Genomic DNA, 57671 nt, shown 5'->3' with positions numbered 1-57671 from the left:
TCAGCGGGGAGGAAGGTGTTGTGGTTAATAACCGCAGCAATTGACGTTACCCGCAGAAGAAGCACCGGCTAACTCCGTGCCAGCAGCCGCGGTAATACGGAGGGTGCAAGCGTTAATCGGAATTACTGGGCGTAAAGCGCACGCAGGCGGTCTGTCAAGTCGGATGTGAAATCCCCGGGCTCAACCTGGGAACTGCATTCGAAACTGGCAGGCTAGAGTCTTGTAGAGGGGGGTAGAATTCCAGGTGTAGCGGTGAAATGCGTAGAGATCTGGAGGAATACCGGTGGCGAAGGCGGCCCCCTGGACAAAGACTGACGCTCAGGTGCGAAAGCGTGGGGAGCAAACAGGATTAGATACCCTGGTAGTCCACGCCGTAAACGATGTCGACTTGGAGGTTGTGCCCTTGAGGCGTGGCTTCCGGAGCTAACGCGTTAAGTCGACCGCCTGGGGAGTACGGCCGCAAGGTTAAAACTCAAATGAATTGACGGGGGCCCGCACAAGCGGTGGAGCATGTGGTTTAATTCGATGCAACGCGAAGAACCTTACCTACTCTTGACATCCAGAGAACTTAGCAGAGATGCTTTGGTGCCTTCGGGAACTCTGAGACAGGTGCTGCATGGCTGTCGTCAGCTCGTGTTGTGAAATGTTGGGTTAAGTCCCGCAACGAGCGCAACCCTTATCCTTTGTTGCCAGCGGTCCGGCCGGGAACTCAAAGGAGACTGCCAGTGATAAACTGGAGGAAGGTGGGGATGACGTCAAGTCATCATGGCCCTTACGAGTAGGGCTACACACGTGCTACAATGGCGCATACAAAGAGAAGCGAACTCGCGAGAGCAAGCGGACCTCATAAAGTGCGTCGTAGTCCGGATTGGAGTCTGCAACTCGACTCCATGAAGTCGGAATCGCTAGTAATCGTAGATCAGAATGCTACGGTGAATACGTTCCCGGGCCTTGTACACACCGCCCGTCACACCATGGGAGTGGGTTGCAAAAGAAGTAGGTAGCTTAACCTTCGGGAGGGCGCTTACCACTTTGTGATTCATGACTGGGGTGAAGTCGTAACAAGGTAACCGTAGGGGAACCTGCGGTTGGATCACCTCCTTACCTTAAAGAACCTGCCTTTGTAGTGCTCACACAGATTGTCTGATGAAAAACAGCAGTAAAAAACCTCTACAGGCTTGTAGCTCAGGTGGTTAGAGCGCACCCCTGATAAGGGTGAGGTCGGTGGTTCAAGTCCACTCAGGCCTACCAAATCTGTCATGCAGATTTGAAGAGGTTGGTCATACGATGGGGCTATAGCTCAGCTGGGAGAGCGCCTGCTTTGCACGCAGGAGGTCTGCGGTTCGATCCCGCATAGCTCCACCATCTTTTACTGCGAAAACAAGAAAACTTCAGAGTGAACCTGAAAAGGTGCACTGCGAAGTTTTGCTCTTTAAAAATCTGGATCAAGCTGAAAATTGAAACGACACACATGTTATGTGTGTTCGAGTCTCTCAAATTTTCGCAAACCGGTGATGAATCGAAAGAAACATCTTCGGGTTGTGAGGTTAAGCGACTAAGCGTACACGGTGGATGCCCTGGCAGTCAGAGGCGATGAAGGACGTGCTAATCTGCGAAAAGCGCCGGCGAGGTGATATGAACCTTTGACCCGGCGATGTCCGAATGGGGAAACCCAGTGTGTTCCGACACACTATCGTTAACTGAATACATAGGTTAACGAGGCGAACCGGGGGAACTGAAACATCTAAGTACCCCGAGGAAAAGAAATCAACCGAGATTCCCCCAGTAGCGGCGAGCGAACGGGGAGCAGCCCAGAGTCTGAATCAGCTTGTGTGTTAGTGGAAGCGTCTGGAAAGTCGCACGGTACAGGGTGACAGTCCCGTACACGAAAGCACACAGGCTGTGAACTCGAAGAGTAGGGCGGGACACGTGGTATCCTGTCTGAATATGGGGGGACCATCCTCCAAGGCTAAATACTCCTGACTGACCGATAGTGAACCAGTACCGTGAGGGAAAGGCGAAAAGAACCCCGGCGAGGGGAGTGAAAAAGAACCTGAAACCGTGTACGTACAAGCAGTGGGAGCCTCTTTTATGGGGTGACTGCGTACCTTTTGTATAATGGGTCAGCGACTTATATTCTGTAGCAAGGTTAACCGTATAGGGGAGCCGAAGGGAAACCGAGTCTTAACTGGGCGTTAAGTTGCAGGGTATAGACCCGAAACCCGGTGATCTAGCCATGGGCAGGTTGAAGGTTGGGTAACACTAACTGGAGGACCGAACCGACTAATGTTGAAAAATTAGCGGATGACTTGTGGCTGGGGGTGAAAGGCCAATCAAACCGGGAGATAGCTGGTTCTCCCCGAAAGCTATTTAGGTAGCGCCTCGTGAACTCATCTTCGGGGGTAGAGCACTGTTTCGGCTAGGGGGCCATCCCGGCTTACCAACCCGATGCAAACTACGAATACCGAAGAATGTTATCACGGGAGACACACGGCGGGTGCTAACGTCCGTCGTGAAGAGGGAAACAACCCAGACCGCCAGCTAAGGTCCCAAAGTCATGGTTAAGTGGGAAACGATGTGGGAAGGCACAGACAGCCAGGATGTTGGCTTAGAAGCAGCCATCATTTAAAGAAAGCGTAATAGCTCACTGGTCGAGTCGGCCTGCGCGGAAGATGTAACGGGGCTAAACCATGCACCGAAGCTGCGGCAGCGACGCTTATGCGTTGTTGGGTAGGGGAGCGTTCTGTAAGCCGTTGAAGGTGTCCTGTGAGGGGTGCTGGAGGTATCAGAAGTGCGAATGCTGACATAAGTAACGATAAAGCGGGTGAAAAGCCCGCTCGCCGGAAGACCAAGGGTTCCTGTCCAACGTTAATCGGGGCAGGGTGAGTCGACCCCTAAGGCGAGGCCGAAAGGCGTAGTCGATGGGAAACAGGTTAATATTCCTGTACTTGGTGTTACTGCGAAGGGGGGACGGAGAAGGCTATGTTAGCCGGGCGACGGTTGTCCCGGTTTAAGCATGTAGGCGGAGGTTCCAGGTAAATCCGGTTCCTTGTTAACGCTGAGGTGTGATGACGAGGCACTACGGTGCTGAAGTAACAAATGCCCTGCTTCCAGGAAAAGCCTCTAAGCATCAGGTAACACGAAATCGTACCCCAAACCGACACAGGTGGTCAGGTAGAGAATACCAAGGCGCTTGAGAGAACTCGGGTGAAGGAACTAGGCAAAATGGTGCCGTAACTTCGGGAGAAGGCACGCTGATATGTAGGTGAAGCCCCTGCGGGTGGAGCTGAAATCAGTCGAAGATACCAGCTGGCTGCAACTGTTTATTAAAAACACAGCACTGTGCAAACACGAAAGTGGACGTATACGGTGTGACGCCTGCCCGGTGCCGGAAGGTTAATTGATGGGGTTAGCGGTAACGCGAAGCTCTTGATCGAAGCCCCGGTAAACGGCGGCCGTAACTATAACGGTCCTAAGGTAGCGAAATTCCTTGTCGGGTAAGTTCCGACCTGCACGAATGGCGTAATGATGGCCAGGCTGTCTCCACCCGAGACTCAGTGAAATTGAACTCGCTGTGAAGATGCAGTGTACCCGCGGCAAGACGGAAAGACCCCGTGAACCTTTACTATAGCTTGACACTGAACACTGGTCCTTGATGTGTAGGATAGGTGGGAGGCTTTGAAGCGTGGACGCCAGTCTGCGTGGAGCCAACCTTGAAATACCACCCTTTAATGGCTGGTGTTCTAACGTAGACCCGTGATCCGGGTTGCGGACAGTGTCTGGTGGGTAGTTTGACTGGGGCGGTCTCCTCCCAAAGAGTAACGGAGGAGCACGAAGGTTAGCTAATCCTGGTCGGACATCAGGAGGTTAGTGCAATGGCATAAGCTAGCTTGACTGCGAGAGTGACGGCTCGAGCAGGTGCGAAAGCAGGTCATAGTGATCCGGTGGTTCTGAATGGAAGGGCCATCGCTCAACGGATAAAAGGTACTCCGGGGATAACAGGCTGATACCGCCCAAGAGTTCATATCGACGGCGGTGTTTGGCACCTCGATGTCGGCTCATCACATCCTGGGGCTGAAGTAGGTCCCAAGGGTATGGCTGTTCGCCATTTAAAGTGGTACGCGAGCTGGGTTTAGAACGTCGTGAGACAGTTCGGTCCCTATCTGCCGTGGGCGCTGGAGAATTGAGGGGGGCTGCTCCTAGTACGAGAGGACCGGAGTGGACGCATCACTGGTGTTCGGGTTGTCATGCCAATGGCACTGCCCGGTAGCTAAATGCGGAAGAGATAAGTGCTGAAAGCATCTAAGCACGAAACTTGCCCCGAGATGAGTTCTCCCTGAGACTTTAAGTCTCCTGAAGGAACGTTGAAGACTACGACGTTGATAGGTCGGGTGTGTAAGCGCAGCGATGCGTTGAGCTAACCGATACTAATGAACCGTGAGGCTTAACCTTACAACGCCGAAGATGTTTTGGCGTGAGAGAGACGATTTTCAGCTGATACAGATTACAGAATTTGCCTGGCGGCTTTAGCGCGGTGGTCCCACCTGACCCCATGCCGAACTCAGAAGTGAAACGCCGTAGCGCCGATGGTAGTGTGGGGTCTCCCCATGTGAGAGTAGGGAACTGCCAGGCATCAAATTACGTAGTAAGCCGGTGCATAAATCCGGTGGTTACAGCAGTCTTCGGTGGAGCGGTAGTTCAGTCGGTTAGAATACCTGCCTGTCACGCAGGGGGTCGCGGGTTCGAGTCCCGTCCGTTCCGCCACTTATTAAAAGCCCTGAGTTAACGCTCAGGGCTTTTTTCATATCTGTCGTATCATTATTGCCAAATCAGCAAATATCCTCTGCGTTAAACGCTCTTTTTCTGCATAACGGCAGCAGCGATAATCCTCCTCAGTTAACAATCATTATGAATAACGAGGATTACATGACTATCCCTGCACTGGGTCTGGGCACTTTCCGCCTGAAAGACGACGTTGTTATCGCATCCGTTAAAACTGCACTTGAACTCGGCTATCGCGCAATTGATACGGCGCAGATTTATGATAACGAAGCTGCCGTTGGTCAGGCTATCGAAGAGAGCGGCGTAGCGCGCAGCGAGCTTTTCATCACCACCAAAATCTGGATTGAAAACCTCAGCAAAGACAAATTGATCCCCAGCCTGAAAGAGAGCCTGGAAAAACTGCGTACCGACTATGTGGATCTGACGTTGATCCACTGGCCATCACCGAACGATGCCGTGTCAGTCGAGGTGTTCATGCAGGCATTGCTTGAAGCGAAAGAGCAGGGCTTAACGCGTGAAATAGGTATTTCTAATTTCACCATTCCGCTGATGGAAAAAGCCATAGCCGCCGTGGGGGCAGAAAACATTGCAACCAATCAGATTGAACTCTCTCCCTACCTGCAAAACCGCAAAGTCGTGGACTGGGCAAAACAGCACGGCATCCACATCACCTCATATATGACCCTGGCCTACGGTAAAGCACTGAAAGATGACGTGATTAATCGTATCGCAGAGAAACATAGCGCAACGGCTGCACAGGTGATTCTGGCATGGGCGATGGGTGAAGGTTACGCCGTGATCCCCTCTTCAACCCGACGTGAAAACCTGGCCAGTAACCTGTTAGCGAGGGATCTCCAGCTGGACGCCGAAGACAAAAAAGCGATCGCTGCCCTGGAATGCAACGATCGTCTGGTCAGCCCTGAAGGTCTGGCACCTGACTGGGATTAATATTGACCCTTTCCTCTGTAACCTGAAACCCTCACACAGCTCCCCCGGGAGCTGTTTTTATATGTTCGCTCAGGAAATCGATAAAGGCGCGTATGCGCGTACTTACCGCTCTGTCACTGTAATAAACTGCACTAAAAGGCATCTCCACAGGCAGACGTTTATCTGCCATCAGCTCTACAAGCTCACCGCGTGCAATTTCTTTATCAATCATATAGTCCGACAAACAGGCGATCCCATTCCCTTCGAGGCAAAGCTGCTTCAGCGTTTCTCCACTGTTGGACGATAACCCACTGGTGATTTCATGCAGTTGACCATCATGACAGGCCACAGGCCAGGTGTTCAGCGATACGGGCTCCGTGAAGCCCAGGCACAGGTGCTGCTTCAGTTCTTCAACCGTCTCTGGTTTGCCATGCTCTGCGATGTATTGCGGTGATGCGACTATCTTGCGGTAGCTGGCAAAAAGAGGGCGGGCCCGCAAGCTCGAGTCGGTCAGGGTGCCGGCCCGGATCGCCACATCCACTTTCCGCTCGATGAGATTGATAAACGTCTCTGAGGAAACTAACGAGAGCGTCATCTCCGGATAGCGTTCGCGGAAAGGCTTGATCAGCGGCATCAGAAAATGAAGAACAACCGGTGTTGCCGCATCAATGCGCAGCAATCCGCGCGGCGTACTACGGGTTTCCATAATCTCTGTTTCTGCCGCCGCCATCTCCTGCAGGACAGACTGCACACGGCGGAAATAACGCTCGCCTTCCTCCGTCAGGCTTAGCTGACGCGTCGTTCGGTTGAGAAGACTGACGCCGAGCTTCATCTCCAGTTTTTTCACCGAGCGGCTGATGGCTGAATTAGCCTGCCCCAGCTGCTCGGCCGCACGGCTAAAACTGCCGCTTTCGACGACGGCGACAAAAATTGTCAGCTCTTCCGACGTTGCTTTCATTGTTGCACTACCTGCAAAATTCTATTGATATTTTGACCATTTTTGTTATTTAAGCACTGGCGCATACTGCCTGTCATCTTAATCCTGATGATATGGAGTTATTTATGCCACTGGCGCTACTTGCCCTGACGATCAGTGCCTTTGCAATTGGCACGACCGAATTTGTTATCGTAGGACTGGTGCCTACGATAGCTAACCAGCTTTCAATCTCGCTGCCCTCTGCCGGCCTGTTGGTTTCTATCTATGCGCTCGGGGTTGCCATCGGCGCCCCCGTCCTGACCGCGTTGACGGGACGTTTCCCGCGTAAGCAGCTGTTGGTTGCGCTGATGGTGTTATTCACCGCTGGCAATATTCTGGCCTGGCAGGCGCCGGACTACACCACGCTGGTGATTGCCCGGCTGCTGACCGGTCTCGCTCACGGTGTGTTCTTCTCCATTGGTTCAACTATTGCAACCAGCCTGGTACCAAAAGAGAAAGCAGCATACGCCATCGCGATTATGTTCGGTGGTCTGACTGTAGCTCTTGTCACGGGTGTACCGTTAGGAACGTTTATCGGACAGCACTTTGGCTGGCGCGAAACCTTCCTTGCCGTCTCTTTACTGGGGGTGATTGCCCTGGTTGCCAGCCTGCTGCTGGTACCGTCGACGATTGCAGGACGTGCGAGTGCCAGCCTGAGCGATCAGCTGAAGGTACTCACGCATCCGCGTTTGCTGATCATCTACGCCGTCACAGCGCTCGGCTATGGAGGGGTATTCACGGCTTTCACCTTCCTGGCTCCGATGATGCAGGACCTGGCAGGCTTCTCACCCAGTGCAGTGAGCTGGATTTTGCTGGGGTATGGTATCTCCGTCGCCATCGGTAATATCTGGGGAGGGAAGCTTGCGGACAAACATGGTGCAGTGCCGGCCCTGAAGTTTATCTTCGCAGCACTGGTTGTTCTGCTGATGATTTTCCAGTTCACGGCATCGATGCAATACGCCGCACTGATAACGGTACTGGTGATGGGGATCTTCGCCTTTGGTAACGTGCCAGGCCTGCAGGTTTACGTGGTACAAAAAGCCGAACTTTATACACCCAACGCGGTAGATGTCGCATCGGGCCTGAATATTGCCGCGTTCAATATTGGGATTGCGCTGGGTTCCATCATTGGTGGGCAAACCGTTGAACATTTCGGATTAACCCAAACGCCATGGATTGGTGCGGTGATTGTTCTGGTCGCTTTCCTGCTGATTAGCCTGAGTGGGCGCCTTGATAAACCCGCTCGTGTAGTGCTGGGATAACATCAGTAAGTGCTTGCTTACAAAACTGGAAAGCGGTTTATCTGAAATTGCGTTGAAAGTGTAACCTAAAGTCCCTATAACATTAGAACCAGTCCGTTTTCCGGGCTGGTTCATGTTACAGAGGCCGTTTCCAAAAGTGCGAAAAAATACCTATGCCATGCGTTATGTTGCCGGAATGCCCGCGGAGAGGATCTTGCCTCCGGGGTCGTTTGCGAGCATAAGTCAGGCATTACCTGCCGGGACACCCTTAAGCAGCGATGAAAAAATCCGGGTGTTGGTGTGGAACATCTTTAAACAACAGCGCGCTGAGTGGTTATCGGTACTCAAGAATTTTGGGAAAGACGCCCATCTGGTGCTGTTGCAGGAGGCGCAAACCACCCCCGAGCTGGTAAGGTTTGCTACGACTCACTACCTTGCTGCTGACCAGGTTCCCGCGTTTGTCTTGCCGCAACATCCTTCTGGCGTGATGACCCTCTCTTCGGCTCATCCGGTCTATTGCTGCCCGCTGCGCGAACGCGAGCCGATTCTGCGTCTGGCGAAATCGGCGCTGGTAACGGTCTACCCGCTGCCGGACACGCGCATGCTGATGGTTGTGAATATCCACGCGGTCAACTTCAGCCTGGGCGTGGATGTGTATAGTAAGCAGTTACTTCCGATCGGTGACCAGATCGCCCATCACAGCGGGCCCATCATTATGGCCGGGGATTTTAATGCCTGGAGCCGTCCGCGCATGAATGCGCTGTATCGCTTTGCACGCGAAATGTCGCTGCGTGAAGTTCGTTTTAGCGATGACCAGCGCAAGAAAGCGTTTGGTCGTCCTCTCGATTTTGTCTTCTATCGTGGTCTGAACGTTCACGACGCCTCTGTTCTGGTGACGCGTGCCTCCGATCACAATCCTCTACTCGTTGAATTCAGTCCCGGCAAACCTGATAAATAATGGTATGTCAGGTCTGCCGTGGGGCAGGCCATTCGGGTGCTGCCCTTTATTTTAAACAACAAAAGGACAGTACGATGACAACAACACACTCCCATCATGACAACGTAGAAAAACAGTTTGGCTCCCAGGCAAATGCTTATCTGAGCAGTGCAGTGCACGCGTCTGGCCGTGATCTGGTCCGTCTCGGTGAACGCCTGGCGGCAGTGCCGCACGCGCACGTTCTGGACTTAGGCTGTGGCGCCGGGCATGCCAGCTTCACGGCAGCACAGCAGGTGGCGCAGGTCACGGCCTATGATTTATCCAGTCAGATGCTGGAGGTGGTTGCAGAGGCCGCACAAGACAAAGGGCTGAACAACATCGCAACGCGTCAGGGCTATGCCGAATCCTTACCCTTTGAAGATGCCTCATTTGAAGTTGTTATCAGCCGTTATTCTGCCCATCACTGGCATGATGTCGGCCAGGCTTTACGTGAAGTTAAACGCGTTCTGAAGCCGGGCGGGGTCTTTATCATTATGGATGTGATGTCGCCGGGACATCCGGTGCGTAATATCTGGCTGCAAACGGTTGAAGCGCTGCGCGATACCTCGCATGTGCAAAACTACTCCAGCGGGGAGTGGTTGGCGCTGATTACTGAAGCGGGGCTGATCACACGTGCATTGATAACGGACCGCTTGCCGCTGGAGTTCAGCTCGTGGATTGCCCGTATGCGCACGCCGGAAGCGTTAAGCCAGGCCATTCGGTTGTATCAGGATAGCGCGTCGGCGGAAGTGAAGGCGTACTTTGAATTGCAGGATGATGGATCATTTACCAGCGATACCATCATGGCTGAAGCGCAAAAAGCAGCGTAAAGAAAAAAGGCACCGAGGGGAATCGGTGCCTTTTTATCGTTAGGTCGTGTCATCAGGAGTCTGGCGTGGCGCTGTTTTTCACAAACAACGTTAGCTGGTCGCCTGGTTTCAGATTGTCAGTATCATTGTTCCAGCGCATCACATCCTTGATATTTACGCCGTGTCGTTTTGCGATACTGGACAGTGAATCACCTTTACGCACACGATAGGTAATGCTATCGCTGTTGCTGGCGAGACGCTGTGCACTGTTACCTGCACCCACCGTCAGAGTCTGACCCACTTTCAGGCCTGAGCTGCGCAGATTATTCCACTGCTGCAGATCGTTTGCCGTCACGCCAAGACGTGAGGCAATGCCCGAAAGCGTATCACCTGACCGAACCTTATAGCTGCGGCTGTTCACGGATGATGCATCCGCGATCAGTGTTGACTGAACAGCGGCAATTTCACCCGATGCTAAAGACTCACGTAACTGCTCAGCATGCTTCTGCGGAACCATTACATACTGCGGACCACTGGCCCCCAGCGTTGAGCCTTTAACGCCAGCATTAAAGGTTTTCAGTTTACTTACCGACATACCCGTCATATCAGCAACCTGTTGAATATCAACCGGATTGCTGAGGCGAACACGCGCCAGTGCACGACTTTCGTCTGGTGTTGGCAGTTGTACACCGTAACGCTTGCTGTTCTTGAGAATATCGCTCAATGCCAGCATTTTCGGTACGTAAATCTTCGTTTCCTGTGGCAGTGAGAGCGACCAAAAATCGGTGGATTTACCCCGTGCTTTATTCGCTTTCATTGCCTTCAGTACACGACCTTCGCCACTGTTATACGCTGCGACCGTTAAGAGCCAGTCGCCGTCGAACATCTTATTAAGACGTTCCATCATGTCGAGAGCGGCTGTCGTTGAAGCGACAACATCACGACGCGCATCATAGTTGCGGGTCTGTTTCAAACCATAGTTTCGCCCGGTGCTCGGAATGATCTGCCAAATGCCTGCGGCATTGGCGCCAGACGTCGCGTGTGGGTCAAAAGCGCTCTCCACTATGGGTAGGAGTACCAGCTCCATCGGCATGTTACGTTTCTTAACTTGCCCGGCTATCCAGTACATATACGGCTCTGCCCGTAAAGTTACATCGTGGAGATAGCTCTTATTTCTTAAATACTTTTGCTTCTGTTCGCGAATCCGGTTGTTTTCCGGAATTCCCATCTTTAGCTCGTCGCCAATAGAGGTCCACAAGTCTTCATCCTGTGCGAAAGACGTCCCATCGTCCATCCATCGCGCTGAACTTGTAAACTTCCCTGCTTCCCCTTGACCAGCTGCAGAAAGGCTCTGTGCGTGCTGTTGTACGTTGCTGCCGTTCTGCGACTGGCAACCTACAAGCAGGACAGAGGCGAGTAATATCGCTTTTGCCTTCATGTGTGTGTCAATAGTTGCTTAAAAGACGAGCGATGATAACGGCGAAATTTTGAAAAGGCAACCCGCAATTATCTGAAGTTATCTTTCTTTGACCTTAACCATGCAAATCGTTGTTCTGGTTGTGACAAATTTGTTTCTTTGTTAATTTCATCAATTAAATCAATATCATCTGTTCGTAAAAATAAATTAGTTTTACGCTCATTTTTCAGAATTACGGGGAGTGTTTTTTGGTTTTTTGCACGTAACTCCTTCACTTTGTGATAATAATCTTGAATCGCCCGATCCTCTGGCAAGATGCTCGCCGCAAACTTCATATTTTCTAATGTATACTCATGTGCGCAACAAATAAGGGTATCGTCAGGTAATGCGCTAATCTTCTGTAATGACTGGTACATCTGGGCTGGGGTGCCCTCAAAAAGTCTTCCACAGCCGCCGGAGAACAGCGTGTCGCCGCAAAAAAGATAAGGTTTGCTGTAGAAACAAAGATGTCCCAAAGTGTGACCTGGTGTGGCAAATACAGAAAACTCCCACTCGCGTATGAGGATATTTTCACCTTCTTCGACTACCTGCGTTGTTCCCTTATCTTGTGTCTCTGCCGGTCCGTAAACCACCAGATACGGGAATTGGGCACGAAGGTCAGCAACGCCGCCGGTGTGATCGTTATGATGATGGGTCAGAAGGATGGCCTCTGGTTGCCAGCCGTTCTCTTTTATCGCGTCTGATACAGGAGCCGATTCTCCAGGATCGACAATGACGCACCGACGCTCGTCATCGACTAAAACCCAGATGTAATTGTCCTGAAAGGCGGGAATACTGATAAGATTCATAAATTACCTCTTATAGCGTGGTGGGTGTGTTGATGAAACCGGCAAGGATACCTCAGATTGTCCCGGCACCTGAACGTTGGGCCGAATTGCCCTGGGGTGAATACTATCGCGAGAACCTGGAACAGCAGCTTAAACCCTGGCTCGCGAAAATGTATGGTTTTCACTTGCTTAAGATTGGCAATCTCAGCGCGGAAATCAATACCGAAAGCTGCGCTATCTCACATCAGGTTAATGTCTCTCTTGGCGCATCGCCGGTTCAGGTGAAAGCGGATCCTTTACATCTGCCGTTTGCGGAAAAGTCCGTTGATGCCTGCCTGCTGACACACACGTTGCCCTGGTGCAGCGATCCTCATCGCCTGCTGCGCGAGGCCGACCGCGTCCTGATTGATGATGGCTGGCTGATACTCAGCGGGTTCAATCCGCTGAGTCTGATGGGGCTGCGCAAGCTGGTTCCGGTGCTTCGCCGGACACCGCCGTATAACAGCAGGATGTTCACGATGATGCGCCAGCTTGACTGGCTTTCACTGCTGAATTTTGAGGTGCTCTGCTCGGGCGGTTTTCAGGTACTTCCCTGGGCGCGGCAGGGGGGCGTTGTTCTGAGCACCCATCTGCCGGCATTAGGCTGCATGCAATTTATTGTCGCGCGTAAGCGGACCATCCCCCTTACGCTTAATCCGATGAAGCAGAGTAAATCGAAATCGCCCATTCGCCAGACCGTGGGCGCCACGCGGCAGTACAGAAAACCCTGATCAGGATTCGGGCTGATAGCCTGTGTCTTCATGAGCGGGGTTGGATGCCGCTGCCCGTGCCAGTTCGTCACAACGTTCGTTTTCGGGGTGGCCTGCGTGACCTTTAACCCATTCCCATTTAATCTCGTGCTGGCCCAGCGCAGCATCAAGACGTTTCCAGAGATCGACGTTTTTGACCGGCTTTTTGTCTGCCGTTTTCCAGCCGCGTTTTTTCCAGTTGTGGATCCACTGGGTGATCCCCTGGCGTACGTACTGGCTGTCAGTGCTCAACACCACATCGCAGTGTTCTTTTAGCGCTTCCAGCGCCACAATGGCGGCCATCAACTCCATGCGGTTGTTGGTGGTCAGAAAATAGCCTTCGCTAAAAGTTTTTTCATGCTCGCGATAGCGCATAATCGCGCCATAACCGCCAGGCCCTGGGTTGCCAAGGCAAGATCCATCGGTGAAAATTTCTACCTGTTTACGCATCTCTGGTAGACTTCCTGTATTTGAAACGTTCAGTTAAACGATAAGTCTGACATAAATGACCGCTATGAGCACTGCAATTACTCGCCAGATTGTCCTCGATACCGAAACCACCGGTATGAACCAGATCGGCGCGCACTACGAAGGGCACAAGATCATCGAGATCGGTGCCGTTGAAGTGGTGAACCGTCGTCTTACGGGGAACAACTTCCATGTCTACCTCAAACCCGACCGGCTGGTAGACCCAGAAGCGTTCGGCGTGCACGGTATCGCCGATGAGTTCTTGCTGGATAAACCGACCTTCGCGGAAGTGGCAGACGAATTTCTGGAATATATCAAAGGCGCCGAGCTTATCATTCACAACGCGTCGTTCGATATCGGCTTTATGGACTATGAGTTCAGTAAGCTCCATCGCGATATTCCGAAAACGAACACGTTCTGTAAGGTGACCGATAGCCTGGCGCTGGCAAGGAAAATGTTTCCTGGCAAGCGTAACAGCCTGGATGCGCTCTGTTCTCGCTATGAAATAGATAACACCAAGCGAACGCTGCACGGCGCATTGCTCGATGCCCAGATCCTGGCGGATGTCTACCTGGCGATGACCGGTGGTCAGACGTCCATGAAGTTCAGCATGGAAAATGAATCGCAGCAGACGCAGGGGGAAGCGGGGATTCAACGCGTTGTTCGCCAGGCCAGTCGTTTGCGGGTGGTTTTAGCCAGTGATGAAGAGTTACTTAACCATGAATCCCGTCTTGATTTAGTGCAGAAGAAAGGCGGAAGCTGCATGTGGCGGGCCTGAAAAAGGGCCGGAATGCCTGTAAAATCATCGTTTGGGTGAATTTTGCAGCAAACGATTCAAAACGTGAGAAAAAGCGTTGACGAGTCCGGAGGCAAACCGTAATATGCGCCTCGTTCCCCCAGCGGGAACAGTGGAGCGGTAGTTCAGTCGGTTAGAATACCTGCCTGTCACGCAGGGGGTCGCGGGTTCGAGTCCCGTCCGTTCCGCCACTATTCAGAAGGCCTGAATCAGAAATGATTCAGGCCTTCGTCGTTTCTGCGTCTGCAAATCTTCTTTATCCGCCCCCTGTCTTTATTAACAAAAAGTTAATATCTGTGGTGCAATTAATTAACATTTGATCAATGATAGTGCATAATTTGCACCGTGTTTGTGCATTTTGCCACCGATTGTCATTATGGCAGCGGAGCAGATGTGTAATTTTGTAAAAAATAATTCACAGAAAATCATTCGCTTATCTCCATCCCTTCAGAAAGTTCATGAACCAATGCTTTATTGGTTCGTTTATTGCTTAATCATTAGCACGGTAAGTAGCACGTCATATCAATAACTTATCGTTAATAAAAATAAAGTAATGATGATAGCGAGCGAACCAATATGGAAAAACCGTCACGGTTTCTGGCCAATTCCAGCACCGCGCTTGAGCAGCTGCGCGGACTGATCAACCAGCATGAGTCAACACCAGGCACTCCGCTGCCCACTGAACGTGAGCTGTCGGAGACTCTCGGCGTAGGACGACGTGAAGTACGTCGTGCGCTGGATGTGCTGGAAGAGGAGGGGCGGATCTGGCGTAAACAGGGCAAAGGGACCTTTATAGGCCCGTCAGCACCTGTTGAACCTCTGGCCCTTCAGGGATTGGTTCAGCAAACCAACCTTCTGGAAGTCATGGAAGCTCGTCTTCAGCTCGAACCCGGCTTAGCCCGGCTTGCGGCACTGCGTGCCACCAGGGAAAACCTCGCGCTTATGCAGCGCATGCTGGAACGCATTGATAAGGTCAGCCCGGACGACCGCGATCTCAACGAACTCTGGGATAGCGCATTTCACCGCGCCATTGCCGAGGCTGCCGGTAATCGCCTGATGCTTGGCCTGTTTGATGCCATTGATGCCGTCAGACGTGAACCGGGCTGGCAGCATTTGCGCGAATTAGCCCGTACACCCGAGCGGGTTGATCACTATAACGACCACCATCAAAAAATCATGTCTGCGATTATCCATCGCCAGCCTAATGAAGCAGCGGCCGCCATGCGCGAACACCTGCTTAGCCTGCAGTCAGCCCTGATTCAGGCTATTCACCTTGAGGACGACTTCACGCTATGACGACGATCCCGTTTAAGGACCCCACGCCTGTACTGCGGCTGCAAAATCTTAACGTAACGTTCGCCGGCTCTCCGGTGAGCGTGCTTGATGGTATTTCACTGACGGTCAACGCGGGAGAAACGCTGGCGCTGGTGGGGGAATCCGGTTGCGGGAAAAGTATCACCTCATTAGCGCTGATGGGCTTACTGCCCGCCAGCGCACAGATCGTCAGCGGCGAGATGCAGTTCCGTCGTCACGACTTACGAAAGCTTTCACCGCGGGAATATGCCGATCTTCGCGGCAGCGAACTGGCAATGATTTTCCAGGAGCCAATGACCTCGCTCAACCCTGCCTTCACGCTGGGAGACCAGCTCAGTGAAGCGGTGATGCGCCATCAGAAACTTTCTCGTGCAGAGGCGATGAAGGTTGCGCTGCAGATTCTGGAGAAGGTGCAGATCCCGGCAGCAGAAATGCGCCTGAAAGCGTATCCGCACCAGCTTTCCGGGGGGATGCGTCAGCGCGTGATGATTGCGATGGCGCTGATTAACCATCCACGTTTGCTGATTGCCGACGAGCCGACAACCGCGCTGGATGTGACCATTCAGGCGCAGATCCTCGCGCTGCTTAATACCCTCAAAGAAGAGACCGGTACGGCGGTGTTAATGATCACCCACGATCTGGGGGTGGTGGCGGAAGTCGCGCAGCAGGTGGCGGTAATGTATGCCGGACAGGTGGTAGAGCAGGGGAGCGTGGAGGCCATTTTTGCCGACCCGCAACACCCGTACACCATAGGACTGATGGGCTCGATTCCGTCCCTCGGCGCACGTAAAGGTGCGCTTTCCACTATTCCCGGAGCCGTTCCGCTGCCGGAATCCATGCCCAAAGGGTGCCGGTTCGCTACCCGCTGCCCCTTCGCGCAAGCGCGGTGTCATGACGAAAAGCCGTCGCTGACGGCGATGGAGACCGACCATCAGGTGGCCTGCTTCCGCGTGCCGCTGGAACAACATATTGCGCTGGGAGAAATTGCATGACGACGCCCATTCTTGAAGCCCGGGACCTGAGCAAGCTTTTTCCCGGCCCTAAAAAACTGTTTACCCCAGCACGTTTTGTCACCGCGGTCGATCGGGTTTCTCTCTCCGTCATGCCTGGTGAAACGCTGGCGATTGTGGGCGAGTCCGGATCCGGAAAATCGACGCTGGGCCGTCTTCTTTTGCGGCTGCTGGCGGCCAGCGAAGGACGCGTATTTTATCAGGGTGAAGAGATCACTCACGCCTCGGGAGCGCGTCTGAACCAGCTGCGGCGGGAGCTGCAGATCATCTTTCAGGATCCTTTCGCATCGTTAAACCCGCGCATGACGGTCGAGCAGATCGTCGGTGAGCCGCTGTGGCTACACCAGTCGATGAAGAAAGCCGACAGGCAATATCGGGTGGCGGAGCTGCTTAACACCGTAGGGCTGCCAGCGGCCTGGGCGCAACGTTATCCGCACGAATTTTCCGGAGGGCAGCGTCAGCGAATTGGTATTGCGCGTGCGCTGGCCTCCGGTCCAAAGCTGTTGCTGGGGGACGAGCCGGTCTCCGCGCTGGATGTCTCGGTTCAGGCGCAGGTGGTCAACCTGCTGGAAAGTCTGAAGCACCAGCTGGGTCTGACAATGGTGATTGTCGCCCATGGCCTGGCGGTTATTCGCCATATGAGTGACCGTGTGGCGGTGATGTATCTCGGGCAAATTGTTGAGCTTGCGACAGTCGACGAAATCTTTGATGCCCCGCTACACCCCTATACGCAGGCGTTAATCGCCTCCGCCCCCCAGATGCAGCCAGGCGCGCCGCGCGTGGCACCTCTGCTGCAGGGGGATTTACCGAACCCGGCCAGCCCACCGTCAGGCTGCCGTTTCCATACCCGTTGTCCGTATGCCACGGATGAATGTCGCCAGGTCGAGCCGATCAATCAGGTGCTGGACGGGGGACGCCAGATTGCCTGCCATCGCTGGCAGGAGATTAACCGCGATCGCAGTGTTATCCAGATAGCACCGCCATCCGCAGCCTTTCTGCGCCGCCGCGCGCTGTTTGAACACGCGGCCACTCACTCCTCCCTTCCTTCAAGGAACTCATGATAATGACAATGCGTAATTCTCTTTTGACCGTACTGGGAAGTGTTATGTTGCTTGGCGCGGCGCTGCCCGCCCATTCTGAAAGCGTACTGCGAATTGGTCTGGGTGCGGATCCGGACATGCTCGATCCGCATCTTGCGCGCACCTATTATGGCCGTTTTGTCTTTGCCTCTCTGTGCGACCGGCTGGTGGACGTGGATGAGCATCTGAAAGTGGTTCCCGGCCTGGCGAAATCGTGGGCCTGGAGTGACGACGGCAAAACGCTGACCATGGATCTGCGTGAAGGTGTGACCTTCCATGACGGTGAAAAATTTGACGCCGCCGCGGCAAAATACAACCTCGACCGCGCGCTGACGTTAAAAGGTTCGCTGCGTAAAAGTGAAATCTCGTCCGTTGAGTCCGTTGAGGTGACAGGCCCGATGCAGATTGCCCTGCATCTGAAAACACCTGATGCCGCACTGCTGATGCAGCTTACCGATCGCGCCGGGGCGATGATGGCACCCGACGCCGCGAAAAAGCCTGACTTTGCCGCCCATCCGGTCTGCTCTGGCCCCTATAAGTTCGACAGCCGCGTCTCGCAGGACCGTATCGTTTTGACGCGTTTTGACAACTACTGGAACAAAGGCGCTTACCACTTCGACAAAATTATTTATCTGCCGATCCCGGATGCTTCCGTGCGTCTGGCTAACCTGCGTGCAGGGGATCTTGATCTAACGGAAGGCATTGCCGCAAGCGACGTTAAAACCGTCGAAGCCGACAGCAAACTGGCGCTGGCGAAGGTGACCGGTCTGGGTTATCAGGGCATTACCTTCAATATCAATAACGGCAAGGTCCCGGCGAACGATCCGTTTAAGGATGCCCGCGTGCGTGAGGCATTTTCTCAGGCAATCGATCGCGATGCGTTAAATCAGGTGGTCTTCGAGGGACTGTACACCCCGGCAAACCAGGCGTTTTCTACCGTAAGTCCGTATCACGTTAACCTGCCGGTGCCACCACGCGATGTCGACAAAGCCAAAGCGCTGTTGAAAGCGGCAGGCGTCACTACGCCGCTGAACGTCAATCTGCTGGTGCCCAACAACCCAACTTCACAGCAGGTCGGTCAGGTACTGCAGGCGATGGTCGCAGAGGCTGGCTTTAACCTGAACCTGCAAATGACCGAGTTCGCCACGCTGCTCGACCGCCAGCAAAGCGGTGATTATCAGCTGAGCTTCTCTGGCTGGTCGGGTCGTCCGGATCCGGATGGCAGCATCTACGGCTTCATTAACAGCAAAGGCACCCTTAACGACGGTCGTTACAGTAACGCGCAGGTGGATGAATGGCTGACGCAGGCGCGCCTGAGCAACGACAAAGCCGTCCGTCAGCCGCTGTACGACAAGGTAGTGAAACAGCTGCAGACGGATATGCCCATTGCCTACCTCTATTTTGAACCGCGTATTTTTGGTCTGAACAAGAGCGTGCAGGGCTTTAAACCGTATCCGGACGGCATTGTGCGTCTGGCTGGCCTGATGCTGGCGAAATAACTGGCCTGAGGAGAACCCATGCTGGAACTGATTTGCAAACGTCTGCTGCTGGCCATCCCGACCTTACTGCTGGTGAGCATGATGGTGTTCGGCCTGCAAAAACTGCTGCCCGGCGATCCGCTGATCGCCATGGCCGGGGAGGAGCGCGATCCGGCGGTGATCGCCCAGCTGCGTGCTGAGCTCAATCTCGATGCGCCCATCCCTGTGCAGTACTTCAACTGGCTGACGCGCGCGCTGCAGGGCGATCTTGGTGTCTCCTTACGCACTCACGAGCCGGTCACCCAGCTCATTGCCAGCAAACTGCCGGTGACGCTGGAGCTGTCGCTGCTGGCGATGATCATCGCGCTGGTGTTTGGCATCAGCATGGGGATCCTCGCGGCGGTCAATAAAAACAGCTGGGTCGATCACGGTGCCAACTTTGTGGCGATCTCGGGGATCTCGATACCGCATTTCTGGCTCGGGATCCTGTTGATTCTGGTCTTCTCGGTCAATCTGCAATGGCTGCCAGCGTCGGGATTCGTGCCGTTTAGTGAAGATCCGATCCAGAACCTGCGTACGCTGTTGTTGCCTGCCTCGGTACTGGGAACGGGGCTGGCGGCCACGCTGATGCGCCATACCCGCGCCTCCATGATCGCGGTAATGAAGGCCGATTACATCCGCACCGCACGGGCTAAAGGGCTGTTGCCAAAGGCGGTGATTTTGAAGCATGCGTTTCGCAATGCGCTGGTTCCGGTGATCACCCTGACCACGCTGCTGTTCGGCGAACTGTTGGGGGGCGCGGTACTGACCGAACAGGTCTTCACCATTCCAGGGTTCGGCAAGATGATCGTCGATTCGGTCTTTAACCGTGACTATGCGGTGGTGCAGGGGGTGGTGCTTATCGTGGCGATCGGTTTCCTGCTGCTGAACCTGCTGACCGACGTGCTTTACGTTCTTATCAACCCGAAAATGCGAGGTTAAGCATGGCGGAACTGACAACTCAAACCATTGCCGCGGTTCAGCCCCGTGCGCAGAACCGGGTGCTGAAGAAATTTCTCGCCAATAAAAGCGCGGTGATGGGTGCCGTAGTGGTGGGCTTTTTTGTGCTGGTGGCACTGCTGGCGCCGTGGATCGCGCCTTTTGATCCGGTGAAAGCCAATTTCCTGGCGGTGCGCAAAGCGCCTTCGGCGATGTACTGGTTTGGGACCGATGAACTGGGCCGCGATATTTTGTCCCGCATTATCTGGGGGGCGAGAACGTCGTTGATGGCTGGCTGTATGTCGGTGGTGATCGCCGTGGTCATTGGCGTTCCGCTGGGGCTGGTGGCGGGTTACTTCCAGAAGATGTGGGACGGCGTGATCTCGCGTTTTATTGAAGCGCTGCTGGCCTGTCCGTTCCTAATCATGGCGATCGCGCTCGGGGCGTTTCTGGGCCCAAGCCTGACCAACGCCATGATCGCCATTGGCCTCTCCGCAATGCCGATCTTCGCCCGCCTGACGCGCGGCCAGGTGATCGCCATTCGCAACGAAGAGTATATCGACGGCGCAAGGGCGATTGGCCTGCCGGATCGCTGGATCATCATTAAGTATGTTCTGCCCAATGTGATGTCTCCGATTCTGGTGCAGGCCACGCTGGCCATTGCCTCGGCAATCATTGCTGAAGCCAGCCTCTCATTTCTGGGGTTAGGCCAGCAGCCGCCGAACCCGTCATGGGGCTCAATGCTTAATACCGCGAAAGGTTTCCTTGAGCAGGCTCCATGGATGTCTGTGTTCCCCGGTGTGGCGATTTTTCTTGCCGTGCAGGGCTTTAATTTACTCGGCGACGGGCTGCGCGATGCGCTCGATCCGCGCCATGACTAAGGAGTCATGATGACCAAAGCGCTTGATTTCACTTCCGGTTACGATTCACGACGCCCGCCGATGATGGGCCACAACGCCGTGGCGACATCTCAGCCGCTGGCGGCCCAGGCGGGAATGAAAATGCTGCAGCTCGGCGGGAACGCGGTTGATGCGGCGGTTGCAACCGCCATGGCGTTGACGGTGGTTGAACCCACCGGCAACGGTATTGGCAGCGATGCCTTTGCCATCGTCTGGGATGGTGAAAAACTCCACGGCCTGAACGCCTCAGGCCGCTCGCCTGCCAGCTGGCATGCGGATCTGTTTGCCGGGAAAACCGCGGTGCCGGAAATTGGCTGGGACGCCGTTACCGTGCCGGGTGCGGTTTCGGGCTGGGTGGCGCTGGCAGAACGTTTTGGCACGCTGCCGCTCACTACGCTGGCGCAACCTGCCATCGAGTATGCGCGTAACGGTTTTCCGGTCTCCCCGTTGATTGGCCATCTCTGGCAGCGGGGTTATAACAAGCTCAAAGATCAGCCAGGCTTTAGCGCCTGCTTTGCACCGGAAGGGCGTGCTCCCCGGGTTGGCGAGATCTTCCGTAACCCGGCGCAGGCTCATTCGCTGGAGCTGATTGCCAGAACCAACGGTGAAGCGTTTTACCGCGGCGAGCTGGCGCAGAAAATTGCCGCTTTCGCGAAAGAACATGGCGCGCACCTGACGGCAGAGGATTTGGCCAATCATCGTGTGGACTGGGTAGAACTGCTGTCGCGTGATTTTGCCGGTGGTTCGGTGCAGGAGCTGCCGCCAAACGGGCAGGGCATCGCCACGCTGATTGCGCTCGGTATTCTGGAGCAGTGTGGAATTGAAAAACATCATCCGGATTCCGTGCAGTCGCTTCATCTGTCTATTGAAGCGATGAAACTGGCGCTGGCGGATCTCGATCGCTACGTCGCTGATGAAGAACACATGGAGTTCGCGGCCCAGGCATTGCTGAGCGATCGTTACCTGGCGTCGCGCGCGGCGCTTATCGACCCCGATAACGCCTCCGATTTCGTCTACGGTTCGCCGACGCAGAGCGGCACGGTCTACCTGAGCGCTGCAGATTCCAGCGGTATGATGATCTCCTTTATTCAGTCCAACTATATGGGCTTTGGATCCGGGATTGTGGTGCCGGAGACCGGGATCAGTCTGCAAAACCGCGGTTGTGGCTTTGTGCTGGATCCAAACCATCCGAATGCGCTGGCGGGCAGTAAGCGTCCGTTCCACACCATCATTCCGGGCTTTGCGATGGACGGCAACGGTAAACCGCTGATGTCCTTTGGCGTCATGGGCGGGCCAATGCAGGCGCAGGGGCATATGCAGATGGCGCTGCGCATCATGCTGCACGGGCAAAACCCACAGGCGGCAATTGATGCGCCTCGCTGGCGCGTGGTGCAGGGCAGGGAAGTGATCGTCGAATCGACGTTCGATCGCAATACTATCGCCGCACTGCGTGAGCGCGGGCACCAGATCGTGGTGGAAGATCCGCTCCAGGATTACAACTTCGGCGGCGCGCAGGTGATTTATCGTATGCCGGAAGGGCACTATGTGGCGGCGACAGAGAGCCGCAAAGACGGGCAGGCGCTGGTGAGTTAATGATGTCCCCTCCCTCTTCCTGTGAGAGGGAGGGGAAACCGTTATCCAATGCTAAACGGATCCGCATCCTGCCAGGCCGGAAACTTCTCGCGATATTCCTTCAGGGCCGTCAGTGACAACTCAGCATCAATGCGCGTTGCCTGATGCGGCTCGGCGGTGGCAATAATTTCACCCTGCGGGTTCACCACCCGGCTATCCCCCCGATAATGATGCCCGTTGCCATCGGTCCCCACGCGGTTACAGCCGACCACATACGCCTGGTTTTCAATGGCGCGTGCGACCAGCAGCGACTGCCAGTGCAGGGATCGCGGGGCAGGCCAGTTGGCAACATACAGCGCCAGGTCGTAATCGTTGCGGTTGCGTGACCACACCGGGAAGCGCAGGTCGTAGCAAACCAGCGGCAGAATACGCCAGCCGCGCCATTCGAACACCACGCGCGCATCACCCGCTTCATAGTGATGATGTTCATCTGCCATGCGGAACAGATGGCGTTTATCATAGAAATGCACTTTCCCTTCCGGCTCGACCAGCAGGAAGCGGTTGACCGGCCCGCGTTCGGTTTGCAGCGCAGCGCTGCCGGCAATCAGCGCATTGGTTTGCTGCGCTTTGGCGTGCATCCAGGCGACCACCTCTTGCTGTGGCATTGACTGTTGCGCCGCTTCCATGGCGAAGCCGGTAGTGAACATCTCCGGCAGGACAATCACATCACGCCCGGTAATGCCTTCCAGTTGACGATCAAAGTGGCGCAGGTTGGCAGGGCCGTCCATCCACACTAAAGGTTGCTGCAAAATCGAAATCTTCAGACCAGGCACAATTCAGACTCCTCAAACGACCACTTTTTGACACTGTAGCACGACATAAAGAGAAAATGTGGCAATAAAAAACCCCGCGCGTGGCGGGGTTTGTAGAAGCGAAACGCGTTATGCAGCTTCAGGTTTGCGGACCTTCTCCGGCAGCTTTACCGGCTGTGTCGCCAGCTCATCCGGGTCGAAATCATCCACGTTAATGCTGCGCAGACGGCTCTCTTCGGCTTTCACCAGCAGAGCGGCTTCATCATTGTTGATGATCCCGCCCGTCAGGGCCTGTTTCGCCAGTTCATCCAGGCGGGTGAACGGCAGGTTTTTGCCCAGCTGTTTGCAGATCTTCTGGTGGATGGGATCGGCAGCCATCACGTCCAGCAGCGCTTCTTCCAGCAGACCAACCGGGTTATGCGGCGTGGGAGCCAGATACTGACCGCGGCCGATACGGGAACGGGTTGCGCTCGGTACCTGCAGGATCTTCGCCACTTTGTGATCCAGTTTGTCAGACGGCGCCAGATGATGACGACCGGTCGGGAAGATCACCACGCGAAGGGCACCTGCAACAAAGCGGTTCGGGAAGTTCGCCAGCAGATCGTCAATGGCCTGTTCCGCCTGATACATCGCATCCTGAACACCCCAGTGAACCAGCGGCAGATCGGCTTCCTGACGGCCTTCATCGTCGTAGCGTTTCAGGACCGCAGAGGCGAGGAAGATTTGGCTCAGCACATCACCCAGACGGGCAGAGATACGCTCGCGACGCTTCAGGCTACCGCCCAGCACCGCCATAGAAACATCTGACAGCAGAGCGAGGTTGGCGCTCAGGCGGTTAAGATGCTGGTAATAACGCTTGGTCGCATCACCGGTTGGCGTGGCGCTGGTAAGACCGCGCGTCAGACCCAGCCAGAAGCTGCGTACCTTATTACTGCCCACGTGACCAATATGTTTGAACAGCAGTTTGTCGAAGGCATCCACGTCGTTATTCTGCGCGGCGGCCATCTCTTCCAGCACATAAGGATGGCAACGGATTGCCCCCTGGCCGAAGATCATCATGCTGCGGGTCAGGATGTTTGCCCCTTCAACGGTGATGGCAATCGGTGCGCCCTGGTAGCCGCGCGCCAGGAAGTTGCCCTCGCCGAGCATAATGCCTTTACCGCCCGCGATATCCATTGCATCAATGATTGACTGCTGTGCGCGGTGGGTACAGTGATACTTCACGATAGCTGACAGCACGGCCGGTTTTTCGCCCAGCATAATGCCGTAGGTAATCAGGGAGGCGGCAGCATCCATCACGTAGGCGTTGCCTGCGATACGTGCCAGCGGCTCTTCGATCCCTTCCATCTTGCCGATAGAGATTTTGAACTGACGGCGGATATGGGCGTATGCACCAATCCCCATCGCGACAGATTTCAAACCACCGGTCGAGTTCGACGGCAGGGTAATACCGCGGCCAACCGACAGACATTCCACCAGCATGCGCCAGCCCTGACCGGCCATTTTCGGACCACCGATGATGTAGTCAATCGGTACAAAGATATCCTTGCCGCGGGTTGGGCCGTTCTGGAACGGTACGTTCAGCGGGAAGTGGCGACGACCAATTTCAACGCCTGGGGTGGAGGTTGGGATCAGCGCACAGGTAATGCCCAGATCTTCTTCACCGCCCAGCAGTTTTTCCGGATCGGAGAGCTTAAAGGCCAGGCCCAGCACGGTCGCGATAGGGGCGAGCGTAATATAACGTTTGTTCCAGGTCAGGCGCATACCCAGCACCTGTTGGCCCTGCCATTCACCCATGCAGACGACGCCGGTATCCGGGATCGCACCCGCATCGGAACCCGCTTCCGGGCTGGTCAGCGCGAAGCATGGAATTTCCTGGCCGCGTGCCAGACGCGGCAGGTAGTGATCTTTCTGCTCTTCGGTACCGTAGTGTTGCAGCAGTTCACCCGGGCCTAACGAGTTCGGCACGCCAACGGTGATCGCCAGGATCCCGGAAACGCCTGCCAGTTTTTGCAGGACGCGTGCCTGAGCGTAAGCGGAGAACTCCAGACCGCCGTACTCTTTCTTAATGATCATCGCGAAGAAGCGGTGTTCTTTCAGATACGCCCACAGTTCTGGCGGCAGGTCCGCCATTTCATGGGTAATCGCGAAGTCATTTGCCATGCGGCACGCTTCTTCCACCGGACCATCAATAAAGGCCTGTTCTTCAGCGGTCAGACGCGGTTGCGGATAGTTGTGCAGCTTTTTCCAGTCCGGGTTGCCCTGGAACAGGTCGCCTTCCCACCAGGTGGTACCGGCATCAATCGCTTCTTTCTCCGTACGCGACATGGGCGGCATCACTTTGCGGAAGCCTTTGAACACCGGCGCGGAGATCATCGATTTACGCATCGGCGTAAAGTTAAACGGCAGAAGAATGATGGCCAGCGGGACTAAAAGCCAGATATTCCACAGGCCAGCGACGCCAAGCGCAGCCGTCCAGGCCAGCAGAATCAGACTGCTCAGGAATAAACTCACCCGGTGATAGAACAGCACACCGAGCAGAACAACGGTTGCGAGAATGCTCAAAATCATCATAAAGAAAAGCTCCCTTGCTTGTAGGAGGTCTGACCACTTGTGATGATATGGTTGTAGTTGATGTTATTTCCTTTAGCAATGTGTTTACAAAATAATTACAACCTGGTTCACATTGTTCAGGTTTAAGCCGGCACGAAAACGCAAAACGCCAGACGATTCGCATGGCTTTAGCTTCTCGCTTTTCCCGCTATCCGGTACACTCCACTGTGTTATTTCATCAATACTGAAGGATTATCCTCATGTACCAGGATCTTATTCGTAACGAACTGAACGAAGCGGCGGAAACGCTGGCTAACTTTCTGAAAGATGATGCCAATATTCACGCTATTCAGCGCGCAGCGGTCCTGCTGGCCGACAGTTTCAAGGCCGGCGGTAAAGTGCTCTCCTGTGGTAACGGTGGTTCCCACTGTGATGCGATGCACTTTGCAGAAGAGCTGACCGGGCGTTATCGTGAAAACCGTCCGGGCTACCCGGCGATTGCGATTTCCGATGTGAGCCACATTTCCTGCGTCAGTAACGATTTTGGTTATGACTATATCTTCTCTCGCTACGTCGAAGCCGTGGGCCGTGAAGGTGACGTGCTGCTGGGTATTTCGACGTCCGGAAACTCGGCTAACGTGATCAAAGCGATTGCCGCAGCGCGTGAAAAAGGGATGAAAGTCATCACCCTGACCGGTAAAGATGGCGGTAAGATGGACGGTACGGCGGATATCGAAATCCGTGTTCCACACTTCGGTTATGCTGACCGTATTCAGGAAATTCACATCAAAGTGATCCACATCCTGATCCAGCTGATCGAAAAAGAGATGGTTAAGTAAGACTTCGCTGGGGGCATGATTGCCCCCGCTGTTGTGGAGGTGATGTATGTGCGAATTGCTCGGGATGAGCGCCAATGTGCCAACCGATATCTGCTTTAGCTTCACCGGGCTCGTTCAGCGCGGCGGGGGCACCGGGCCGCATAAAGACGGCTGGGGCATTACCTTCTACGAAGGCAAAGGATGTCGCACATTCAAAGATCCCCAGCCCAGCTTTAATTCCCCGATTGCCAGACTGGTGCAGGACTATCCCATTAAGTCCCGCTCGGTGATTGCCCACATCCGTCAGGCAAACCGCGGGGAAGTGGCGCTGGAAAATACCCACCCGTTCACCCGCGAGCTGTGGGGCCGTCACTGGACCTACGCGCACAATGGCCAGCTCTCCGGCTACAAGTCGCTGGAGACGGGCAATTTCCGTCCGGTCGGTGAGACCGACAGCGAAAAAGCGTTTTGCTGGCTGCTGCACAAGCTGACGCAGCGTTATCCACGCACGCCCGGCAACATGACCGCCGTCTTCAAATACATTGCGTCGCTGGCATCAGAACTGCGTGAGAAGGGCGTGTTCAACATGCTGCTGTCTGACGGGCGTTATGTGATGGCGTTCTGTTCGACCAATCTGTTCTGGATCACGCGCCGCGCGCCGTTTGGCGTCGCCAAGCTGCTCGATCAGGATGTGGAAATTGATTTTCAACGAGAGACCACACCGAATGATGTGGTCACAGTGATCGCGACCCAGCCGCTGACGGGCAACGAAACCTGGCAAAAGATTATGCCAGGCGAGTGGGTCTTATTTTGTCTCGGGGACCGAGTAGTTTGATGCCAGCTGCGGCTGGACGACTTCGTGGCTCAGCGGCTTGCTGACCACATAGCGGCCATCGACAACCGAGACAACCGGCGGCTTGTGCGTCTGCTCAAAGTAGTCGTAACCCGGTTTCAGCTGTTTCCAGAAATCCGCGTAGTAGGAGTACTTGTGACGTGCCATGTTGGCATCGGTCATGCGGAACGGGTAGATGCTGACCTGAACGTTCGGCTGACCAAAGACCAATGCGCCGGTGACAAACTGGAAAATCTCATCAATGCCGGTATCGGTCATCGCATAACAGCCGATAGACACGCATGCACCGTGGATCATCAGGTATTTGCCTTCATAACCGTGGGCACGGTCATAGGCGTTCGGGAAGCCAATGTTAATGGCTTTATAGAAGCGGCTGTCAGGTTTTAGCTGGCTACGCTGAACGTTGTAAAACCCTTCCGGACTTTTGAAATCGCCCTGACGCTGTTTTGGCCCCAGACCACCGGAGTAGTTACAAATCTTGTAACTATCAAGCAGCTGATATGTCTCGCCCATTTTTACAAACAGATCGAGTGTGCGTTCTTCCTTGAAGATTTGAATATAAACCGGTGATCCCATTAACTGCTGTTTATATTCTTTGCTGACCGGCGTGGTTGAGCTATTGCTGCTGAGCAGCCCGGCAAACGATACGCACGGAATCAGGAGCATCGCAATGAACAATGCGATTTTACGCATACTACTAGTTCCTTGATAAAACTAAGACCAAATTGCCAGGACGGCAAAAGAGACCCGAAATCAGATTATTCTGTTAGGTGCGCTCACATTAGCACCGCCATAGATTTTCGCAAGAGCCGGACGGTGAGTTTACAAATTAGTTTTACTTTATAAACCATCAAAATCGCGTTGGCTCCAGGAACTTTGCGTAATACCTCGCACTTTAGCGCCTGCAACCGAGGTTTTGGTGCCCGAAAAACAGCGAAAATGGTACACTTCGCCCCCTCTGGATTGAAGTTCATGGAAGCTTGCTAACCACATGTTTAAAATCAGAAAAGGACTTGATCTGCCGATTGCAGGCGTGCCCGAGCCGCACGTTTCGCCTGGCGCAAGTGTCCGCCATGTCGCCATTTTGGGCGATGACTACCTGGGAATGCGTCCCTCAATGCTGGTGCAGGAAGGCGATCGCGTCATTAAAGGACAGGCGCTCTTCGAGGACAAAAAAAATCCTGGCGTTATGTTTACGGCCCCCGCGAGCGGTACCGTGGTGGCAATCAATCGCGGTGAACGTCGCGTCCTGCAGTCGGTGGTTATCCGTATTGAAGGCGACGAACAACGTGAGTTTTCCCGTTTCGACGCAGCAGACCTCGCCGCCCTGAGCCGGGAAGCCGTTCAGGCACAACTGCTGGCGTCCGGCTTGTGGACGGCGTTTCGCACGCGACCTTTCAGCAAATCGCCTGTTCCGGATACGCTTCCGGCCGCTATTTTCGTCACCGCCATTGATACCAACCCGCTCAGCGCGGACCCGGAGCCCATTATTCTGGCACAGCGTAACGCGTTTGATGCCGGGCTAACCGTGTTAACCCGTCTGACCTCGGGGAAGGTCCACGTCTGTCAGGCGGGCGGCGGCAAACTCGGGGGCCATCCGCAGGGGCAAGTTACGTTTAATACGTTTGCAGGCCCGCACCCGGCGGGGTTAGTTGGAACGCATATCCACTTCCTGGAGCCGGTGAGCCTGACGAAACAGGTCTGGCATCTGAATTATCAGGACGTGATTGCCATTGGTAAGCTCTTTACCACCGGTGAACTGTGCTCTGAACGGGTGATCGCCCTCGGCGGGCCACAGGCAGCAAATCCACGCCTGGTGAAAACGCTGCTGGGTGCGGACATTAATGAACTGCTTGCCGGTGAAACGAAAGAGGGTGAAAACCGCCTGATTTCTGGCTCGGTGCTCAGTGGCCGTCATGCGGCTGGCGCGCAGGCGTATCTTGGGCGCTTCCACCTGCAGGTCAGTGTGGTTCTGGAAGGTCGCGAGAAAGAGCTGTTCGGCTGGGTTCTGCCGGGCGCTGAGAAGTATTCCGTGACCCGCACCACCCTTGGGCACTTCCTGCGTCGCAAACTCTTTAATTTCTCGACCAGCACCCACGGCGGAGAGCGCGCCATGGTTCCGATTGGCAACTACGAGCGCGTTATGCCGCTGGATATTCTGCCAACTCTGCTGCTGCGCGATCTGCTGGCCGGCGACACCGACAGTGCCCAGGCGCTGGGGTGCCTCGAGCTTGACGAAGAAGATCTGGCGCTCTGTACCTATGTCTGTCCGGGAAAATACGAATATGGACCGGTATTGCGCGAGGTGTTAACCCGCATTGAGCAGGAAGGATAACTGATGGGCTTAAAACACCTCTTTGAAAAAATAGAGCCGCACTTTACGCACGGGAAGCTCAGGAAGTACTACCCGCTGTATGAAGCAACGGCGACCATTTTCTACACGCCGGGGCTGGTCACAAAAGGGGCGGCACACGTCCGCGATGCTATCGACCTCAAACGAATGATGATTCTGGTCTGGTTTGCGGTCTTCCCGGCCATGTTCTGGGGTATGTACAACGTTGGCCTGCAGACCATTCCGGCGCTGCATCATTTATATGATGCTCCACAACTGGCTCAGGTTATCCAGTCGGACTGGCACTACCGCCTGGCCCAGACGTTGGGCGTCAGCTTTGCAGCCGATGCCGGCTGGATAAGCATGATGACGCTGGGAGCCGTATTCTTCCTGCCAATCTACATCACGGTGTTTATCGTGGGGGGCTTCTGGGAAGTGCTGTTCGCCATCATTCGCAAACATGAGATCAACGAAGGCTTCTTCGTGACGTCGATTCTGTTTGCTCTGATTGTTCCACCGACGCTGCCGCTCTGGCAGGCGGCACTGGGGATCAGTTTTGGCGTGGTGATTGCCAAGGAGATCTTCGGTGGCACCGGGCGCAACTTCCTCAACCCGGCGCTGGCCGGGCGAGCTTTCCTGTTCTTTGCGTATCCGGCGCAAATCTCGGGCGACCTGGTGTGGACGGCCGCGGATGGGTTCTCGGGTGCGACGCCGCTTTCACAGTGGGCCGCGCACGGGGGCGAAACGCTGGTTAACAACGCCACGGGTCAACCCGTAACCTGGCTGGATGCCTTTATTGGCAACATTCCCGGCTCTGTTGGAGAAGTTTCCACGCTGATGATTTTACTCGGTGGCGCCATTATTCTCTTCGGACGCGTCGCGTCGTGGCGCATTGTCGCAGGGGTAATGATTGGCATGGTGTTAACAGCCACGATGTTTAATTTCATCGGTTCCGCCACCAACCCGATGTTCTCCATGCCCTGGTACTGGCATCTGGTGCTGGGTGGGTTCGCTTTCGGCATGATGTTCATGGCCACCGATCCTGTCTCTGCGTCCTTTACCGACAAAGGTAAATGGAGCTATGGCGTGCTCATTGGTGCGATGTGTGTCCTGATTCGTGTGGTCAACCCGGCTTATCCGGAAGGGATGATGTTGGCCATTCTGTTTGCCAATCTGTTTGCGCCGCTCTTCGACTATCTGGTCGTGCGCGCCAACATTAAGCGGAGGAAAGCGCGTGGCTGAAAGCAAGAATAACGACAGCATTGGCAAAACGCTGCTGGTGGTGCTGGTCCTTTGCCTGGTCTGTTCCATTGTCGTGGCTGGCTCTGCCGTGGGATTAAAACCACGGCAACAGGAGCAGCGCGCGCTGGATAAACAACGCAACATCCTGGCTGTGGCCGGGTTAATGCAGGAAGGGATGAGTACAGACGACGTGGCTGAACTCTTCGCGGAGCGCATTTCGGCGCGTCTGGTGGATTTAAAAACCGGCCAGTTGCTGGATAAAGACCCGACGAAATTTAACCAGGCACTGGCGTTGAAAGACCCTGAGATGAGCCTGACGCTGGAGGCATCGCAAGATCCCGCTGGCATCAAGCGTCGCAGTAACCTCGCCGAAATTTACCTAGTGCGCGATGAGCAGAAGCGGGTGCAGGAGGTCGTGCTGCCGATATACGGCAACGGGCTGTGGTCGATGATGTACGCCTTTGTGGCACTCGATACGGATGGTCGCACGGTGAAAGGGATTACTTATTATGACCAGGGCGAAACGCCGGGGCTCGGCGGTGAGGTTGAAAACCCTAACTGGCGCGCGCAGTTTGTCGGCAAGAAAGTGCTCGACGATAACGGCCTGCCTGCCCTGAAGGTGATGAAAGGGGCTGCGCGTCCGGGTGACGAATATGCCGTAGATGGGCTTTCCGGGGCAACGCTCACGTCAAAAGGGGTGCAGCACAGTTTTGATTTCTGGATGGGCGAGCTGGGCTTTGGTCCTTTCCTGAAAAACGTACGTGAAGGAGCGCTGAACAATGGCTGATACGGGTGAACTGAAAGAAGTCAAAAAGGTGCTCATCGGTCCGCTGCTGGCGAATAACCCTATTACCTTACAGGTGCTGGGAGTCTGTTCGGCGCTGGCGGTCACGACAAAACTGGAAACCGCGCTGGTCATGACCGTCGCGGTCACGCTGGTGACGGCATTTTCCAGCATGTTTATCTCCATGATCCGCCACCACATCCCGAATAGCGTGAGGATCATTGTGCAGATGGCGATCATCGCGTCGCTGGTGATCGTGGTCGATCAGCTATTGCGCGCTTTCGCGTATGAAACGTCAAAACAGCTCTCGGTGTTTGTCGGTCTGATTATCACCAACTGCATCGTGATGGGGCGTGCCGAAGCTTATGCGATGAAAATGCCTCCGCTGGCGAGCTTTATGGACGGGATCGGTAACGGTCTCGGTTACGGCGTTATCCTGCTGACCGTTGGGTTCCTGCGCGAGTTGATTGGCAGCGGTAAGCTGTTTGGCGTCACGGTGCTGGACACGGTACAAAACGGCGGCTGGTATCTGCCAAACGGACTCTTCCTGCTGGCCCCAAGCGCATTTTTCATTATCGGTTTGCTGATCTGGCTGATTCGTACCCTGAAGCCAGAACAGCAGGAAAAGGAGTAACCGACGATGGCTCATTATCTGAGTTTATTTGTGCGCGCGGTGTTTGTTGAAAACATGGCACTCGCGTTTTTCCTGGGCATGTGTACGTTTCTTGCCGTTTCCAAAAAGGTATCGACGGCATTTGGTCTGGGTGTCGCGGTCACGGTGGTGCTCGGCTTATCTGTACCGATTAACAACCTGGTGTACAACTTTGTGCTGCGCGACGGTGCGCTGGTAGACGGTGTCGATCTCAGCTTCCTGAACTTCATCACCTTTATCGGTGTGATTGCGGCGCTGGTGCAAATCCTGGAGATGATCCTCGACAGGTATTTCCCATCGCTATACAACGCGCTGGGGATTTTTCTGCCGTTGATCGCGGTGAACTGCGCCATCTTTGGTGGCGTCTCGTTTATGGTTCAGCGTGATTACAACTTCAGTGAATCCGTTGTGTATGGTTTCGGCTCCGGCATCGGCTGGATGCTGGCTATCGTCACCATGGCGGGGATCCGCGAAAAAATGAAATATGCCAATGTGCCTGCGGGTTTACGTGGCTTAGGGATCACCTTTATCACCACCGGGTTGATGGCGCTGGGCTTTATGTCCTTCTCCGGTGTGCAGCTATAAGGGCTAACAGATGGAAATTATTCTTGGCGTGGTGATGTTCACGCTGATTGTACTGGTGTTGTCAGGGCTGATTCTGGCGGCACGCGCGAAGCTGGTGAATTCCGGCGACGTGGTGATTGATATCAACGGTGAGCCGCAAAACCAGATCCGCACGCCGGCGGGGGATAAACTGCTCAATACGCTCTCCGGCAACGGGATCTTTGTCTCCTCAGCCTGCGGTGGCGGTGGCTCCTGCGGTCAGTGCCGCGTCACGGTGAAAGAGGGCGGCGGGGATATTCTGCCCACTGAGCTGGCGCATATCACGAAGCGTGAGGCAAAAGAGGGCTGCCGTCTGGCCTGCCAGGTCGCGGTGCGCCAGGACATGAAAATTGAGCTGCCGGAAGAGATCTTCGGGGTCAAAAAATGGGAGTGTGAAGTTATCTCTAACGATAACAAAGCGACTTTCATTAAAGAGCTGAAGCTGCGCGTGCCGGAAGGGGAAGATGTTCCGTTCCGGGCCGGGGGATACATCCAGATTGAGTGCCCGGAGCACACCGTGGCGTATGCGGACTTCGACGTTCCGGATGAGTACCGTGCCGACTGGGACAAATTCAATCTTTTCCGTTTTGTGTCTGACGTTAAAGAACCGACGCTTCGCGCCTACTCAATGGCCAACTACCCGGACGAGAAGGGCATCATTATGCTCAACGTGCGTATCGCCACGCCGCCGCCGAATGTGCCTGATGCACCCCCGGGCGTCATGTCGTCGTATATCTGGTCCCTGAAACCGGGAGATAAGGTGACCATCTCCGGTCCGTTTGGCGAGTTCTTTGCTAAAGAGACCGAGGCTGAAATGGTCTTTATCGGTGGTGGAGCGGGCATGGCACCGATGCGTTCGCACATTTTTGACCAGCTCAAGCGCCTCGGAAGCAAGCGCAAAATCAGCTTCTGGTACGGGGCACGCTCGCTGCGAGAGATGTTCTATGATGATGAGTTTGAGCAACTGGCGCGTGAAAACCCAAACTTCACCTTCCATGTGGCCCTCTCCGATCCGCAACCGGAAGATAACTGGACCGGCCACACGGGGTTCATCCACAACGTACTTTATGAAAACTACCTCAAGCAGCATCCTGCGCCAGAGGATTGCGAATTTTACATGTGTGGGCCGCCAGTGATGAACGCTGCAGTCATTAAGATGCTAAAAGATCTGGGTGTGGAAGATGAGAACATCCTGCTGGATGACTTCGGGGGGTGATGATGCTGACGTTTCTGGCAACTTTCGCGGTTTTTTTGCTTGTTGTACTCGGCATGTCTCTGGGCTGGATCATAAAGCGTAAAAGCATTCAGGGCAGCTGTGGTGGTATCTCCGCGATCGGGATGGAAAAAGTGTGCGACTGCCCCGAACCCTGCGATGCCCGTAAAAAACGCATGGCGCGCGAGGCCCGGCGGATCCTGTAGTGAGTCCGGTGTTTTCCCTCTTCCTGGAGGAGAGGGGAAACACACTTCTCAATCCTCATTTCTTTACTGTATACTTATCCAGTGATGAGTGAGGGCTTACTATGCGCAAAATAATCCATGTTGATATGGACTGCTTTTTTGCCGCAGTGGAGATGCGTGACAATCCGGCGCTGCGGGATATACCTATTGCGATTGGCGGTAGCCGTGTCCAGCGCGGTGTGATCAGCACCGCCAACTACCCTGCGCGCAAATTTGGCGTGCGCAGCGCTATGCCAACTGCCATGGCGCTAAAGCTGTGCCCTCATCTCACGCTGTTGCCCGGCCGATTTGACGCCTACAAAGAAGCCTCCCTGCATATCCGCGAGATCTTCTCTCGCTATACCTCGCTGATTGAACCTTTGTCGCTGGACGAAGCCTACCTGGATGTCACTGACAGCCTGCACTGCCACGGCTCCGCAACGTTAATGGCGCAGGAGATCCGCCGGACTATCTTCAACGAGCTCAATCTGACCGCTTCCGCGGGCGTCGCACCGGTGAAATTTCTCGCCAAAATAGCGTCTGATTTGAATAAACCCGATGGTCAGTACGTCATCACTCCGGAAGAGGTTCCGGCGTTTTTAAAAACGCTGCCGCTCGGCAAAATCCCCGGCGTGGGGAAAGTGTCTGCTGCAAAGCTGGAAAGTATGGGATTACGGACCTGTGAAGATGTACAGCGAAGCGATCTGGCCATGCTGCTCAAGCGTTTCGGTAAGTTTGGTCGCGTGCTGTGGGAGCGCAGTCAGGGAATTGATGAGCGCAGCGTGAGCAGTGAGCGGCTGCGTAAATCGGTCGGGGTTGAACGCACGCTGATGGAAGACATCCATGACTGGTCCGAGTGTGAAGTCATTATCACTGACCAACTTTATCCCGAACTGGAGCGGCGGTTAGCGAAAGTAAAACCCGATCTGCTGATTGCCCGTCAGGGCGTTAAGCTGAAGTTTAATGATTTCCAGCAGACGACGCAGGAGCATGTCTGGCCGCGACTGAATAAAGACGATCTTATCGCCACTGCGAGAAAAGCCTGGGAAGAGCGGCGGGCAGGGCGGGGAGTGAGGCTGGTGGGGTTACACGTGACGCTGCTGGACCCGCAACTGGAGCGGCAGCTGGTATTGGGGTTATAGCAGGCGGATTTGTCAGCCCGGCAGGCAACGTGCTACCGGGCATCATACGGCGAATTACTTAGCAGGGATCGCTTTCAGCAGTTCAGTCAGCAGAGTCCAGTAATGACCCACGCTTTCAATATGAACCTGCTCATCTGGCGAGTGCGGACCGGTAATGGTTGGCCCGATAGACACCATGTCCATGTTCGGATACGGTTTCTTGAACAGACCACACTCCAGACCGGCGTGGATCACCTGAATGTTCGGGGTACTGTTGAACAGACGCTGGTAAGTTTCACGCACCAGCGCCATCACCGGCGAACTGGCATCCGGCTGCCAGCCTGGGTAGCTACCTTTTGCGGAGGTGTGCGCACCCGCCAGTTTACCTAGAGACTCCAGCATGCTCACCACATACTCTTTACCGCTGTCGATAAGCGAACGGATCAGGCAGATGATCTCCGCGCTGTCATCGCTCATAGTGACCACGCCCACGTTCAGGGAGGTTTCAACCACGCCTTTCGCGACGTCTGAGTTACGAATCACGCCGTTTGGCGTCGCGTTCAGCAGCTGAACGAAGGCGTCACGAGACGGGGAGGTCAGCGCCGCTTTGTCGGTAGTCACGGACTCCAGCACCACGGTCAGGTTCTTCTCTTTCGCTGACAGTTCGTTTTTCAGGATATCCAGATACACGCTGGAAAGCTTTTTCAGCTCGTCAGCTTTTGCAGCGGGTACTGCCACGGTCGTGAAGGCTTCACGCGGAATGGCATTGCGCAGTGTGCCGCCGTTGAAATCCACCAGACGCAGATCCAGCTCAGCCGCGTGGCCAGCCAGGAAGCGTGCCAGCAGTTTGTTGGCGTTGCCCAGACCCAGGTGAATATCACCACCGGAGTGGCCGCCTTTCAGCCCTTTCAGCGTCAGCTTGAAGGTCTGGAAACCAGCAGGGATCGCTTCGCGGGACAGTGGCAGGGTCGTGATGAAATCAATCCCGCCGGCGCAGCCCATGTAGATCTCACCCTCTTCTTCAGAGTCGGTGTTGATCAGAATGTCCGCCTGCAGCCAGTTCGCCTGCAGACCGAACGCGCCGTCCATGCCTGCTTCTTCCGTCATGGTCAGCAGCACTTCCAGCGGGCCGTGTTCAACGCTGTCGTCCGCCAGGACCGCCAGAGCAGACGCCATGCCAATGCCGTTATCTGCACCAAGGGTCGTGCCGCGCGCTTTCACCCAGTCGCCATCGATGTAAGGCTGGATAGGGTCTTTGGTGAAGTCGTGAACGGTGTCGTTGTTTTTCTGTGGAACCATGTCCAGGTGCGCCTGCAGCACAACCGGTTTACGGTTTTCCATGCCTGCGGTCGCCGGTTTGCGGATCAGAATGTTGCCAACCTGGTCGCGTTCAGCATGCAGACCTTTTTCCTTCGCCCAGCCCATAATATGTTCGGCAAGCTGTTCTTCATGGTAGGAAGGGTGGGGAATGGAACAGATTTTGGCAAAAATATCCCACAGTGGCTGTGGAGATAATTGAGACAGTTCAGACACGATAAGTCTCCTTGTCGATGCCCTGCAAAGCGAGTTGCAGGTCACAGGGTTAGCAGGTTAATAGTTACCACAAGACAGGCTTGCGAGATGCAACTGAGAATACCACTTTCTCCGGTGGCTGGTAGCATAAAGCATGTAAAAACTCAGGCTCCGGGCGCTAAACACTGGTTTTTAGTGCGTCAGATCTCTATAATCTCGCGCAACCTATTTCCCCCTCGAACACTTTTTAAGCCGTATACAAACAGGCTGGGACACTTCACATGAGCGAAAAATACGTCGTCACCTGGGACATGTTGCAGATTCACGCACGCAAACTGGCTGCGCGTCTGATGCCTTCCGAACAGTGGAAAGGCATTATTGCCGTCAGCCGTGGCGGTCTGGTACCGGGGGCGCTGCTGGCACGTGAGCTGGGTATTCGTCATGTCGATACCGTATGCATCTCCAGCTATGACCATGACAACCAGCGTGAGCTGACCGTGCTGAAACGTGCGGAAGGCGACGGTGAAGGCTTCATCGTTATCGACGACCTGGTTGATACCGGCGGTACCGCGGTGGCTATCCGCGAAATGTATCCAAAAGCCCACTTCGTCACCATCTTCGCGAAGCCAGCAGGCCGTCCGCTGGTTGACGATTACGTGATTGATATCCCTCAGGATACCTGGATTGAACAGCCATGGGATATGGGCGTGGTATTCGTACCGCCAATCTCTGGTCGTTAATTCTCTTACGCATTTATTTAACGCCCGGTGATACCGGGCGTTGTTTTTTTTAGTCTGACGCGCGTTACAATGGTCTCTATATGACGTATTCATGGAGGCAACGTAATGACGCAGGCGAATCTCACCGAGACTCTCTTCAAACCCCGTTTCAAACATCCTGAAACGTCGACGCTGGTACGCCGGTTTAATCCGGGAACCATGCCTGCCGTCCAGTCTGCATTAGACGGTAAAAACGTGCCCCACTGGTACCGCATGATTAACCGTCTGATGTGGATCTGGCGCGGTATTGATCCCCGTGAAATCCTTGATGTGCAGGCGCGTATCGTGATGAGCGAAGCTGAGCGCACCGACAGTGAACTCTACGATACGGTCGTGGGTTATCGCGGGGGAAACTGGATCTACGAATGGTCTAAACAGGCGATGCTCTGGCAGCAAAAAGCCAGCCAGGAAGAGGATGCCACGCTCAGCGGCAAACACTGGCTGCATGCGGCCAACCTCTATGCTATTGCCGCATACCCGCATTTGAAAGGTGATGAGCTGGCCGAGCAGGCTCAGGCGCTGGCGAATCGCGCCTACGAAGAGGCCGCTCAACGCTTGCCGGGCCGGATGCGCGAGCTGGAGTTTACCATCCCGGGTGGCGCGCCCGTCACCGGGTTCCTGCATATGCCAGAAGGCGAAGGCCCGTTCCCGACCGTTCTGATGTGCGGCGGGCTGGATTCACTGCAAATCGACTATTACAGCCTGTATGAGCGTTACTTCGCACCAAAAGGGATCGCGATGCTGACGCTGGATATGCCCTCAATTGGCTTTTCATCCAAATGGAAACTGACTCAGGACTCGAGTCTTCTGCACCAGCATGCGCTAAAAGCGCTGGAAAACATTCCATGGGTTGACCACACGCGTGTTGCTGCATTTGGCTTCCGCTTTGGCGCCAACGTCGCCGTGCGTCTGGCTTACCTTGAAGCTTCACGCCTGAAGGCCGTCGCCTGTCTCGGTCCGGTGGTGCACGCTCTGCTCAGCGATCCGACCCGGCAGGGCCGCGTGCCGGAAATGTACCTTGATGTGCTGGCCAGTCGCCTTGGCATGCATGATGCATCAGACGAAGCGCTGCGCGTTGAACTCAATCGTTACTCGCTAAAAACGCAGGGGTTGCTGGGACGGCGTTGCCCTACGCCGATGATGTCAGGGTACTGGAAAAACGATCCCTTCAGTCCCGAAGAGGAGTCACGCTTAATCACTTCGTCATCTGCGGATGGCAAATTGCTTGAGGTACCGTTCAGCCCGGTGTACCAGAATTTTGACAAAGCATTGAGAGAGATCACACGCTGGATCGCGCAGAGATTGTGTTAATAGATTGCTAAATTTTGCTGGTTTGGTAAAACAGTGGCTTCACAAAAGGAGATCGCAATGACGTTACCGAGTGGACACCCGAAAAGTAGACTGATCAAGAAGTTTATGGCTCTCGGCCCGTATATTCGAGAAGAGCAGTGTGAAGAAAATCGCTTTTTTTTCGACTGCCTGGCTGTATGCGTCAACGTGAAGCCTGCACCCGAAAAACGTGAATTCTGGGGCTGGTGGATGGAAATGGAAGCGGAAGAAAAACGTTTTACGTATAGCTACCAGTTCGGCCTGTTTAATAAAGACGGCTACTGGCAAACAGCCCCTATCAAAGACCAGGAAGTGATCGACCGCCTGGAGCATACTTTGAAAGAGTACCTCGAAAAGGCAAGAGCACTGCTGGCCACCCTGGATCTGAAGCTTGAACCCGCGGATAACTTTTCCAGCGAAGCGGTTAAGCTGACGGCGTAATCGCGATATTTCTCTCTTCGCGAGGGATGGGGTGAGGGCAGTAAACCCGACCCCCTCCAGGCAAAAAAAATCCCGGCATCTGCGCCGGGATTTTTTATTTCAACAATATCAGAACTGGTAGGTCATACCCAGAGCAACGATGTCATCACTGCTCACGCCCAGTTTATTGTCGTCATCAATCTGGTTGATTTTATAATCAACAAACGCGGACATATTTTTGTTGAAATAATAGGTCGCGCCCACGTCGATGTATTTCACCAGATCTTCGTCACCCACACCTTCGATATCCTTGCCTTTAGACTGGACATAACCCAGGGACGGACGCAGACCGAAATCGAACTGGTATTGTGCAACAACTTCAAAGTTCTGAGCCTTATTCGCAAAACCACCCGAAATTGGGGTCATATTGCGGGTTTCAGAGTACATCGCTGCCAGATAAATATCGTTAGCGTCATATTTCAGACCGGTTGCCCATGCTTCCGCTTTTTTACCTTCACCGCGCGTCAGCAGGTTTTGTGCGTTAGTACGGTCAGAGTTGGTGTAGGCACCGCTGACGGCGAAGTCGCTGCCACCGAAGTCATAGGTCAGAGAGGTACCGAAACCGTCACCGTTCTGTTTTTTGACGTCGCGGTTTTCGTTTTTGCCCTGATACTGCAGGGTCATATCCAGGCCATCAACCGCACCGAAGAAGTCGGTGTTACGGTAGGTGGCAAGACCGCTCGCACGTTTGGTCATGAAGTTATCAGTCTGGGCTGAAGAGTCACCACCGAACTCAGGGAACATATCGGTCCAGGCTTCAACGTCGTACAGTGCGCCCAGGTTACGACCGTAATCCAGAGAGCCAATGTCTTTCAGTTTCAGACCAGCAAACGCCAGACGCGTTTTCTGTGTAGAGTCGCTTTCTGCTTTGTTACCGGCAAATTCAGCTTCCCAACGGCCATAGCCCGTCAGCTGATCGTTAATCTGTGTTTCGCCTTTAAAACCGAAACGGACGTAAGTCTGGTCACCATCTTTAGTGTCATCATCGCTGATGTAGTGCATTGCTTTAACTTTGCCGTATACGTCCAGTTTATTACCGTTTTTATTATAAACTTCGGCTGCGTGTACAGATGCGGAAGCCACAACGCCCATTACCACTAATGCCAGTGTGCTCTTTTTCATTTTCGATCCTGTCTTATAAACGCGCTAAAAAAATTCGCTGGACGATAAGCTCATGCTTAAGTCCCGTGAAAAAACAGAAAGGGTTTTAACGTTACGCAATGAAACTTTTATGACAAATTAAGAATAATTTTAAAAAACTGTGATTTATTATTTCGGTAATAAAACTGTCAAATTTTGCCGCTACGCTTCCTGATCCCGCGCAACAAAGTGTTTCGCGATGTGCTAAGGCAGTTGGCAACGGGGCTGACACCTGTTAAAACGTTCGTTTGACATCATTTTCCCTTATCGTTGAACGGCAGAGAATCATGAGTGACAGCCAGACGCTGGTGGTAAAACTCGGTACCAGTGTTTTAACAGGCGGATCGCGCCGCCTTAATCGCGCCCACATTGTTGAGCTTGTACGTCAGTGCGCTCAGTTGCATGCCGCAGGGCATCGTATTGTAATTGTGACCTCCGGGGCGATTGCCGCCGGGCGTGAACACCTGGGTTACCCCGAACTCCCCGCGACGATCGCCTCTAAACAGCTGCTGGCCGCCGTGGGACAAAGCCGACTCATTCAACTCTGGGAACAGCTGTTTTCTATCTATGGCATCCACGTCGGGCAGATGCTGCTGACGCGTGCGGATATGGAAGACCGGGAGCGTTTCCTGAACGCGCGCGATACTCTGCGTGCGCTGCTGGATAACAACATCGTTCCCGTCATTAACGAAAACGATGCCGTTGCCACCGCTGAAATCAAAGTGGGTGATAACGATAACCTCTCGGCACTGGCCGCGATTCTGGCAGGCGCTGATAAATTACTGCTCCTGACAGACCAGCAGGGGCTCTTCACCGCCGACCCGCGTTCAAATCCGGATGCTGAACTGATTACCGATGTACACGGTATCGACGATGCGCTACGCGCCATCGCAGGTGACAGCGTTTCAGGCCTCGGGACCGGCGGGATGGGGACCAAGCTGCAGGCTGCCGACGTGGCATGCCGTGCCGGTATCGACACCATCATTGCCGCGGGCAGCCGTCCTGGCGTGATTGGCGACGTGATGGAAGGCATCTCCGTGGGAACCCGCTTCCACGCGCAGGCCTCCCCGCTGGAGAACCGCAAACGCTGGATCTTTGGCGCACCGCCGGCAGGCGAACTCACCGTTGATGAAGGGGCGACCGCCGCAATTCTGGAAAGAGGGAGCTCATTACTTCCTAAAGGAATTAAAAGCGTGACAGGCAACTTCTCACGTGGTGAAGTGATCCGTATCCGTAATCTTGAAGGTCGTGACATCGCCCACGGCGTAAGCCGCTACAACAGCGATGCCCTGCGCCGTATTGCGGGTCACCATTCACAGCAGATAGACGCCATTCTGGGTTATGAATATGGTCCGGTTGCCGTGCATCGTGATGACATGATTATTCGTTAAGGAGCCAGAAAATGCTGGAACAAATGGGCGCAGCCGCGAAGGCCGCCTCTTACAAACTGGCGCTCCTTTCCAGCCGCGAGAAAAACCGCGTGCTGGAAAAAATCGCTGATTATCTGGAATCGCAGTCGCAGGAGATTCTGCTCGCCAACGAGCAGGATCTGATGGAAGCGCGTCGCAATGGCCTGAGCGAAGCAATGCTCGACCGCCTGGCGCTGACCCCGGCACGTCTGAAAGGCATCGCTGACGATGTCCGCCAGGTCTGCAATCTTGCCGATCCGGTTGGTCAGGTCATTGATGGTGGGCTGCTCGACAGCGGGCTGCGCCTTGAGCGTCGTCGCGTGCCGCTGGGCGTGATTGGCGTGATCTATGAAGCGCGTCCCAACGTTACGGTTGATGTTGCTTCCCTGTGCCTGAAGACCGGCAACGCTGCCATTCTGCGTGGCGGGAAAGAGACCTGGCGTACCAACGCCGCGACCGTAAACGTTATCCAGCAGGCGCTGGAGGAGTGCGGCCTGCCGGCAGGTGCCGTACAGGCAATCGAGAGCCCGGACCGTGCGCTGGTGAACGAGATGCTGCGCATGGATAAATACATCGACATGCTGATCCCACGCGGTGGCGCGGGCCTGCACAAGCTGTGCCGTGAGCAGTCGACCATTCCTGTGATCACGGGCGGTATCGGCGTGTGCCATATCGTGGTTGATGACAGTGCCGAGATTGAACCGGCGCTCAAGATTATCGTCAATGCCAAAACCCAGCGTCCAAGCACCTGTAATACGGTTGAAACGCTGCTGGTGCATCAGGGCATCGCCAATACCTTCCTGCCTGCTCTGAGCAAACAGATGGCCGAAAGCGGCGTGACGCTGCACGCGGATGCCAACGCGCTGGCACTGCTGAAAGACGGCCCGGCGACGGTGGTACCGGTCAAAGCGGAACAGTACGACGACGAATTTCTGTCGCTGGATTTGAACGTGAAGGTGGTTGCGAGCCTTGACGATGCCATTGCTCACATCCGTGAACATGGTACCCAGCACTCGGATGCGATTCTGACGCGCACCCTGCGCAATGCCGATCGCTTTGTGAATGAGGTGGACTCCTCCGCCGTATACGTGAATGCCTCAACCCGCTTCACCGACGGTGGCCAGTTCGGCCTGGGCGCAGAAGTTGCTGTCAGCACGCAAAAACTGCATGCAAGAGGCCCGATGGGCCTGGAAGCACTGACCACTTACAAGTGGATCGGCTTCGGTGATGATACGATTCGTGCGTAAATAATCACGGGTGATGCAAAAATAGCCGTTTGATTCAAAAGGGCATTGACGCATCACCCGGTTAGATCTAACCTTTTGCCCCGTGGTTACGCTCGTAACCGGCCTTTCAGGGCCGATATAGCTCAGTTGGTAGAGCAGCGCATTCGTAATGCGAAGGTCGTAGGTTCGACTCCTATTATCGGCACCATCCTAACGTCTCCTCAGGCCGACTAAATTTCACCAAAATCCCTTATATCCTGCGGTCTGAAACCTTTTAGTACCTCCACGTCTACAAAAATCTCCTGAAAATCAATGGTCAGTAGGTGCAAGGGTATTTGTACTTCGGTCTTAAGTAGGTATCTCCAGGTGAAACTTAATGCCACTAAGAGAAGGCTTACAAGTTGTCCGATGGTGATGGTCTGTATTTCTTGATCAAACCTTATGGCGGCACATACTGGCGCTTAAAATATCATGTAGCCGGTATAGAGAAGCTGGGTTAGTCGGCAGAAGGTTTACGGCTGGATAGCCCGCGGTGAAATCGTTATTTCAGGCGATAAAGTGGATGTCGAAGCATCGCAGACTAAACAAAATCCCGCCGGTGCTGGCGAAGACCTGACTGAAATGACGTGGGCGCAGGTCGCCGCATGGGTATGGGAGCATGACGGCGGGAAAGCGCTGCTGGCAGATATGGATGCTGGCCAGCGGATAGAGGCAGCTGCCGCTGAGCTGGGTTTTGATGTTTAGCACGAGCCGGAAGAGCAACAACTGATTCTCTTCCGGCCGGATGAAGAAACCCACAGCTTCTATGGCAAAGATCACATGGCTGGTGGTCTGCGTTTCCTGCGTTCCGAGCTGGCCTATGTGGCCGCAATGCATCCCGACACCCAGGATGACTGGAGCGAAACAGGATTAAAGGCACTCTGTCTGCTGGCAGGTGAAAAACTGTAAACCCCCGGCCAAACCTAGCTCCTCTAACTTGACACTTTTTCGTGAAAAACAGGGAAAAGTGTCAACCCAACCTAACGGATCCTAACGCTCACGCACAACAGCTGCAGCCAACGCGTAAAGGGCTGATGCGAAGCAGGGCAGGTGTCAGCCTGTTATGGTTTGTTATGCCTTACTAGGGGAAAGTGTCAACTGCTACTGCTTCAGAAAGCTTCAGCTGCGGGAACACAGGAGGGGAGGTGTTTAGCACTCCCCCTTTGCAACCATCCTCGAGCCTCTTTCAGATCGCTGTTCTGGTTTGCCCGGAAGCTGGCGTTCAGATTGAGTTGTCAAAATTTTTCACCAACCGGCACCGTCAGTGAGAGTTTTTGGCTGTTAAAGCTTTAATTTACAGTTGATCTAGGGAGTTAAATCGTAGGATTTGCGTTATGTCTAACTTCTACAAGTTAGCTCTCAAGCATAGGGTGGGAAATAACAAAGTTTTTTTTAACCGCAGTTATTGCTTTGATAACATTAAATATTGTATGGCTAATAATAGTAATGTACTAATACTATGATTTTAGGTAGTTTTTAATTTCTTTCTTTTTTGCAGTTTATGTACTATAAAAAGAAAAAAACTATTGGAAACTACAATGCAACGGAAGATAAGAGTTGAGTCAGTTAACCTCAATGCTAAATGCTGGGTTGTGCGCCCGGGGACGCGTTATAAGTTTGCTAAAGAGTTTATTTCAGAAAGTTTTGTTGCAATAGGCCATTTAGATGGATATTTGTTTGGAGAGAAAAGGGAAATTTCATCTGCTCAAGATCTTCAAACAATTGATGAAGTCATTAACTCCCCTAGGTTTACAAGAAATGTAAAGTCGCAAGTGCTTAATTTTATAGATGATATGAACGTTGGAGATGTCATTTTCACAATGACATCCAATCAGATCATTCCTGGTGTTATTAAGTCTGAAGCATATTTTGATCCTACTACTATTAGATTCCAACAAAACACTGACGAAACATTTTCAATTAGAAGAGATGTTGAGTGGGGCTCTATAATAGACAGAAAGGATGTTCCTCTCACAATTTCTAGAAGTTTTCTTGCATACCAGGCCGTATTCTCATTAGGTGATTACTCAACAGAGGTTTTCCACTGGCTTTCTTCATTCTTTATTAATGAAGATGGTTACTATAGTAGTTTGAGGATCGAGCAGAAAGATTCAATCAATCATCATGCTTTAAAAACATTATCCGAAGTAATTGATAGGATTCAAGTAATATCATTATTAGCTGAAAATAGCGAATTGAACGATGATATTTCTCTTGAGTATCTGCAAGAGCAAATGGAAAAGATGTATGAAGAAGGTAAGCTAACTCTTACTGCTCAACAAATGTTGATGTCTCCTGGGGATTTCTGGCTTGGATTAAAGACAAAATCAAAAAGATCTGGTGTAATATTCTTGTTGCTAATGGCAATGATTGTTGGAGAAATAGACAATGTTGCATTCGCAAGTGAAGCTTATAAAGCAGAGGTTCCAGTAGCACAGGCTATAATCGCGAAACATTCAGATGTTATTATGAAAGGGATTAATATTGATAAAATGAAATCCCAGTTAATGCTTGAAACTAAAAAGCAGAACAACAAATTCGTTGAGGCAAATCCCAATGATTATGATGAAGGAGATATTCCTAAGGATATCGATCCTCCTATAGTGAGTAATTAAAATGTTTATGACAATAATAGAGGTTGTTGCATTTATTATATTATCCCTAGGGGCTATTTTCATAATAGGAATATTGTGTTCAAATTCAGTAAATTCAAATTCAGCTAGAAAAATTTCAGCTGATGATTTCAATAAGATAGCTGTGGCGCTTGGTGCTATTGCGACTGTTGCATGGGGTTTGTTCACCTACGGGGCATTAGAACAAAGAGATAAGGCCAAAGCTGAGCTTATTGATTTAAAGAACCGCATAAAAGATACAGAATCAACCTCATTTGAAGTTGAAGCTCCGTTTATAAAAGGTGATGGTTTTTTTTATATTACACCGACTGTGACAGTAAAAAATAATAGCAATACCGCTATATATGTTAAGCTTGACCAAGACTCATTATCTGTAACGAGAGTGGTTGCTAAGGGAGATCAACCTATCCCCTTAGAAACATTCAATCCAATTTTTTATCAAACAATTACTAAAGACGGTAAAGCCCCTCTTTCAAATATAACAATTCCTATAGGTGCAGAGCGTAAATTTAATTACCTTGTGCAAACAAACTATCCTGGTATGTATTACATTACATTCACAGCTAGTGCAATGGACAGTAGTGGTAATCTTATCAATAAAACATATGATGGGAAGCCAGTGAAGTGGTTCTCATCAGCTTATGTTTATCTTAAATAACGTTCATCTGGTATTATACTATAAGCTAAACTGTATCGTAATATTACCCTTAAGGACTCATACCTCTGTGATTCCAACTGATTTCATTAATCCAGGAAATGGTAATAACATTTGCGTTCAAATTCATTGAAAGTATATCGATACAAGTAGGTGGGGGTACTTATGGGGGTATCTCAAGGTATGAATTATATAATTCATTTATAAATCAATGATTTGCTAGGTGTGATTCATTCCTATTATCGAATCGCTAGGTACTATGTCATTCATCACCTTGCCTGAATATAAGTAAAATAAAAGGCATACAAGAATCCAAATGTGCCTCAATATCTGCTTTCTCAATGGGATGAGTTAAACCAATCGCCGCCTGCCGAAGAGGTTCGGCGACACACATGGCGAGTATGACTTTGGCACTGGTATCTGCAGGTAACATCGGCAACCAGCCCTGTTTTTGCTGTCGTGTAATCCACTCTGTGAGTAATTGTTGGCCGCGCGCTATGCCATTTTCAGTGTATTTCTTGAGGAGATCATCTTTACCAGGAAATTCAGTATTGAGAAGACGAAACATTTTCACGGCGGTTACTGATAGCGCCTGACCACAAATCGCAGCCAGTAATTTTCTTAACGCCGGTAAAACGTCATTCTTATCTGTCGGATCGCTCTGCAGGAGTGGGGCATAGTTATCCGTCCAGTTTCGAACCGAAAGGCCAAGCAATTCCTCCCTGTTTTTCGCAAAGCGATAGACGGTCTTTTTGGCAACGCCTGCATGCGATGCAACCGCCTCAATTGTTGTGGCGTCATAGCCTTTGTCAAAGAGCAAGGCCATCGCGCTACCAATGATTTGTTTCTTCACCTCTTCCTCAGGGACTGAGGGACGTCCGCGTGGTTTGGTTGGTGAGGTCATCCTGGAGATTCCTTTTCGCTTGTCATACGACCATTCTATCGGTAATGTTTAGGAAACGCACTTCGTTTCCTAAATGGTTCGAACTTCCCAATGCTAATGGAGAAAAAAATGCGACAACACGATATTGCCAGGCCCTGGCTGGATTATTCGGCATTGCTTGATCCTTCTCCCATGCCGCTGGAGACAGGTATTAAACGTCTGGATGACGGGAGTCTGCTGGTCGCCGTACGCACCGATTTACATGGCTGCAAAGGACGTATGATTAACTGGTGGTTTACCTTCTTTGAAACGACGCAGCATATAAAATGGTGGCATCCCATTGATCATGTTGAACATCGTGGATGGGATGCCAACTGGAAGCGTGGGGAAAGTTTTTATGGCGCAAGCATCCATGCAGTAGAATCATTAGCTGAAATCCCTCCCATTCCCGCGCGTCTTAAATTCCATCACCCTGCATCGGTATTTGGCGAAATGGCTGTCGACAAGGCAATGGCGGATGGGAGTGTCTCGGCAATCATTGCCGCAAGGATAGGCTTCGGTGAAAAAACTGAACTGGATAGTCAGGGCGACCCGCTGGACGGACAAATGCTACATGTTGTCCGGGATACGCCTTTTGGGTGTGTACTGCGTAGCCGGTTTATTCTGGGTATGAGTAATGACGACCACGCTGAACCTGCCGATGACGTTGGATTAGCGCTTATGCGACACTGTTATACAGAATTCACGTTCTTGTCTCGTTTCCTGCCTTCTTTGTATTACGGCGAGAAAGCGAATGATGAGAAAATTGCGCTTCCCTGGTAACACGCGGGTTTAACTGCTCAGGTAAACCTGTCGACGAGGGTAATCATGCCCACCGTGTATTACCGGGCCAGACCAACGTTATCTCAAGCGTGACGCACACTGGCTAAGCAGTGATGCCTGGTTTAACCAACGCGTAGCCAAACCGGCATCACTTCATATCTGAAATGAAGTCAGCGTAATAAAATCAATCGACGGATTTTACTGTGATTCCAGTAATGCTGAAATCGTTACCATCGCCGCTGGCTTTATGGCTGAAAATTTCCAGCACATTATCGCCCTGTGCCGCCGTAAACTCTCCTGACAGCGTGACCCACTCGCCTTTCACGGCAAGTGCTGTAACCGAGGTAATATCCTGGCCTGCCACCCGAAGTGACAGTTCGGGTATCACCTTATAGTCATTGTCCCTGCGAGCCTGAAGGCTGAAGCGATAGCGTTTCCCCGGCAGGAGTTCCGAATAATGTTTATAAAGCAGCACGCCATTGTGTGTCCGGCCTTTAACATTGGTGGTCGGAAAACGAATCATGGTCGCGCCACCTTCTGAGTAAAACTCATGCTCAGGCGTTGCCGGTCCGAACTGCCAGTGATTCAGGTGATTATTCGTAAACTTACTCTCATCCAGGAATGGTTTTGCTGGCGGCTCGGGACTGACAGGGGAAGTGTCCGGCGCAGCGGGGGGTGAGGAGGGGGGCACCGGTTTGTTGTGATGTTCCTGACACGGGCAAGGGGGCGTTTTCTCTTTGCAACGACAGTCGCTGGCGCAAGCATCAATCAGGTTCTTAAGTACATCAGCAAGCGTATTCACCGCCCGGACAATCTCAGGGGCCTGTGCGCACAGATCGCTGCCATTACCAGGCGTCTTCGCTGGCGTTTTACCTTCCAGCGCATCTGCTTCTTCTTTTTTGTTCGCCACGCTGTCGTGTTGCGTGGCCTTACTGGCGCAAATGGTGCTTTTTAAAACCGAGGCAAAATCGGCAATGCCGGAGGTGTAGATATAATGCTCACCACCCGTACGAAGCGCCAGGCGCTTGTATTCCCGAACCATGGCTTTCTCATCATCCGGGGTGGGATAAGGTAATGAGACATGAGGCGTGCCCAGATAGGAGTGGATTTTGACACCGTACTCCAGGGCGGTGGCAATGGCATCGTCGCAGGCTTTGATGCGGCTCGCATCCAGGATCATCTCTCCGCCTTTCAGACTTTCGTCTCCCAGCACAAAAACATTCCTTTCAGCGCCGTCACGCCAGTTGTAATGACGGATAACGTCCTCCGCAGCAGGCGCCACATCTTCCTGAGCGGGGTTCCCCTCTTTGACATACTCTCTGCCTTTCAGGGCGGACGGGTTAGCACCGGCCTCGCTCGTCAGGAACTGACGGACCGTTTTATTAAATTTGGTGCCGGCAAAAACGCCTTCGATACCCAGAAAATCAGTTCGTAAATCCGAAGGGCAGGCTTTTCTGGCCTCCTCAATGGCGCTCTCAAGTTTTGCACAGAGCGCTTCCGCTTCATCCTTCATTGAAAGACTGCTGTCGATGATGAAAACCAAATCAACTTTTTTATTGTCCATAATGCTCATATCAGGGGCTCCATTAACGTTCATTTTTGTTTTCCAGTGAACCGGCAGGGAAGGCAGTGCATGGCACGTTGCCTCCCTGCGGGCGTTTCAACCGAGCACAACAAACCTGACGTCATAGCCTCCCGTATTATTGGCGTATTCAGACGCAACATTTGTATCGTTAAAAATGAATGAAATTTCGCCATCAGCAGGGACTTCCCAGTCGCTACCGCCGCTTCCGATACCGTAAATATGCTCACCCGCTTTGATCAGTAATTTCCCCGCCAGTGCTTCTGGCAGGACAAAAGTGGGATCCGGTTTTTGCGCTGACGGATGCTGGCTGTCGCCGTCAGGTCCAAAGCTGCGACCGCGGCTGTCGTACTGAGCGGTACCGGCAGCAATCAGCATCACCTTGTCCCCTTTGCTCACGGATACGCCGGTGTGGGTCCAGTCACTGCGCGTTGCGGGAACATGACCTTTCCAGTCCGCCTTTTGAGCCGCCGCTTTCTTTTCGTCTTCAGCGATATACACAACCGCGCTGAAAGCGCCGCTGTTGTCGCGATGTGAAGAGTCACTGATCACGAGAATCAACTCGCCGTCTTCCGGTACCGACCACTGGTAAACACCACTGCCAATGTCATAGCTTTTTCCGGATGCACTGAATCGGGCTTTCAGCACCTTATCGTTCCGTAAGACAAAGCCCTCTTTTAGCCTGCCGTATGGCGATGCCAGGGCGTAGTCTTCCTTACCGTATTTAATCCATCCTTCCGCAATAATACTGATTTTTTGCCCGGCTTTTAGTTTAAGTCCGGTATTAATGCCCGTGTCAGCAGTTGCGTCAATATTGCCCGACCATGCAGGTGAAACAGTCATATAATTCTCCGTAATCGTGACAGCGTAGAGCGTCCAGCTTGTCAGTGGTATGAGGTAATAAATAGCCTACAGATAATGTTATTTCTTACTAAGGGGTACGGCATTCACAATCAGAATATAAACAGATATGCCACTCAGCAAATAATATTCTGGAAATGATGCTGATGATTTCCGTTCGCCTCCCGTCTGCTGCAGTTCTGTGAATTAAATATTAGGATTAATCTCATGCTGTGTTTTGTTGCTCCAGAGCGGTAATGCGTGTGTGTGAGAGGTATATGTTGAAACCAAAAAAGTAATACACAGGGTAACTAAGTGGATATTTGTTAACCCATTAATTTTCCGTCGGGGAGGCGAGAAATTAAGTGGAAAGGTAGATGTTTTTTATTGGGCGGATATCGCGGCAGGCGGTGCTGTAATGCGCCCTCTCACTGCTTCGCGTACCTATTATTACCGCCGGTCAGGTAAGGTAATTAATTTACTAAAGGTATAATTACAGTCATGATTAAAAGTGCGATTACTCCTATAGTTAACATTAAAATCAATTATAAATCAGTGTCTTAGTTGTTGGTTGTGTCGGTGTGTTTATATAAATCGCAGCGTAAAAAAAGAAATCGCATTATTCTTTCGACATAAGTCTGGAAAGGATAAATATATTCATATGCATCCATGATGAAATGTTATGAATAATAAGTGTGATGTCTGTCACATGCAGGGGGGGTTTGTCTTTGATTGATGCAAAGCACGCATCAAATGTAATGTTAATGAAGTTTGATAAAGGAGAATAGCATGACGGCTAAGCCAGAATGGTCCGGAGAAGTTCCTGCAAATATTCCTGCCGGTATTAATACAGGCCTGCAACTGAATGCCGGTGATGAGATAACGATAATGGCCTCTGGCTGGATTAAATACGGTAAAGAAGAATTTGCGCTGGCGGTGCCGGATGGCAGGGTGAAAGAAGGACTCATTACCTGCAATGATAAGGTGCTCAAGGCGAGATTTGATACCTCTGGAAAAGGTTATGATATAGGCGGTGGAGTATACAAATGGGCGACTCCCCAGAGCGGTACCCTACATCTGTATATTGCCGATACAGAGGCTGGATACTCTGATAATACCGGCAGTTTCAGCGTCAATGTATACCGGTAAGAACGGGTCGTTTCGGATACAGCGATTTCAGCCCCATTGATATGGCGGCAGGGATTATGTCCGGCGTTCTCAAACCGATATCTTATTCATTCCAATATTATTCGCAGAACTCAGCAGATGATAAGAAGACTAATCAACAATATTCTCTGGTACTCTACCGGGTGGGTGTTTTTTGGCCTGATAGTGCTCAGTGGAATCGCAGGGGGACTGGCGGCTTCAGTCCTGCATTTTACTACAACGGATGCATTCCTGGCCGCATTTTGCCTTTTTCTGTTGCTGTCATTGCCCGTTTGCTTCTGGCTGCACCGGTTATCTCGCATACACCGGCGTCAGTAATGTACACGCCCACAAGGAGAGTCCCTGTGAGCGTATAGTGTTTCCAGTACGGAGCATGCGCAGTCGCGTTACTGGCGCTTATCCTGCAACGCCTTCAGGGGGAAACGCCACACGTCATAGCGCTCCTGGCCAGGTTTGACCGCGCCAGCAAAATGGTCGTTCAGGCTGCTGGAGGTAAAGATCAGATCCCCGTCCGGATTGATGGCCGGCGTGTCCGGCCAGTGTACGCCGTCGTTTGACGCCATCAGGGTCATTGAGCCGCGCTTCGGTTCATATCTGACAATACCGTTGTGTGTCACATCGGTGATATAGAGGTTGCCTTTGGCATCGGTCACGATACCGTCGGTATTTCCTCCCACCGAACCAAGATCCCGGATCTGCGCCGCAATCTGCGCATCGTCAGCACCTGGCTTTCGCAGAATGTCAGTCGGTACCGCAAACGCATGGGTCCCTGTCGTCACCGTCCAGTAGAGCGTGCCGGTATCCGGAGACAGCGCAATACCGTTGATGCCAATCAGTAATGGATGACCAGGCCAGACTTCAGCCCCGTGCGAGACCACCTTCACACCCGGCTCAATCTGCAGGTCTGGATGACGGTCGAGCACACGTCGGGCAGTGCCGGTTGCGAAATCGGCGATGATAAGACCGACGCGGTTCTCAGGCGCACTGCGCGAGCCGCTGTCGGAGATGTAAGCGACACGGCGCGTTTCATCAACAACCACATCATTGAGGAAGCTCGCCTTGCGATCTGCCACGCCATCCAGTGGAATGCGTTTGATCGTGCGGCCGGTATTCAGATCCAGCACCATCAGTTTCTGCGAACCCACGGGGGATTCCGCTTCTCCCGCGACGAACCCCATATCCAGGGCCCACAGCCAGCCATTCTTACGGTCAATATAGAAGCCAAGCACGTTACGCAGGTTCTGGTCGGGAGCGGTTTCCACGGCATTACCCTCGCGGGACGGAAATGCCGTGAGGCGCGCCGGTCCGGTCTGCACGGTCGTATCAAGAATACTTAACGTCGCGGGCGCACCGGCTGAAACCAGTCGAGGGGTACTGACAAAGGCTCTTCCCTTTGCATCAAAGTGGATGCCTGCGATGGGCGCGTTAACCGAGCCGGAAAACGGCGTCGGCGTTTCCCCCTTCTCAGGCGTATTCCAGGTTACGCCGGTATAGCTGCGCCAGCGCTCAAGAGGGGCCTGGTTCGCTGCGCTGGCTACGCTCGCAAAAGAGAACAACATTGCCATCGCGATGGCGGACATATTACGGGTACGTTTGAACATTTCTATGCTCCGGTAAATAGGGGAAAGCAGGGGACACTGATTCCCCTCAGGTCATGACGGCTGCTGTATTAAAGAATGGAGCGGAAGGTGCCGCCTTCGACGCGCACCGCAGCACCGTTAGAGGCAGCGCCCAACGGGCTTGCCAGCAGCGCGACCATCGCGGCTATCTCATCAGCATCGATCATTCGCGCGATAAGAGAGCTGGGGCGGTAGGTCTGGAAGAAATTCGCTTCGATCTCCTGGTCGGTCATACCCGGTGCAGGCGCGGTCTGGCGCAGGTATTCGATAATGCCGTCGGAGCGGGTCGCTGAAGGCAGTACGCTGTTGACCGTAACGCCCGTCCCCTTCGTGAGTTCGGCCATACCGCGCGAAACGGCGAGTTGCGCCGACTTACTGACGCCGTAATGCACCATGTCTGGCGGCGTGAACGCGCCGACTTCGCTCGACATAAATATCACCCGGCCCCAGTTGCGTTCCAGCATGCGCGGGAAGTAATGCCGTGACAGGCGAACGCCGGACATGACATTGATGTTGAACATGTTCAGCCACTCATCATCGGTGATGTCGGCGAAGTCTCGGGCTTCATAAAAGCCCAGGTTGTTGATGACAATATCGGTGTCAGGGCAGGCCGCGATCAGGGCTTTTGCCCCCTCAGCGTTTCCCAGGTCGGCAACGATGGCGGTGACCTGCGCCTGAGGCTGAGCGGCGGTAATGTCTGCCACGGCGTTTTGCAATTTCGCGTGGTCACGACCAGTAATGGTGACGGCCACGCCTTCGCGCGCCAGCGTGCGGGCGATGGCCAAACCAATCCCCGCGGTTGCGCCAGTAACGAGTGCTGTCTTACCGGTGAGTTGAAGATCCATGATTTTACCCTCTGGTGATGAATGCGCACACTTTACTCATCGCCCAACTGGAGATAAATTAGCGGAATTGAAAAACATTTGTTCCTGAAAGAGCATAATGAGCAGAAAATTCGATTATCTTGGCGATGTTGAGGTCTTCATCGCTGTCGTTGAACACGGCTCATTTACTGCTGCTGCCGTCGCCCTGTCCACCACGCCCTCGGTGTTGAGTCGTGCGGTTTCTCGCCTTGAGACGCGTCTGGGACGACAGCTTTTACAGCGAACCACCCGTCGGGTAGGCCTGACCGAGGCAGGGCGAGTTTATCTGGAGCAGGCGCGATCTGCTTTTTCCCTGCTGGATGAAGCTGAACGTAATGGGCAGGGCCAGGAAGGCGACCTGACCGGACGCGTGCGCATGAGTGTACCGACAACCTACGGGCACTATCGCCTGCCGCCCTTGCTGGCGCGATTCTCCCAACACTACCCGCGCGTTCAGGTGGATCTGAACATCACCAACCGCAACGTCGACCTGATTGCTGAAGGGTTCGATCTGGCGATTCGTTTGGGTCAGATGCCCGACAGTGGTTTAGTCGCGCGTAAACTGGAGGATGCCGCTTTGCTGCTGGTCGCATCACCCGCGTACCTTCACAGGATGGGGACTCCGCAAACGCTGGATGATTTGCACCGACACATGTGTCTGCCGTTTATTTTGCCGCGCACCGGTCGCATCGCTCCGTGGGTGTTTCGGGAAGACGAACGCGATGTGGACTGGCTACCCGTTTCACCTATCGAAACATCGGATGATGTGCTTGGCGTCGTCTCCCTGGCTGAACACGGTATGGGGATTTGCCAGAGCTATGAATTTATCGTCCAGGACAGGATACAGCGCGGTCAGCTGGTGGAGGTGCTTCCTCACCTTCGCGGACGCTCGCGGCCGTTCTCGGTGATCTTCGCGCCACACCGGCGCCAGTCCGCTGCCACCCGCGCGATGATTGATCTCCTGACCACGCAATAACGACATGTTGGGGCGCTGATAGGGGGTTTAATGCGGTGGAGGGATGGCATTAAAACGTAATTCAGGATAGCTGAATAGCTACCCTGAATAATGCTGGTAATGATTTTATTTCTTAATGAATGCCAGTATATCTGAGTTTATAACATCAGCATGGGTGGTGTGCATTCCGTGAGGGAAACCAGGATAAATAATTAACTGACTATTTTTCAGGAGTTTGTCCTGCATAATCGCTGCATTCTTATAGGGGACGACCTGATCGTCATCGCCCTGCATGACCAGAACAGGTACAGAAATCTGTTTAAGATCTTCAGTTTGGTCTGTCTCTGAGAATGCCTTAATACCCTCATAATGAGCAATCGCACCGCCGTTCATACCCTGGCGCCACCAGTTTTGAATTGTGCCCTGAGAGATTGCTGCACCGGATCGGTTAAAACCGTAGAAAGGACCTGAGGCGACATCCAGATAGAACTGGGCGCGGTTAGCGGCAAGTGCCTTTCTGAAATCATTGAAGACCTCAATCGGCGTTCCGTCTGGGTTGGCGTCAGTTTTTACCATGAGGGGAGGGACGGAGCTGATGAGAACCGCTTTTGATACGCGTCCCTGAGGTTGTCCGAATCTTGAAACATAGCGAGCAACCTGTCCTCCACCGGTGGAGTGGCCTACATGGATAACATTCTTCAGATCCAGATGCTCAACGACGGCGTTAACATCAGATGCATAATGGTCCATATCATGCCCGTGGCTCACCTGGTCTGAGCGGCCATGACCGCGGCGGTCCGTAGCAATAACGCGATAACCGTGGGCGAGGAAAAATAGCATCTGATTATCCCAGTCATCTGCGCTCAGCGGCCACCCATGGTGAAACATGATGGGTTGCGCTGATTTATCGCCCCAGTCTTTAAAATAAATACTTACCCCGTCCTGTGTGGTTACATATGGCATAGTTGTTACTCCTGTATTGATATCCTGTGGCATATAGCCTTGAACTAGCGGTATTAAAACTACGCCTTGTTACCCGTAACGTATAATCGAGTTCACCGATGAATAAAATCAGTTACGCCTTACCTGAAGTTACCTCTGCATAACCCGTAAGCCGGATAAAACACGACGCAGATTCTGGGAAGAAGAGTATCTGTACCCCCTCTTTTTGGTGTTGCAGCAATGTTAACTTTCCAATACGCTCTGTGTTTTCGGAGTAGCACCATGACTGTCACCGATGCCCTTCTTGCTTACACTCTCGCTGCCACGCTGTTGACCCTGACTCCCGGGCTGGATACCGCGTTAATTCTCCGCACTGCCGCTGCGGATGGCAGTAAAAAAGCAATTCACGTCGCGCTGGGTATTGATACGGGTTGCTTTATCTGGGGCGCGCTGGTCGCCTTCGGCCTGGGAGCTCTACTGGCTGTCTCCGAATTCGCGTATTCCTTTTTAAAGTGGTGTGGGGCCTTCTATCTCTGCTGGCTGGGCCTCCAGTTATTGTTACGCCCGCGTCAGCAGTTCTCGCTTTCCTCTGACGGTAATGCCCGCAGCAGCAACGGTTTTTTACGTGGCATGTTGGGTAACGTGCTAAACCCTAAAATGGGTATCTTCTACGTTTCTTTCCTGCCGCAATTTATTCCAGCAGGTCATTCACCGTTTGTGTGGACATTTTTGCTCGTGAGTATTCATGTGCTTATTGGCACGCTCTGGTCGTTAACGTTAATTATCGCAACCGGCTATGCGGCAGAAGTATTGAAAAAGCCCGCGGTCGTTAAATGGATGGACAGAACGACCGGCGTAGTGTTTCTGCTGTTTGCTGCCAGGCTGGCCATGAGTAAGCGCTAATTAAGCGCCACCCGTAATATCGGGTGGCTTCTGACAACACGCCATGGAAACGCTCAGTAGTGTAATAAGGTAATTTCTTTTTTATTCATTAAGACCCTCTGCTGCTCAACCAGCGCCGCCAGCGCACGCGCCAGTGTCGACTGGGAAATACCCAGTAATTGCGCCAGTTCTTTTTTAGTGAGCGGCAGTTCAATCGCGCGGTGCTCAAAGCCATACTCTTTTCGGATATCCGCGATAAGCTGGATAAAATCACTGACCTTCTGTAAACCGTCGCTCTTCACCAGTACGTTAATAAACAACTGTTTTTCTCTGGCTGAACGGGAGAGTATACGAATGATAAAGTGGGTGA

Annotated in this window: 52 protein-coding genes, 5 tRNA genes and 3 rRNA genes (2 of these 60 cut by a window edge); 44 read left to right on the top strand and 16 right to left on the bottom strand. The window is 53.1% G+C overall.

Annotated elements, in window-relative coordinates; all coding sequences use genetic code 11:
* From L466_RS03075 to dkgB, 7 genes are all read left to right on the top strand, one after another.
* Nucleotides 1–1104, top strand: a 16S ribosomal RNA gene (locus tag L466_RS03075); it begins 436 nt to the left of the window's first position.
* A 70-nt stretch (nt 1105–1174) separates the two neighbouring features.
* A tRNA-Ile gene (locus tag L466_RS03080) sits at nt 1175–1251 on the top strand.
* A gap of 38 nt (nt 1252–1289) precedes the next feature.
* Nucleotides 1290–1365, top strand: a tRNA-Ala gene (locus tag L466_RS03085).
* Between the two features lie 180 nt (nt 1366–1545).
* Nucleotides 1546–4452: ribosomal RNA gene (locus L466_RS03090) — 23S ribosomal RNA — on the top strand.
* A 64-nt stretch (nt 4453–4516) separates the two neighbouring features.
* Nucleotides 4517–4632, top strand: a 5S ribosomal RNA gene (gene rrf / locus L466_RS03095).
* The 16S, 23S and 5S rRNA genes sit together here with 3 tRNA genes alongside, the layout of an rRNA operon.
* Before the next feature lie 55 nt (nt 4633–4687).
* Nucleotides 4688–4764 (top strand) — tRNA-Asp (locus L466_RS03100).
* Between the two features lie 162 nt (nt 4765–4926).
* On the top strand, nt 4927–5730 hold the full coding sequence (gene dkgB / locus L466_RS03105) for a 2,5-didehydrogluconate reductase DkgB (protein WP_032682051.1): 804 nt from the start codon (nt 4927–4929) through the stop codon (nt 5728–5730).
* A gap of 31 nt (nt 5731–5761) precedes the next feature.
* On the opposite strand, the gene yafC is transcribed toward dkgB, so the two are convergent.
* On the bottom strand, nt 5762–6667 hold the full coding sequence (yafC, locus tag L466_RS03110; RefSeq protein ID WP_014168734.1) for a DNA-binding transcriptional regulator YafC: 906 nt from the start codon (nt 6665–6667) through the stop codon (nt 5762–5764).
* Between the two features lie 104 nt (nt 6668–6771).
* Here yafC and L466_RS03115 point away from each other — a divergent pair, with 104 nt between their 5' ends.
* From L466_RS03115 to L466_RS03125, 3 genes are all read left to right on the top strand, one after another.
* Nucleotides 6772–7947, top strand: a complete 1176-nt coding sequence (locus tag L466_RS03115; RefSeq protein ID WP_032681621.1) for an MFS transporter — start codon at nt 6772–6774, stop codon at nt 7945–7947.
* A 136-nt stretch (nt 7948–8083) separates the two neighbouring features.
* Nucleotides 8084–8884 carry an endonuclease/exonuclease/phosphatase family protein gene (locus L466_RS03120; RefSeq protein WP_025205128.1) on the top strand — a complete coding sequence of 267 codons (801 nt, stop codon included), beginning with the start codon at nt 8084–8086 and terminating at the stop codon, nt 8882–8884.
* A 74-nt stretch (nt 8885–8958) separates the two neighbouring features.
* Nucleotides 8959–9732: a class I SAM-dependent methyltransferase gene (locus L466_RS03125; protein ID WP_032681620.1), complete on the top strand. Its 774-nt coding sequence runs from the start codon at nt 8959–8961 to the stop codon at nt 9730–9732.
* Nucleotides 9733–9784: 52 nt separating this feature from the next.
* On the opposite strand, the gene mltD is transcribed toward L466_RS03125, so the two are convergent.
* Together mltD and gloB are read right to left on the bottom strand one after the other, a co-directional pair.
* A complete protein-coding gene (mltD, locus tag L466_RS03130; RefSeq protein ID WP_014168738.1) occupies nt 9785–11149 on the bottom strand; it encodes a murein transglycosylase D in 1365 nt (454 codons plus the stop codon).
* A 68-nt stretch (nt 11150–11217) separates the two neighbouring features.
* Nucleotides 11218–11976 (bottom strand): hydroxyacylglutathione hydrolase, encoded by a 759-nt coding sequence (gene gloB, locus L466_RS03135; RefSeq protein WP_032681619.1) that lies wholly within the window; start codon nt 11974–11976, stop codon nt 11218–11220.
* Nucleotides 11977–12008: 32 nt separating this feature from the next.
* Between gloB and L466_RS03140 the strand changes: the two genes are divergently transcribed.
* Nucleotides 12009–12725 carry a class I SAM-dependent methyltransferase gene (locus tag L466_RS03140; RefSeq protein ID WP_032681618.1) on the top strand — a complete coding sequence of 239 codons (717 nt, stop codon included), beginning with the start codon at nt 12009–12011 and terminating at the stop codon, nt 12723–12725.
* Here L466_RS03140 and rnhA read toward each other — a convergent pair whose 3' ends face one another.
* Nucleotides 12726–13193 carry a ribonuclease HI gene (gene rnhA / locus L466_RS03145; protein ID WP_014168741.1) on the bottom strand — a complete coding sequence of 156 codons (468 nt, stop codon included), beginning with the start codon at nt 13191–13193 and terminating at the stop codon, nt 12726–12728.
* Between the two features lie 64 nt (nt 13194–13257).
* Here rnhA and dnaQ point away from each other — a divergent pair, with 64 nt between their 5' ends.
* From dnaQ to L466_RS03190, 9 genes are all read left to right on the top strand, one after another.
* Complete coding sequence (gene dnaQ / locus L466_RS03150) at nt 13258–13989, top strand: DNA polymerase III subunit epsilon (RefSeq protein WP_032677465.1); 732 nt, start codon at nt 13258–13260, stop codon at nt 13987–13989.
* Nucleotides 13990–14121: 132 nt separating this feature from the next.
* Nucleotides 14122–14198, top strand: a tRNA-Asp gene (locus L466_RS03155).
* 385 nt (nt 14199–14583) lie between these two features.
* Nucleotides 14584–15303 (top strand): FadR/GntR family transcriptional regulator, encoded by a 720-nt coding sequence (locus L466_RS03160; RefSeq protein ID WP_014168746.1) that lies wholly within the window; start codon nt 14584–14586, stop codon nt 15301–15303.
* Nucleotides 15300–16313, top strand: coding sequence for an ABC transporter ATP-binding protein (locus tag L466_RS03165; protein ID WP_025205120.1), 1014 nt, complete (start codon nt 15300–15302; stop codon nt 16311–16313). Before L466_RS03160 ends, L466_RS03165 begins: the two co-directional genes overlap by 4 nt.
* Nucleotides 16310–17392: an ABC transporter ATP-binding protein gene (locus L466_RS03170; protein ID WP_032681617.1), complete on the top strand. Its 1083-nt coding sequence runs from the start codon at nt 16310–16312 to the stop codon at nt 17390–17392. Before L466_RS03165 ends, L466_RS03170 begins: the two co-directional genes overlap by 4 nt.
* A gap of 2 nt (nt 17393–17394) precedes the next feature.
* Nucleotides 17395–18909: an ABC transporter substrate-binding protein gene (locus L466_RS03175; RefSeq protein ID WP_074439250.1), complete on the top strand. Its 1515-nt coding sequence runs from the start codon at nt 17395–17397 to the stop codon at nt 18907–18909.
* 18 nt (nt 18910–18927) lie between these two features.
* Entirely contained in the window at nt 18928–19869 is a 942-nt protein-coding gene (locus L466_RS03180; RefSeq protein WP_032681616.1) for an ABC transporter permease, read from the top strand.
* Between the two features lie 2 nt (nt 19870–19871).
* Complete coding sequence (locus L466_RS03185) at nt 19872–20747, top strand: ABC transporter permease (protein WP_014168751.1); 876 nt, start codon at nt 19872–19874, stop codon at nt 20745–20747.
* Nucleotides 20748–20756: 9 nt separating this feature from the next.
* Complete coding sequence (locus L466_RS03190) at nt 20757–22358, top strand: gamma-glutamyltransferase family protein (protein WP_020882793.1); 1602 nt, start codon at nt 20757–20759, stop codon at nt 22356–22358.
* Between the two features lie 41 nt (nt 22359–22399).
* Here the strand turns inward: L466_RS03190 and L466_RS03195 are convergent, their stop codons facing one another.
* The gene (locus tag L466_RS03195; RefSeq protein WP_014168753.1) at nt 22400–23170 is read right to left on the bottom strand and encodes an amidohydrolase; all 771 of its coding nucleotides are present in this window, start codon (nt 23168–23170) and stop codon (nt 22400–22402) included.
* A gap of 108 nt (nt 23171–23278) precedes the next feature.
* Nucleotides 23279–25723: an acyl-CoA dehydrogenase FadE gene (gene fadE, locus L466_RS03200; protein ID WP_014168754.1), complete on the bottom strand. Its 2445-nt coding sequence runs from the start codon at nt 25721–25723 to the stop codon at nt 23279–23281.
* A gap of 239 nt (nt 25724–25962) precedes the next feature.
* Between fadE and lpcA the strand changes: the two genes are divergently transcribed.
* Nucleotides 25963–26541, top strand: coding sequence for a D-sedoheptulose 7-phosphate isomerase (gene lpcA, locus L466_RS03205; RefSeq protein WP_014168755.1), 579 nt, complete (start codon nt 25963–25965; stop codon nt 26539–26541).
* A gap of 46 nt (nt 26542–26587) precedes the next feature.
* Nucleotides 26588–27355, top strand: a complete 768-nt coding sequence (locus tag L466_RS03210; RefSeq protein WP_014168756.1) for a class II glutamine amidotransferase — start codon at nt 26588–26590, stop codon at nt 27353–27355.
* Here L466_RS03210 and dpaA read toward each other — a convergent pair.
* The gene (gene dpaA, locus L466_RS03215; protein ID WP_014168757.1) at nt 27326–28066 is read right to left on the bottom strand and encodes a peptidoglycan meso-diaminopimelic acid protein amidase; all 741 of its coding nucleotides are present in this window, start codon (nt 28064–28066) and stop codon (nt 27326–27328) included. The two genes, L466_RS03210 and dpaA, sit on opposite strands and share 30 nt — an antisense overlap.
* 298 nt (nt 28067–28364) lie before the next feature.
* Here dpaA and L466_RS03220 point away from each other — a divergent pair, with 298 nt between their 5' ends.
* The 8 genes from L466_RS03220 (at nt 28365) to dinB (ending at nt 35565) form a co-directional block, all read left to right on the top strand.
* The gene (locus L466_RS03220) at nt 28365–29708 is read left to right on the top strand and encodes a Na(+)-translocating NADH-quinone reductase subunit A (RefSeq protein WP_032681615.1); all 1344 of its coding nucleotides are present in this window, start codon (nt 28365–28367) and stop codon (nt 29706–29708) included.
* A 3-nt stretch (nt 29709–29711) separates the two neighbouring features.
* The gene (locus L466_RS03225; protein ID WP_020882790.1) at nt 29712–30947 is read left to right on the top strand and encodes an NADH:ubiquinone reductase (Na(+)-transporting) subunit B; all 1236 of its coding nucleotides are present in this window, start codon (nt 29712–29714) and stop codon (nt 30945–30947) included.
* Nucleotides 30940–31734 (top strand): Na(+)-translocating NADH-quinone reductase subunit C, encoded by a 795-nt coding sequence (locus tag L466_RS03230; RefSeq protein WP_020882789.1) that lies wholly within the window; start codon nt 30940–30942, stop codon nt 31732–31734. The genes L466_RS03225 and L466_RS03230 overlap by 8 nt, the downstream gene beginning before the upstream one ends.
* Nucleotides 31727–32365 carry an NADH:ubiquinone reductase (Na(+)-transporting) subunit D gene (locus L466_RS03235; protein ID WP_025205100.1) on the top strand — a complete coding sequence of 213 codons (639 nt, stop codon included), beginning with the start codon at nt 31727–31729 and terminating at the stop codon, nt 32363–32365. Before L466_RS03230 ends, L466_RS03235 begins: the two co-directional genes overlap by 8 nt.
* A gap of 6 nt (nt 32366–32371) precedes the next feature.
* Entirely contained in the window at nt 32372–32968 is a 597-nt protein-coding gene (gene nqrE, locus L466_RS03240) for an NADH:ubiquinone reductase (Na(+)-transporting) subunit E (RefSeq protein ID WP_014168762.1), read from the top strand.
* Nucleotides 32969–32978: 10 nt separating this feature from the next.
* Complete coding sequence (nqrF, locus tag L466_RS03245; RefSeq protein WP_032681613.1) at nt 32979–34202, top strand: NADH:ubiquinone reductase (Na(+)-transporting) subunit F; 1224 nt, start codon at nt 32979–32981, stop codon at nt 34200–34202.
* Entirely contained in the window at nt 34202–34405 is a 204-nt protein-coding gene (gene nqrM / locus L466_RS03250) for a (Na+)-NQR maturation NqrM (protein ID WP_032681612.1), read from the top strand. The genes nqrF and nqrM overlap by 1 nt, the downstream gene beginning before the upstream one ends.
* A 101-nt stretch (nt 34406–34506) precedes the next feature.
* Nucleotides 34507–35565, top strand: coding sequence for a DNA polymerase IV (gene dinB / locus L466_RS03255; RefSeq protein WP_032681611.1), 1059 nt, complete (start codon nt 34507–34509; stop codon nt 35563–35565).
* A 54-nt stretch (nt 35566–35619) separates the two neighbouring features.
* Here the strand turns inward: dinB and pepD are convergent, their stop codons facing one another.
* Nucleotides 35620–37077, bottom strand: coding sequence for a cytosol nonspecific dipeptidase (gene pepD / locus L466_RS03260; RefSeq protein ID WP_032677472.1), 1458 nt, complete (start codon nt 37075–37077; stop codon nt 35620–35622).
* Nucleotides 37078–37337: 260 nt separating this feature from the next.
* Here pepD and gpt point away from each other — a divergent pair, with 260 nt between their 5' ends.
* The 3 genes from gpt (at nt 37338) to crl (ending at nt 39605) form a co-directional block, all read left to right on the top strand.
* Nucleotides 37338–37796, top strand: coding sequence for a xanthine phosphoribosyltransferase (gene gpt, locus L466_RS03265; protein ID WP_010427903.1), 459 nt, complete (start codon nt 37338–37340; stop codon nt 37794–37796).
* A 105-nt stretch (nt 37797–37901) separates the two neighbouring features.
* Complete coding sequence (gene frsA / locus L466_RS03270; protein WP_014168767.1) at nt 37902–39146, top strand: esterase FrsA; 1245 nt, start codon at nt 37902–37904, stop codon at nt 39144–39146.
* Nucleotides 39147–39203: 57 nt separating this feature from the next.
* Nucleotides 39204–39605 (top strand): sigma factor-binding protein Crl, encoded by a 402-nt coding sequence (gene crl, locus L466_RS03275; protein WP_020882784.1) that lies wholly within the window; start codon nt 39204–39206, stop codon nt 39603–39605.
* A 108-nt stretch (nt 39606–39713) separates the two neighbouring features.
* Here the strand turns inward: crl and phoE are convergent, their stop codons facing one another.
* The gene (gene phoE / locus L466_RS03280; protein WP_014168769.1) at nt 39714–40766 is read right to left on the bottom strand and encodes a phosphoporin PhoE; all 1053 of its coding nucleotides are present in this window, start codon (nt 40764–40766) and stop codon (nt 39714–39716) included.
* A gap of 305 nt (nt 40767–41071) precedes the next feature.
* On the opposite strand from phoE, the gene proB reads away from it, so the two are divergent.
* The 7 genes from proB to L466_RS03305 all read left to right on the top strand — a co-directional run bounded on the left by proB (nt 41072) and on the right by L466_RS03305 (nt 46749).
* A complete protein-coding gene (gene proB, locus L466_RS03285) occupies nt 41072–42175 on the top strand; it encodes a glutamate 5-kinase (RefSeq protein ID WP_020882782.1) in 1104 nt (367 codons plus the stop codon).
* A gap of 11 nt (nt 42176–42186) precedes the next feature.
* Complete coding sequence (gene proA, locus L466_RS03290) at nt 42187–43440, top strand: glutamate-5-semialdehyde dehydrogenase (RefSeq protein WP_032681609.1); 1254 nt, start codon at nt 42187–42189, stop codon at nt 43438–43440.
* A gap of 111 nt (nt 43441–43551) precedes the next feature.
* Nucleotides 43552–43627 (top strand) — tRNA-Thr (locus L466_RS03295).
* A gap of 350 nt (nt 43628–43977) precedes the next feature.
* Entirely contained in the window at nt 43978–44163 is a 186-nt protein-coding gene (locus L466_RS24055; protein WP_236900296.1) for a hypothetical protein, read from the top strand.
* A 75-nt stretch (nt 44164–44238) separates the two neighbouring features.
* Nucleotides 44239–44367 (top strand): hypothetical protein, encoded by a 129-nt coding sequence (locus L466_RS24050; RefSeq protein ID WP_255320672.1) that lies wholly within the window; start codon nt 44239–44241, stop codon nt 44365–44367.
* A 617-nt stretch (nt 44368–44984) separates the two neighbouring features.
* On the top strand, nt 44985–46073 hold the full coding sequence (locus L466_RS03300) for a hypothetical protein (protein ID WP_155962781.1): 1089 nt from the start codon (nt 44985–44987) through the stop codon (nt 46071–46073).
* Between the two features lies 1 nt (nt 46074).
* Nucleotides 46075–46749, top strand: a complete 675-nt coding sequence (locus L466_RS03305; RefSeq protein WP_032681606.1) for a hypothetical protein — start codon at nt 46075–46077, stop codon at nt 46747–46749.
* Between the two features lie 259 nt (nt 46750–47008).
* Here the strand turns inward: L466_RS03305 and L466_RS03310 are convergent, their stop codons facing one another.
* The gene (locus tag L466_RS03310) at nt 47009–47650 is read right to left on the bottom strand and encodes a TetR/AcrR family transcriptional regulator (RefSeq protein ID WP_032681605.1); all 642 of its coding nucleotides are present in this window, start codon (nt 47648–47650) and stop codon (nt 47009–47011) included.
* 108 nt (nt 47651–47758) lie between these two features.
* On the opposite strand from L466_RS03310, the gene L466_RS03315 reads away from it, so the two are divergent.
* A complete protein-coding gene (locus tag L466_RS03315) occupies nt 47759–48451 on the top strand; it encodes a DAPG hydrolase family protein (protein WP_032681604.1) in 693 nt (230 codons plus the stop codon).
* A gap of 184 nt (nt 48452–48635) precedes the next feature.
* Here L466_RS03315 and L466_RS03320 read toward each other — a convergent pair whose 3' ends face one another.
* Both L466_RS03320 and L466_RS03325 read right to left on the bottom strand, forming a co-directional pair.
* A complete protein-coding gene (locus L466_RS03320; RefSeq protein ID WP_255320671.1) occupies nt 48636–50024 on the bottom strand; it encodes a carbohydrate binding domain-containing protein in 1389 nt (462 codons plus the stop codon).
* Between the two features lie 87 nt (nt 50025–50111).
* A complete protein-coding gene (locus L466_RS03325) occupies nt 50112–50876 on the bottom strand; it encodes a LecA/PA-IL family lectin (RefSeq protein ID WP_032681602.1) in 765 nt (254 codons plus the stop codon).
* 786 nt (nt 50877–51662) lie between these two features.
* Here L466_RS03325 and L466_RS03330 point away from each other — a divergent pair.
* Entirely contained in the window at nt 51663–52022 is a 360-nt protein-coding gene (locus L466_RS03330; protein ID WP_032681601.1) for a LecA/PA-IL family lectin, read from the top strand.
* 404 nt (nt 52023–52426) lie between these two features.
* Here L466_RS03330 and L466_RS03335 read toward each other — a convergent pair whose 3' ends face one another.
* Together L466_RS03335 and L466_RS03340 are read right to left on the bottom strand one after the other, a co-directional pair.
* Entirely contained in the window at nt 52427–53641 is a 1215-nt protein-coding gene (locus tag L466_RS03335; protein ID WP_032681600.1) for an L-dopachrome tautomerase-related protein, read from the bottom strand.
* A 68-nt stretch (nt 53642–53709) separates the two neighbouring features.
* Nucleotides 53710–54504 carry an SDR family NAD(P)-dependent oxidoreductase gene (locus L466_RS03340; protein WP_032681599.1) on the bottom strand — a complete coding sequence of 265 codons (795 nt, stop codon included), beginning with the start codon at nt 54502–54504 and terminating at the stop codon, nt 53710–53712.
* A gap of 97 nt (nt 54505–54601) precedes the next feature.
* Between L466_RS03340 and L466_RS03345 the strand changes: the two genes are divergently transcribed.
* The gene (locus tag L466_RS03345; protein ID WP_032681597.1) at nt 54602–55498 is read left to right on the top strand and encodes a LysR family transcriptional regulator; all 897 of its coding nucleotides are present in this window, start codon (nt 54602–54604) and stop codon (nt 55496–55498) included.
* Nucleotides 55499–55603: 105 nt separating this feature from the next.
* On the opposite strand, the gene L466_RS03350 is transcribed toward L466_RS03345, so the two are convergent.
* Nucleotides 55604–56440, bottom strand: a complete 837-nt coding sequence (locus L466_RS03350) for an alpha/beta fold hydrolase (RefSeq protein WP_032681596.1) — start codon at nt 56438–56440, stop codon at nt 55604–55606.
* A 261-nt stretch (nt 56441–56701) separates the two neighbouring features.
* Between L466_RS03350 and L466_RS03355 the strand changes: the two genes are divergently transcribed.
* Nucleotides 56702–57322, top strand: a complete 621-nt coding sequence (locus tag L466_RS03355; protein WP_032681595.1) for a LysE family translocator — start codon at nt 56702–56704, stop codon at nt 57320–57322.
* A gap of 53 nt (nt 57323–57375) precedes the next feature.
* Here L466_RS03355 and L466_RS03360 read toward each other — a convergent pair whose 3' ends face one another.
* Nucleotides 57376–57671 carry the 3' end of a Crp/Fnr family transcriptional regulator gene (locus L466_RS03360; protein ID WP_255344425.1) on the bottom strand. Its footprint extends 379 nt past the window's final position, so only the last 296 of its 675 coding nucleotides appear in the window; its start codon lies off the right edge, out of view — the gene reads right to left on this strand; it ends in the stop codon at nt 57376–57378.

The sequence above is a fragment of the Enterobacter sp. BIDMC 30 genome (genome assembly GCF_000534355.1).
Lineage (GTDB): Bacteria > Pseudomonadota > Gammaproteobacteria > Enterobacterales > Enterobacteriaceae > Enterobacter > Enterobacter ludwigii.
Note: the sequence above shows the minus strand (reverse complement) of the source record. Positions and strands in the feature narration are given on the sequence as shown.

What these genes read in the sequence shown, in the direction of transcription:
- L466_RS03330 (WP_032681601.1), top strand. Translation starts at nt 51,663, where the DNA reads ATGACGGCTAAGCCAGAATGGTCCGGAGAAGTTCCTGCAAATATTCCT.
- L466_RS24050 (WP_255320672.1), top strand. Translation starts at nt 44,239, where the DNA reads ATGGCTGGTGGTCTGCGTTTCCTGCGTTCCGAGCTGGCCTATGTGGCC.
- nqrE (WP_014168762.1), top strand. Translation starts at nt 32,372, where the DNA reads ATGGCTCATTATCTGAGTTTATTTGTGCGCGCGGTGTTTGTTGAAAAC.
- frsA (WP_014168767.1), top strand. Translation starts at nt 37,902, where the DNA reads ATGACGCAGGCGAATCTCACCGAGACTCTCTTCAAACCCCGTTTCAAA.
- proB (WP_020882782.1), top strand. Translation starts at nt 41,072, where the DNA reads ATGAGTGACAGCCAGACGCTGGTGGTAAAACTCGGTACCAGTGTTTTA.
- fadE (WP_014168754.1), bottom strand. Translation starts at nt 25,723, where the DNA reads ATGATGATTTTGAGCATTCTCGCAACCGTTGTTCTGCTCGGTGTGCTG.
- yafC (WP_014168734.1), bottom strand. Translation starts at nt 6,667, where the DNA reads ATGAAAGCAACGTCGGAAGAGCTGACAATTTTTGTCGCCGTCGTCGAA.
- L466_RS03305 (WP_032681606.1), top strand. Translation starts at nt 46,075, where the DNA reads ATGTTTATGACAATAATAGAGGTTGTTGCATTTATTATATTATCCCTA.
- L466_RS03165 (WP_025205120.1), top strand. Translation starts at nt 15,300, where the DNA reads ATGACGACGATCCCGTTTAAGGACCCCACGCCTGTACTGCGGCTGCAA.
- nqrM (WP_032681612.1), top strand. Translation starts at nt 34,202, where the DNA reads ATGATGCTGACGTTTCTGGCAACTTTCGCGGTTTTTTTGCTTGTTGTA.
- L466_RS03310 (WP_032681605.1), bottom strand. Translation starts at nt 47,650, where the DNA reads ATGACCTCACCAACCAAACCACGCGGACGTCCCTCAGTCCCTGAGGAA.
- dkgB (WP_032682051.1), top strand. Translation starts at nt 4,927, where the DNA reads ATGACTATCCCTGCACTGGGTCTGGGCACTTTCCGCCTGAAAGACGAC.
- rnhA (WP_014168741.1), bottom strand. Translation starts at nt 13,193, where the DNA reads ATGCGTAAACAGGTAGAAATTTTCACCGATGGATCTTGCCTTGGCAAC.
- dnaQ (WP_032677465.1), top strand. Translation starts at nt 13,258, where the DNA reads ATGAGCACTGCAATTACTCGCCAGATTGTCCTCGATACCGAAACCACC.
- nqrF (WP_032681613.1), top strand. Translation starts at nt 32,979, where the DNA reads ATGGAAATTATTCTTGGCGTGGTGATGTTCACGCTGATTGTACTGGTG.
- L466_RS03170 (WP_032681617.1), top strand. Translation starts at nt 16,310, where the DNA reads ATGACGACGCCCATTCTTGAAGCCCGGGACCTGAGCAAGCTTTTTCCC.
- L466_RS03320 (WP_255320671.1), bottom strand. Translation starts at nt 50,024, where the DNA reads ATGAGCATTATGGACAATAAAAAAGTTGATTTGGTTTTCATCATCGAC.
- L466_RS03220 (WP_032681615.1), top strand. Translation starts at nt 28,365, where the DNA reads ATGTTTAAAATCAGAAAAGGACTTGATCTGCCGATTGCAGGCGTGCCC.
- gpt (WP_010427903.1), top strand. Translation starts at nt 37,338, where the DNA reads ATGAGCGAAAAATACGTCGTCACCTGGGACATGTTGCAGATTCACGCA.
- L466_RS03125 (WP_032681620.1), top strand. Translation starts at nt 8,959, where the DNA reads ATGACAACAACACACTCCCATCATGACAACGTAGAAAAACAGTTTGGC.
- dinB (WP_032681611.1), top strand. Translation starts at nt 34,507, where the DNA reads ATGCGCAAAATAATCCATGTTGATATGGACTGCTTTTTTGCCGCAGTG.
- L466_RS03180 (WP_032681616.1), top strand. Translation starts at nt 18,928, where the DNA reads ATGCTGGAACTGATTTGCAAACGTCTGCTGCTGGCCATCCCGACCTTA.
- lpcA (WP_014168755.1), top strand. Translation starts at nt 25,963, where the DNA reads ATGTACCAGGATCTTATTCGTAACGAACTGAACGAAGCGGCGGAAACG.
- mltD (WP_014168738.1), bottom strand. Translation starts at nt 11,149, where the DNA reads ATGAAGGCAAAAGCGATATTACTCGCCTCTGTCCTGCTTGTAGGTTGC.
- dpaA (WP_014168757.1), bottom strand. Translation starts at nt 28,066, where the DNA reads ATGCGTAAAATCGCATTGTTCATTGCGATGCTCCTGATTCCGTGCGTA.
- L466_RS03175 (WP_074439250.1), top strand. Translation starts at nt 17,395, where the DNA reads ATGACAATGCGTAATTCTCTTTTGACCGTACTGGGAAGTGTTATGTTG.
- L466_RS03350 (WP_032681596.1), bottom strand. Translation starts at nt 56,440, where the DNA reads ATGCCATATGTAACCACACAGGACGGGGTAAGTATTTATTTTAAAGAC.
- L466_RS03315 (WP_032681604.1), top strand. Translation starts at nt 47,759, where the DNA reads ATGCGACAACACGATATTGCCAGGCCCTGGCTGGATTATTCGGCATTG.
- L466_RS03160 (WP_014168746.1), top strand. Translation starts at nt 14,584, where the DNA reads ATGGAAAAACCGTCACGGTTTCTGGCCAATTCCAGCACCGCGCTTGAG.
- L466_RS03325 (WP_032681602.1), bottom strand. Translation starts at nt 50,876, where the DNA reads ATGACTGTTTCACCTGCATGGTCGGGCAATATTGACGCAACTGCTGAC.
- crl (WP_020882784.1), top strand. Translation starts at nt 39,204, where the DNA reads ATGACGTTACCGAGTGGACACCCGAAAAGTAGACTGATCAAGAAGTTT.
- L466_RS03225 (WP_020882790.1), top strand. Translation starts at nt 29,712, where the DNA reads ATGGGCTTAAAACACCTCTTTGAAAAAATAGAGCCGCACTTTACGCAC.
- L466_RS03140 (WP_032681618.1), top strand. Translation starts at nt 12,009, where the DNA reads ATGAAACCGGCAAGGATACCTCAGATTGTCCCGGCACCTGAACGTTGG.
- L466_RS03235 (WP_025205100.1), top strand. Translation starts at nt 31,727, where the DNA reads ATGGCTGATACGGGTGAACTGAAAGAAGTCAAAAAGGTGCTCATCGGT.
- L466_RS03185 (WP_014168751.1), top strand. Translation starts at nt 19,872, where the DNA reads ATGGCGGAACTGACAACTCAAACCATTGCCGCGGTTCAGCCCCGTGCG.
- L466_RS03210 (WP_014168756.1), top strand. Translation starts at nt 26,588, where the DNA reads ATGTGCGAATTGCTCGGGATGAGCGCCAATGTGCCAACCGATATCTGC.
- proA (WP_032681609.1), top strand. Translation starts at nt 42,187, where the DNA reads ATGCTGGAACAAATGGGCGCAGCCGCGAAGGCCGCCTCTTACAAACTG.
- L466_RS03335 (WP_032681600.1), bottom strand. Translation starts at nt 53,641, where the DNA reads ATGTTCAAACGTACCCGTAATATGTCCGCCATCGCGATGGCAATGTTG.
- gloB (WP_032681619.1), bottom strand. Translation starts at nt 11,976, where the DNA reads ATGAATCTTATCAGTATTCCCGCCTTTCAGGACAATTACATCTGGGTT.
- L466_RS03190 (WP_020882793.1), top strand. Translation starts at nt 20,757, where the DNA reads ATGACCAAAGCGCTTGATTTCACTTCCGGTTACGATTCACGACGCCCG.
- L466_RS03115 (WP_032681621.1), top strand. Translation starts at nt 6,772, where the DNA reads ATGCCACTGGCGCTACTTGCCCTGACGATCAGTGCCTTTGCAATTGGC.
- L466_RS03345 (WP_032681597.1), top strand. Translation starts at nt 54,602, where the DNA reads ATGAGCAGAAAATTCGATTATCTTGGCGATGTTGAGGTCTTCATCGCT.
- phoE (WP_014168769.1), bottom strand. Translation starts at nt 40,766, where the DNA reads ATGAAAAAGAGCACACTGGCATTAGTGGTAATGGGCGTTGTGGCTTCC.
- L466_RS03355 (WP_032681595.1), top strand. Translation starts at nt 56,702, where the DNA reads ATGACTGTCACCGATGCCCTTCTTGCTTACACTCTCGCTGCCACGCTG.
- L466_RS03340 (WP_032681599.1), bottom strand. Translation starts at nt 54,504, where the DNA reads ATGGATCTTCAACTCACCGGTAAGACAGCACTCGTTACTGGCGCAACC.